General features: G+C 71.2%; 50 protein-coding genes, 3 tRNA genes and 2 pseudogenes (1 of these 55 only partly in view). 30 read left to right on the forward strand and 25 right to left on the reverse strand.

Features of this window, described 5'->3' with window-relative positions; all coding sequences use genetic code 11:
• Positions 1–34 precede the first annotated feature (34 nt).
• Positions 35–544, forward strand: coding sequence for a hypothetical protein (locus tag FBY22_RS36155; protein ID WP_142152178.1), 510 nt, complete (start codon positions 35–37; stop codon positions 542–544).
• A 6-nt stretch (positions 545–550) separates the two neighbouring features.
• Here FBY22_RS36155 and FBY22_RS36160 read toward each other — a convergent pair whose 3' ends face one another.
• Positions 551–1,420 (reverse strand): spermidine synthase, encoded by an 870-nt coding sequence (locus FBY22_RS36160; protein ID WP_142152179.1) that lies wholly within the window; start codon positions 1,418–1,420, stop codon positions 551–553.
• A gap of 48 nt (positions 1,421–1,468) precedes the next feature.
• Positions 1,469–1,900 carry a hypothetical protein gene (locus FBY22_RS36165; protein ID WP_260845281.1) on the reverse strand — a complete coding sequence of 144 codons (432 nt, stop codon included), beginning with the start codon at positions 1,898–1,900 and terminating at the stop codon, positions 1,469–1,471.
• Between the two features lie 271 nt (positions 1,901–2,171).
• Between FBY22_RS36165 and FBY22_RS36170 the strand changes: the two genes are divergently transcribed.
• Complete coding sequence (locus FBY22_RS36170) at positions 2,172–3,614, forward strand: hypothetical protein (protein WP_142152180.1); 1,443 nt, start codon at positions 2,172–2,174, stop codon at positions 3,612–3,614.
• Between the two features lie 35 nt (positions 3,615–3,649).
• Here the strand turns inward: FBY22_RS36170 and FBY22_RS36175 are convergent, their stop codons facing one another.
• A complete protein-coding gene (locus FBY22_RS36175) occupies positions 3,650–4,243 on the reverse strand; it encodes a histidine phosphatase family protein (RefSeq protein WP_142152181.1) in 594 nt (197 codons plus the stop codon).
• A gap of 196 nt (positions 4,244–4,439) precedes the next feature.
• Between FBY22_RS36175 and FBY22_RS36180 the strand changes: the two genes are divergently transcribed.
• From FBY22_RS36180 to FBY22_RS36210, 7 genes are all read left to right on the forward strand, one after another.
• Positions 4,440–5,393: a phosphatase PAP2 family protein gene (locus FBY22_RS36180; RefSeq protein ID WP_142152182.1), complete on the forward strand. Its 954-nt coding sequence runs from the start codon at positions 4,440–4,442 to the stop codon at positions 5,391–5,393.
• On the forward strand, positions 5,344–6,474 hold the full coding sequence (locus FBY22_RS36185) for a hypothetical protein (RefSeq protein ID WP_142152183.1): 1,131 nt from the start codon (positions 5,344–5,346) through the stop codon (positions 6,472–6,474). Before FBY22_RS36180 ends, FBY22_RS36185 begins: the two co-directional genes overlap by 50 nt.
• Positions 6,465–8,066: a hypothetical protein gene (locus FBY22_RS36190; protein ID WP_142152184.1), complete on the forward strand. Its 1,602-nt coding sequence runs from the start codon at positions 6,465–6,467 to the stop codon at positions 8,064–8,066. The genes FBY22_RS36185 and FBY22_RS36190 overlap by 10 nt, the downstream gene beginning before the upstream one ends.
• Positions 8,063–9,397, forward strand: a complete 1,335-nt coding sequence (locus tag FBY22_RS36195) for an AAA domain-containing protein (protein ID WP_142152185.1) — start codon at positions 8,063–8,065, stop codon at positions 9,395–9,397. The genes FBY22_RS36190 and FBY22_RS36195 overlap by 4 nt, the downstream gene beginning before the upstream one ends.
• A gap of 177 nt (positions 9,398–9,574) precedes the next feature.
• A complete protein-coding gene (locus FBY22_RS36200; protein ID WP_142152186.1) occupies positions 9,575–9,940 on the forward strand; it encodes a hypothetical protein in 366 nt (121 codons plus the stop codon).
• 126 nt (positions 9,941–10,066) lie between these two features.
• The gene (locus FBY22_RS36205) at positions 10,067–10,624 is read left to right on the forward strand and encodes a bifunctional DNA primase/polymerase (RefSeq protein WP_142152187.1); all 558 of its coding nucleotides are present in this window, start codon (positions 10,067–10,069) and stop codon (positions 10,622–10,624) included.
• Positions 10,615–10,688 (forward strand) — tRNA-Lys (locus FBY22_RS36210). The genes FBY22_RS36205 and FBY22_RS36210 overlap by 10 nt, the downstream gene beginning before the upstream one ends.
• A gap of 142 nt (positions 10,689–10,830) precedes the next feature.
• Here FBY22_RS36210 and FBY22_RS36215 read toward each other — a convergent pair.
• Positions 10,831–12,132 carry a M6 family metalloprotease domain-containing protein gene (locus FBY22_RS36215; protein ID WP_174267343.1) on the reverse strand — a complete coding sequence of 434 codons (1,302 nt, stop codon included), beginning with the start codon at positions 12,130–12,132 and terminating at the stop codon, positions 10,831–10,833.
• A 282-nt stretch (positions 12,133–12,414) separates the two neighbouring features.
• Between FBY22_RS36215 and FBY22_RS36220 the strand changes: the two genes are divergently transcribed.
• Positions 12,415–14,220: a bifunctional diguanylate cyclase/phosphodiesterase gene (locus tag FBY22_RS36220; RefSeq protein WP_142152188.1), complete on the forward strand. Its 1,806-nt coding sequence runs from the start codon at positions 12,415–12,417 to the stop codon at positions 14,218–14,220.
• Here the strand turns inward: FBY22_RS36220 and FBY22_RS36225 are convergent.
• From FBY22_RS36225 to FBY22_RS36235, 3 genes and pseudogenes are all read right to left on the reverse strand, one after another.
• Positions 14,193–15,287 (reverse strand): LLM class flavin-dependent oxidoreductase, encoded by a 1,095-nt coding sequence (locus tag FBY22_RS36225; RefSeq protein ID WP_174267344.1) that lies wholly within the window; start codon positions 15,285–15,287, stop codon positions 14,193–14,195. The genes FBY22_RS36220 and FBY22_RS36225 overlap by 28 nt on opposite strands.
• Positions 15,288–15,368: 81 nt before the next feature.
• On the reverse strand, positions 15,369–16,100 hold the full coding sequence (locus FBY22_RS36230) for an aspartate/glutamate racemase family protein (protein WP_142152190.1): 732 nt from the start codon (positions 16,098–16,100) through the stop codon (positions 15,369–15,371).
• A pseudogene (locus tag FBY22_RS36235) lies at positions 16,097–16,901 on the reverse strand (decarboxylase). The gene FBY22_RS36230 and the pseudogene FBY22_RS36235 overlap by 4 nt, the downstream one beginning before the upstream one ends.
• Before the next feature lie 142 nt (positions 16,902–17,043).
• On the opposite strand from FBY22_RS36235, the gene FBY22_RS36240 reads away from it, so the two are divergent.
• Together FBY22_RS36240 and FBY22_RS36245 are read left to right on the forward strand one after the other, a co-directional pair.
• Positions 17,044–17,991: a D-2-hydroxyacid dehydrogenase gene (locus FBY22_RS36240; RefSeq protein ID WP_142152191.1), complete on the forward strand. Its 948-nt coding sequence runs from the start codon at positions 17,044–17,046 to the stop codon at positions 17,989–17,991.
• A 22-nt stretch (positions 17,992–18,013) separates the two neighbouring features.
• Positions 18,014–19,411, forward strand: coding sequence for an amidase (locus tag FBY22_RS36245; protein WP_142152192.1), 1,398 nt, complete (start codon positions 18,014–18,016; stop codon positions 19,409–19,411).
• Here FBY22_RS36245 and FBY22_RS36250 read toward each other — a convergent pair.
• On the reverse strand, positions 19,392–19,886 hold the full coding sequence (locus tag FBY22_RS36250) for a DUF3830 family protein (protein WP_142152193.1): 495 nt from the start codon (positions 19,884–19,886) through the stop codon (positions 19,392–19,394). The genes FBY22_RS36245 and FBY22_RS36250 overlap by 20 nt on opposite strands.
• A 168-nt stretch (positions 19,887–20,054) precedes the next feature.
• On the opposite strand from FBY22_RS36250, the gene ehuB reads away from it, so the two are divergent.
• The 6 genes from ehuB to FBY22_RS36280 all read left to right on the forward strand — a co-directional run bounded on the left by ehuB (position 20,055) and on the right by FBY22_RS36280 (position 24,398).
• Positions 20,055–20,984, forward strand: a complete 930-nt coding sequence (gene ehuB / locus FBY22_RS36255) for an ectoine/hydroxyectoine ABC transporter substrate-binding protein EhuB (RefSeq protein ID WP_142152194.1) — start codon at positions 20,055–20,057, stop codon at positions 20,982–20,984.
• Complete coding sequence (gene ehuC / locus FBY22_RS36260) at positions 20,981–21,733, forward strand: ectoine/hydroxyectoine ABC transporter permease subunit EhuC (RefSeq protein ID WP_142152195.1); 753 nt, start codon at positions 20,981–20,983, stop codon at positions 21,731–21,733. Before ehuB ends, ehuC begins: the two co-directional genes overlap by 4 nt.
• Positions 21,730–22,380 carry an ectoine/hydroxyectoine ABC transporter permease subunit EhuD gene (gene ehuD, locus FBY22_RS36265; RefSeq protein WP_142152196.1) on the forward strand — a complete coding sequence of 217 codons (651 nt, stop codon included), beginning with the start codon at positions 21,730–21,732 and terminating at the stop codon, positions 22,378–22,380. Before ehuC ends, ehuD begins: the two co-directional genes overlap by 4 nt.
• A gap of 49 nt (positions 22,381–22,429) precedes the next feature.
• Entirely contained in the window at positions 22,430–23,200 is a 771-nt protein-coding gene (ehuA, locus tag FBY22_RS36270; RefSeq protein WP_142152635.1) for an ectoine/hydroxyectoine ABC transporter ATP-binding protein EhuA, read from the forward strand.
• A gap of 268 nt (positions 23,201–23,468) precedes the next feature.
• On the forward strand, positions 23,469–24,227 hold the full coding sequence (locus FBY22_RS36275; protein ID WP_142152197.1) for an IclR family transcriptional regulator: 759 nt from the start codon (positions 23,469–23,471) through the stop codon (positions 24,225–24,227).
• A 97-nt stretch (positions 24,228–24,324) separates the two neighbouring features.
• Positions 24,325–24,398, forward strand: a tRNA-Lys gene (locus FBY22_RS36280).
• Here FBY22_RS36280 and FBY22_RS36285 read toward each other — a convergent pair.
• From FBY22_RS36285 to FBY22_RS36305, 5 genes and pseudogenes are all read right to left on the reverse strand, one after another.
• Positions 24,364–26,030 (reverse strand): annotated as a pseudogene (locus FBY22_RS36285) (long-chain-fatty-acid--CoA ligase). The gene FBY22_RS36280 and the pseudogene FBY22_RS36285 overlap by 35 nt on opposite strands.
• 40 nt (positions 26,031–26,070) lie before the next feature.
• Positions 26,071–26,535 (reverse strand): DUF3592 domain-containing protein, encoded by a 465-nt coding sequence (locus FBY22_RS36290; protein ID WP_142152198.1) that lies wholly within the window; start codon positions 26,533–26,535, stop codon positions 26,071–26,073.
• Positions 26,536–26,626: 91 nt separating this feature from the next.
• Entirely contained in the window at positions 26,627–27,232 is a 606-nt protein-coding gene (locus FBY22_RS36295; protein WP_142152199.1) for a lytic polysaccharide monooxygenase, read from the reverse strand.
• A 97-nt stretch (positions 27,233–27,329) separates the two neighbouring features.
• Positions 27,330–28,448 carry an SPFH domain-containing protein gene (locus tag FBY22_RS36300; protein WP_142152200.1) on the reverse strand — a complete coding sequence of 373 codons (1,119 nt, stop codon included), beginning with the start codon at positions 28,446–28,448 and terminating at the stop codon, positions 27,330–27,332.
• A gap of 85 nt (positions 28,449–28,533) precedes the next feature.
• Positions 28,534–29,934, reverse strand: coding sequence for a peptidoglycan-binding protein (locus tag FBY22_RS36305; protein ID WP_142152201.1), 1,401 nt, complete (start codon positions 29,932–29,934; stop codon positions 28,534–28,536).
• A 187-nt stretch (positions 29,935–30,121) separates the two neighbouring features.
• Here FBY22_RS36305 and FBY22_RS36310 point away from each other — a divergent pair.
• From FBY22_RS36310 to FBY22_RS36325, 4 genes are all read left to right on the forward strand, one after another.
• A tRNA-Lys gene (locus FBY22_RS36310) sits at positions 30,122–30,195 on the forward strand.
• A gap of 174 nt (positions 30,196–30,369) precedes the next feature.
• On the forward strand, positions 30,370–31,086 hold the full coding sequence (locus tag FBY22_RS36315; RefSeq protein ID WP_142152202.1) for a FadR/GntR family transcriptional regulator: 717 nt from the start codon (positions 30,370–30,372) through the stop codon (positions 31,084–31,086).
• Between the two features lie 318 nt (positions 31,087–31,404).
• Positions 31,405–33,402, forward strand: coding sequence for a glycosyltransferase family 2 protein (locus FBY22_RS36320; RefSeq protein WP_142152203.1), 1,998 nt, complete (start codon positions 31,405–31,407; stop codon positions 33,400–33,402).
• Positions 33,399–35,336: a kelch motif-containing protein gene (locus tag FBY22_RS36325; protein ID WP_142152204.1), complete on the forward strand. Its 1,938-nt coding sequence runs from the start codon at positions 33,399–33,401 to the stop codon at positions 35,334–35,336. The genes FBY22_RS36320 and FBY22_RS36325 overlap by 4 nt, the downstream gene beginning before the upstream one ends.
• Before the next feature lie 7 nt (positions 35,337–35,343).
• On the opposite strand, the gene FBY22_RS36330 is transcribed toward FBY22_RS36325, so the two are convergent.
• The 6 genes from FBY22_RS36330 to FBY22_RS36355 all read right to left on the reverse strand — a co-directional run bounded on the left by FBY22_RS36330 (position 35,344) and on the right by FBY22_RS36355 (position 41,205).
• Positions 35,344–36,384: a glycoside hydrolase family 6 protein gene (locus tag FBY22_RS36330; RefSeq protein ID WP_142152205.1), complete on the reverse strand. Its 1,041-nt coding sequence runs from the start codon at positions 36,382–36,384 to the stop codon at positions 35,344–35,346.
• Between the two features lie 435 nt (positions 36,385–36,819).
• Positions 36,820–37,509 (reverse strand): class F sortase, encoded by a 690-nt coding sequence (locus tag FBY22_RS36335; protein WP_142152206.1) that lies wholly within the window; start codon positions 37,507–37,509, stop codon positions 36,820–36,822.
• Between the two features lie 179 nt (positions 37,510–37,688).
• Positions 37,689–38,225 carry a hypothetical protein gene (locus tag FBY22_RS36340; RefSeq protein ID WP_142152207.1) on the reverse strand — a complete coding sequence of 179 codons (537 nt, stop codon included), beginning with the start codon at positions 38,223–38,225 and terminating at the stop codon, positions 37,689–37,691.
• 129 nt (positions 38,226–38,354) lie between these two features.
• Entirely contained in the window at positions 38,355–39,134 is a 780-nt protein-coding gene (locus tag FBY22_RS36345) for an HAD-IIA family hydrolase (RefSeq protein ID WP_142152208.1), read from the reverse strand.
• An 85-nt stretch (positions 39,135–39,219) separates the two neighbouring features.
• Positions 39,220–40,005, reverse strand: a complete 786-nt coding sequence (locus FBY22_RS36350) for a hypothetical protein (protein WP_142152209.1) — start codon at positions 40,003–40,005, stop codon at positions 39,220–39,222.
• A gap of 129 nt (positions 40,006–40,134) precedes the next feature.
• On the reverse strand, positions 40,135–41,205 hold the full coding sequence (locus FBY22_RS36355; RefSeq protein WP_260845282.1) for an ROK family transcriptional regulator: 1,071 nt from the start codon (positions 41,203–41,205) through the stop codon (positions 40,135–40,137).
• A gap of 30 nt (positions 41,206–41,235) precedes the next feature.
• Between FBY22_RS36355 and FBY22_RS36360 the strand changes: the two genes are divergently transcribed.
• Positions 41,236–42,312 carry a Gfo/Idh/MocA family oxidoreductase gene (locus FBY22_RS36360; protein WP_142152211.1) on the forward strand — a complete coding sequence of 359 codons (1,077 nt, stop codon included), beginning with the start codon at positions 41,236–41,238 and terminating at the stop codon, positions 42,310–42,312.
• Complete coding sequence (locus tag FBY22_RS36365) at positions 42,309–42,815, forward strand: heme-degrading domain-containing protein (RefSeq protein WP_142152212.1); 507 nt, start codon at positions 42,309–42,311, stop codon at positions 42,813–42,815. The genes FBY22_RS36360 and FBY22_RS36365 overlap by 4 nt, the downstream gene beginning before the upstream one ends.
• A gap of 130 nt (positions 42,816–42,945) precedes the next feature.
• On the opposite strand, the gene FBY22_RS36370 is transcribed toward FBY22_RS36365, so the two are convergent.
• The 4 genes from FBY22_RS36370 to FBY22_RS36385 form a co-directional block, all read right to left on the reverse strand.
• Positions 42,946–43,803 (reverse strand): fumarylacetoacetate hydrolase family protein, encoded by an 858-nt coding sequence (locus tag FBY22_RS36370; RefSeq protein ID WP_142152213.1) that lies wholly within the window; start codon positions 43,801–43,803, stop codon positions 42,946–42,948.
• Positions 43,804–43,932: 129 nt separating this feature from the next.
• Positions 43,933–44,655 carry a YidC/Oxa1 family membrane protein insertase gene (locus tag FBY22_RS36375; RefSeq protein ID WP_142152214.1) on the reverse strand — a complete coding sequence of 241 codons (723 nt, stop codon included), beginning with the start codon at positions 44,653–44,655 and terminating at the stop codon, positions 43,933–43,935.
• Between the two features lie 88 nt (positions 44,656–44,743).
• Positions 44,744–45,055, reverse strand: a complete 312-nt coding sequence (locus FBY22_RS36380) for a DUF6412 domain-containing protein (RefSeq protein WP_142152215.1) — start codon at positions 45,053–45,055, stop codon at positions 44,744–44,746.
• 44 nt (positions 45,056–45,099) lie between these two features.
• The gene (locus tag FBY22_RS36385; protein WP_142152216.1) at positions 45,100–45,627 is read right to left on the reverse strand and encodes a helix-turn-helix domain-containing protein; all 528 of its coding nucleotides are present in this window, start codon (positions 45,625–45,627) and stop codon (positions 45,100–45,102) included.
• Positions 45,628–45,695: 68 nt separating this feature from the next.
• Here FBY22_RS36385 and FBY22_RS36390 point away from each other — a divergent pair, with 68 nt between their 5' ends.
• The gene (locus FBY22_RS36390) at positions 45,696–47,114 is read left to right on the forward strand and encodes an MFS transporter (RefSeq protein ID WP_142152217.1); all 1,419 of its coding nucleotides are present in this window, start codon (positions 45,696–45,698) and stop codon (positions 47,112–47,114) included.
• Positions 47,115–47,142: 28 nt separating this feature from the next.
• On the opposite strand, the gene FBY22_RS36395 is transcribed toward FBY22_RS36390, so the two are convergent.
• Positions 47,143–47,916, reverse strand: a complete 774-nt coding sequence (locus tag FBY22_RS36395) for a class E sortase (RefSeq protein WP_142152218.1) — start codon at positions 47,914–47,916, stop codon at positions 47,143–47,145.
• Positions 47,917–48,168: 252 nt separating this feature from the next.
• On the opposite strand from FBY22_RS36395, the gene FBY22_RS36400 reads away from it, so the two are divergent.
• From FBY22_RS36400 to FBY22_RS36415, 4 genes are all read left to right on the forward strand, one after another.
• Positions 48,169–49,641, forward strand: a complete 1,473-nt coding sequence (locus tag FBY22_RS36400; protein WP_142152219.1) for a beta-1,6-galactanase — start codon at positions 48,169–48,171, stop codon at positions 49,639–49,641.
• A gap of 74 nt (positions 49,642–49,715) precedes the next feature.
• Positions 49,716–50,882 (forward strand): MFS transporter, encoded by a 1,167-nt coding sequence (locus FBY22_RS36405; protein ID WP_142152220.1) that lies wholly within the window; start codon positions 49,716–49,718, stop codon positions 50,880–50,882.
• A 60-nt stretch (positions 50,883–50,942) separates the two neighbouring features.
• Positions 50,943–51,953 (forward strand): YecA family protein, encoded by a 1,011-nt coding sequence (locus tag FBY22_RS36410; protein ID WP_142152221.1) that lies wholly within the window; start codon positions 50,943–50,945, stop codon positions 51,951–51,953.
• Positions 51,954–52,210: 257 nt separating this feature from the next.
• Complete coding sequence (locus FBY22_RS36415) at positions 52,211–55,279, forward strand: DUF3427 domain-containing protein (RefSeq protein WP_174267345.1); 3,069 nt, start codon at positions 52,211–52,213, stop codon at positions 55,277–55,279.
• Between the two features lie 15 nt (positions 55,280–55,294).
• Here FBY22_RS36415 and FBY22_RS36420 read toward each other — a convergent pair whose 3' ends face one another.
• Positions 55,295–55,870: a hypothetical protein gene (locus FBY22_RS36420; protein ID WP_142152222.1), complete on the reverse strand. Its 576-nt coding sequence runs from the start codon at positions 55,868–55,870 to the stop codon at positions 55,295–55,297.
• Between the two features lie 100 nt (positions 55,871–55,970).
• Here FBY22_RS36420 and FBY22_RS36425 point away from each other — a divergent pair, with 100 nt between their 5' ends.
• Positions 55,971–56,077, forward strand: partial view of a hypothetical protein gene (locus FBY22_RS36425; protein WP_142152223.1) — the beginning only. Its footprint extends 925 nt past the window's final position; only the first 107 of its 1,032 coding nucleotides appear in the window; the start codon lies at positions 55,971–55,973; its stop codon lies beyond the right edge, outside the window.

Consider the following 56,077-nt stretch of genomic DNA (forward strand, 5'->3'; position numbering starts at 1 on the left):
CGGCCCGTGGGACTCGTGAGGCAGTATGACGGCGATGCGCAGAGGACTCGTACACGTACTGGCTTGGTCGCTCGCCACGGGCGCGGCGGTCACGCTGTCGTGGTGGGGCGTCCACACGGTGATGGCCGGCACGGCCTACGACCCGCCGCGCGCCCTGCCCATCACGGCGGCCGGCGCCACCACGCAGGAGGCGAAACCGCTGGCGTCGTCGACGAGGCGCCCCTCCCCGACGCCGTCGCGCAGCCCGTCGGCGAAGCCGTCCCGGAGTCCGGCGCCGACGCCCTCGAAGACCCCGTCCCCCACCGCGTCCCCTACCGCCTCCGGGCACGTCAAGAGCTATGACACCGACGGCGGTCGGGTGGTCTTCGACCTCGGCGCGAGTTCGGCGACGCTCGTGATGGCGGCCCCGGACACCGGCTGGTCGATGCAGACGTGGAAGACGGACACCTGGATCCGGGTGGAGTTCACCTCGGGCACGGACAAGGTGTCGGTGATCTGCGCCTGGCACGACGGCCCGCCCCATGTGGACGTGGGGAACTACTAGCCGGCCCTAGCGGAAGACCGAGGGCGGCGGGGCGGGGGACGCGGTCGCCTCGGCGTCCGTGACGGGGAGCGCGCCGCCGGTGAAGTCCAGCAGGGCGCGGCCGTGTTCGACGCGGGCCGGGTGCGGGTCGGAGGCGGCGCGGCGGGTGAGTTCGGCGATGGGCAGCGGGGTGTCGGAGGCGACGAGGACCGCGTTGCCGAAGCGCTTGCCGCGCAGCACGGCCGGGTCGGCGATCAGGGCGAGTTCGCGGAAGCGGGCGGCGGCGGTGGCGATCTGGCCGCGCAGATGGGCCAGCGGGGGGCCGTCGGCGAGGTTGGCGGCGTAGGTCCCGCCCGGCCTGAGGGCCCGGCGTACGTCGTCCAGGAACTCCGTGGAGGTCAGGTGGGCGGGCGTGCGGGCGCCGCTGAACACGTCCGCGACGACGAGGTCGGCCCAGCCGTCGAGGACCTTGGCGAGACCTTCGCGGGCATCCGCGGAGCGCACTTTGACACGGGCGTTCTGGTCCAGCGGCAGCCGTTTTCGCACCAGTTGGACGAGGGCCGCGTCGCGCTCGACGACCTGCTGGGTGGAGCGGGGGCGGGTGGCGGCGACGTAGCGGGCGAGGGTGAGGGCGCCCCCGCCGAGGTGCACGGCGTGCACGGGCTTTCCGGCCGGTGCGGCGAGATCGATGACGTGGCCGAGCCGGCGCTGGTACTCGAAGGAGAGGTGGGAGGGGTCGTCGAGATCGACGTGCGACTGCGGCGCCCCGTCGATCAACAGCGTCCAGGCGCGCGCCCGGTCCCGGTCGGGTATGAGCTCGGCGAGTCCGCCGTCGACGGCCTCGACGACGGCTTCGGCGCCGGCACCGCCGCGCCGCGGACTCCTGGACTTTCCCATTGCGCCATTATCGGCACGCCGGGACCGCCCCGCCCGCCCGGACCGGGCTCACCGGCAGTTGTCGGCGGCCTCGATCAGCCGGGCCGCCTCGCCGAGCGCCGCACGCAGCACCGCCGGATCGGTCGCGAGGTCGACCTCGCCGGGGGGCAGCAGCCAGTCGGACCCCTCGACGAGCGGCTCGGGGTTCAGGCTCATCCCCCGCCCGTCGGTCTCGGTGCAGGTACTGCCCGGCACGTCCCAGGCGGCGGCCGTGCCGGGCGGGACCAGGAAGCCGAGAGTGTCGCAGCCGTCGTCGTGCAGGACGGGCCCGACGGCGTCGCCGGCCCCGCGGCGCAGGATGTCGACGGCCTCCAGTCCCTGCCGGGCCGGCACGGTGACGAGGTCGCAGGGGCCGTCGGTGAGGGGCGGCGGGCTGTGGTCCGGGGTCGGGGCGCGCCCCGCCGTCGTCGATGACGTCGTCTTCATCCCGGCATCCACCACGGAACCCCTCCTTGAACGAAGCGGGTCGGGAGTCGGGCGGCTCCCGGTCCACCGGGTTCAACGCGGGCGCGTGTCAACGGCTACGGCGGAAGTGCGCCACAAAGGATGGCAGTTCATGGCAGATCCGGGATGAGATATCCGCTTTGTAGCCAAACCCTGCGTGGCGGGTCCGGCACAGCGGGTACGTTCTTGCCCGCCGGAAACGGGGTTTCACAGTTCAACCCGTCCCAAACCCGGCATGGTTCGACGGTTCGCACGAGAGGACCCGGCCATGGCGTCGTCAAAGGTGACTTCGTCCCAGCCCCTGCCCGCCCGCCCGACGCGGCCCAACGCCGCCTTCCGCCGACTGCGCGGCCGGCGCTCGCCGGCCGAGTTCGCCGCGGCGGTGCGGCGGGCCGCCCGGGAGATCGGGGAGCGGGTCAGCTGCGACGCGCGCTACGTGGGCCGGGTGGAGGCGGGCGAGATCCGCTGCCCCAACTACGCCTATGAGCGGGTGTTCCTGCACATGTTCCCCGGCCGCACGCTCACCGACCTGGGCTTCGCGCCCCGGTCGTCCGTACGCGGACGCCGGGCGCGCGCGGACGAGGACGCGCCGCTCGCGCCTCCGGCGAGCCGGGCGTGCGCGACCGGTGAGACTCCTGGGGCGCAGGAGCCGTATGACACACCGAACCACGAGACCTACGACGACTTCGAGGAGAGCGACGTGCTGCGTCGCGCATTCATGACCGGCGGCGCCACCGTGGCCGCGGCCTCGCTGGGGCCCATCGGGCTCGCCTTCGACGCCGCGGCGGCGGGACGGCCCGTCCGCCGCGCCGGGACGAGCCAGGCGCACGCGCTGGAGGAGGCCGTCCGCAGAATCCGGCTGCTGGACGACCGGCACGGCGCGGACGGCCTCTACCGGCGCGCGTCGCTTCCGCTGCGCGCCGCCTACGCGCTACTGGACGCCGGCGCGACCCGTCAGGCGACCGCCGACCGGCTGCACTCGGGCGCCGGCGAACTCGCCATCTCGGTGGGCTGGCTGGCGCACGACTCGGGGCGCTTCGACGACGCCCGCTCGCACTACGCGGAGGCCCTCGCGACCGCCCGGATGACCGGCGACGACGGCTTGGAGGCGCACGCCTTCTGCAACACCGCCTTCCTCGCGCGCGACGCGGGGCGGCCGCGCGAGGCGGTGCGGGCGGCGCAGGCCGCGCAACGCGTCGGCCGCAGTGTGGGATCCGCCCGCCTGATGTCGCTGCTCGCGCTGCGCGAGGCGGGCGGCTGGGCCGGCCTCGCCGACCGCACCGGCTGCGAACAGGCGCTCGCCCGCGCCCAGGTCCTCTTCGAGCGGGGCCCCTCGGACGCCGACCCGGAGTGGATGAGCTTCTACGGGGAGGCCGAACTGGAAGGCTTGGAGGCGCAGTGCTGGTCCACGCTGGGCGACTGGCCGCGCGCCGCCCGGCACGCGCGCCGCGCCGCGCGACTGCAGGACCCGCACTTCACCCGCAACATCGCCCTGTACACGGCGGAGCTGGCGGACGACCTCGCGCGGGGCGGCCGGCCGGACGAGGCGGCGGACGCGGGGATGCGAGTGCTGGACCTGCTGGACCAGGTGCAGTCGTCCCGCGTCCAGACGATGCTGGCGGGGACGGCGAGAGTGCTGCTGCCGCACCGGCGGGCGTCGGGGGTCTCGGGGTTCCTCGAGCGCCACGCGTCGGTGCCGCGCACGGCATGAGAACCCCGGCGCGCCCGGGGCTGGGCCGCCAGGGCCTAGGCCAGGTGCCCCGAGTCGTTCCAGCTCTCGATCGCCGGCTCCCCGTAGGCCCAGCCCAGCACCGACAGCGACGTCGGGTTCAGCCTGACGCGCGCCGCGAAATCGACCGGCAGCCCCAGCCAGCGCGCCCCGATCGAGCGCAGGATGTGCCCGTGCGCGAACACCAGCACGTCCCGGTCGGCCGAGCGCGCCCAGGCCACCACTTCGTCGGCCCGGGCGGTCACCTCCGACAGCGACTCCCCCTGCGGCACCCCGTCCCGCCAGATCAGCCAGCCGGGCCGCACCGCCTGGATCTCGTCCGGCGTCATGCCCTCGTACGCGCCGTAGTCCCACTCCATCAGCGCGTCCCAGACGGCCGCCCGCTCGCCGAACCCGGCGAGGTCGCACGTCTCACGCGCGCGTACCAGCGGGCTGGTGCGCACCTCCACCCCGGGCAGGCCCTCGAACGGCGCCCGGTGCAGTCGCTCGCCGAGCACCTTCGCGCCGCGTCGGCCCTCCTCCAGGAGCGGCACGTCGGTCCTGCCGGTGTGCTTTCCGGACAGCGACCACTCGGTCTGTCCGTGCCGGGCCAGCAGGATGCGCGGTGCCATGAGGTGGAAACCCTTCCGGAAGAGAAATCGCAGGCGGAACCGTTCCATCATCCCGCACCCTGTGCGGGGGCAACCCGACGGTCGATCTCTGCGTCTTTGAGGGCCGGGGGCGCCCCACGGGGTGGCGCGCGTACACCGTAAAGTGGCACGACCCGATCACCAGGTGCCGCGCGAGAATGAAGGGGGAGGCGATCGGATGCCGAAGACCGAGACGACACCGGGCATCGAGGCAGCAGCCCCGCGTACTCGCCTGCGCTGGTGGACCGAGCTGCCCCTGATCCTCCTGGTGTACGCCTGCTACTCGGCCGGCCGGCTCGTCGTGCGCGGTGACACGGCCGGGGCCGTCGACCACGGCCTGGCGATCCTGCGCATCGAGAAGTTTCTGCACCTCAACGCCGAGCACCCGCTCAACAGGCTGTTCACGCGCGAGGCGTGGCTCGGCGTCCCGGCCGACTTCTGGTACGCCTCGCTGCACTACGTGGTCACGCCGGCGATCCTGATCTGGCTGTTCCGGTCGCGGGCCGTGCACTACCGAGCGGCCCGCATCTGGCTGATGACGTCCACCTTCATGGGCCTGATCGGCTTCACCCTGCTGCCGACCTGCCCGCCCCGCCTGCTGTCGGCCGGCCACGGCTTCGTGGACACGATGGCCCAGTACAGCTCGTACGGCTGGTGGGGAGGCGCGGCCAGCGCCCCGAAGGGTCTCGGGGGCATGACGAACCAGTACGCGGCCATGCCGAGCCTGCACGTCGGCTGGGCCCTGTGGTGCGGGGTCATGCTGTGGCGGTACGGCAGGACGCGTACGACGAGGGCCGCCGCCGTGGCCTATCCGCTGCTGACCACGATCGTGGTCATGGGCACCGCAAACCACTACTTCCTGGACGCGGTGGCGGGCGCGGCCGTGATGGGCGTCGGACTGTTCCTGACGCCGTACGTCATGGGGGTCGCGGACCGGCTGTGGGGGCTGCTCTTCTTCGGCTCGCAGCACTCCGGTACCTCAGGTTCCTCAATTGTCAGTGGCGGATGCCAGACTTCCGCGGGTGAGCGATATCCACGGCAGCACGAGTCCCTCGCCGGGTCCGGATCGAGAGGCGAGCCGGGTGCCTCCCCCACGGACGCAGGGGAAGGCGCTGCGGCAGCGGCTCGCTGAGCTGCGCGGCCCCGCCGTCCCGGCCAAGGCGCTGGACGCACGCGCCCTGGCCGCCCTCGCCGCCAACCCCGGCTGCAGCCGCCGCGCCATCCTGGACGGCGCCGGGGTGAACAAGGCGGCGCTGGCGAGCGCGCTGGGCTCGCCGTCGGTCTTCGGGCAGTCGCAGTTCGCCCTCACCCGGGGCAACGCCTTCGAGGCGAAGGTCAAGGCGGACGGCGGCGCGGAGTTGCTGCGACTGGTGCAGGAGAAGCTGGACCGCGGCGCCGAGCCGCCCGCCGACGCGAGTGTGCCCGACCTGTCCGCGGCCGGCCCCGAGGGCCGGGCGGCGCGCACCGCGCTCGCCCTGCGCGAGGCGACCGCCGCGGCCGGCACCTGGACGCTGCTCGACCATCCGATGCTCGCCCTGGACGTGGCCGGCTCACCCGCCTTCCTGGAGCCGGACGCCGTGGTGGTCCACCCCGACGGCAGCTGGACGGTCGTGGAGATCAAGTCGTTCCCGATGCTGGACGGTTCGGCGGACCCGGCGAAGGTGGGCGCCGCGGCCCGGCAGGCGGCGGTGTACGTGCTGGCGCTGGAGGAGGTCGCCGCAAGGCTCGACCCCGCTCCGGTCGTACGGCACCGGATTCTCCTCGTCTGCCCCAAGGACTTCTCCAACCTGCCCACCGCCTCGGCCGTCGACGTCCGCAAGCAGCGTGCCGTCACCGGCCGCCAGCTGGCCCGCCTCACCCGCGTCCAGGACATCGCCGACGCCCTCCCCGAGGGCACCTGCTTCTCCCCCGAACTGCCCGCCGCCGAGCTGACGTCGGCCGTCGAGTCGGTCCCGGCCACCTACGCCCCCGAGTGCCTGTCCGCCTGCGAACTGGCCTTCCACTGCCGCACCCGGTCCCGCGAGGCCGGCGCGGTGACCGCCCTGGGCCGCTCGGTCCGCGCCGAGCTGGGCGGCCTGACCACGGTCGAGGACGTGCTGTCGGCGGCCCGCGGCGAGAGCGGCGACCCCGAGGATCCCGCGGTGGCGGCGCTGCGCAGAGCCGCCCGGCTGCGGGCCGAGGCCCTGGAGCAGGAGGCCGCCCCATGTCGCTGATCTCCACCCTCGCCCGTCTGGAGGCCGTCAGCACCGGCCGCGCCCAGGTCGCCGCCACCGTGCGGCACCGGCACCTCGCAGAGCGGCCCCTGGTGCTGGTGCCGCTCACCACCGCCGGTGAGGCCGGCGCCCCGCTCGGCGCGCTGGTCGGCACCGACCGGGACGCGCCGCGCCTGCTCGTCGTACCGCAGCCGCGCGACCGCGACCTGAGGTTCGCGTTCCTGGCCGAACTGGCCGATGTGGTCCTGCCGTACATCGACGCGTATGCCGACCAGGTGGAGGCCGCCGAGCGCAACGAGACCGACCCGGAGACCGGCAAGCGGGTCAAGGTCGAGGTCGAACTGTGCGCCGACGCACCCCAGTTGATCGTCCCCAGCCGCCCGGGCATCGACTTCCTGCGGCTCCTGGGCCGCTCCATGCGCTTCAGGCGTACGGCGGAGCAGGACCCGGAGACGCCGTATCCCGCGCCCCCGCGCGTGCCGCTGCTCGGCCGCTGGCTGACCCACTTCGGGGAGCGGGCCCGGGTGCCCGGCTCCTCCCTCCTGCTCGCCATGACCGACGTCCTGTCCCGGCACTGGGCGACCGGCCAGTCCACCCTGGAGGACCAGCACCTGGGCGCCCTGCTGGCCTGGATCGACCCGCCGGACGGCACGACCGGCGCCCGGGCGGCGCTGAACGCCGAGCTCGCCCGGGACGCCAAGGGCCAGCTGCTGTGCCCGCCCGCGGGACCGGCCACCGACCCGGCGTTCGACAACAAACTGCTCGCCCCGGCCATCGAGCGCTACGACCGCGCGCGCACCGCCCTCGCCGCCGCCGAGGACGGCCCGGAGGCGGACGACCGGCTCGGTGAGTTGACGGCCGCCGAGCGCGGCATCCGCGAGCTGGTGCTCAGCCGCACACTGCCCACCTGGGAAAAGATCTGGCAGGGCCTGGACCTGCTGCGGGCGCTGCCCGTCGGCGCGCACGTCGAGGAGCGGTGGACGCGCGACCGCTGGTCGTTCACCGCGCACCGCGACCGGATCGCCGCGGGCGAGCCCCCGCAGCCGCGCCGCGACGACGCGGTGACGGCCGCGAACAAGCTGGCCTCGCGCGAGCGCGAGCAGGCCAGGCTGGAGGCCCAGGAGGCCCTCGACGACCCGCTGGTGATGGCCGGGCGACGGCTGTCCGGGGAGGCGTTCGCGGGCGAGGTCACCGAGGTCGTGATGGCGTACAGCGAGAGCAAGCGGCCGAGCCCTCGCCCGCTGGTGACGGTCCGCACGGACGACCGGCCGCATCTGGGCGAGCGCGCCAAGGTCTACCGCTCGCTGGGCGGCAAGCCGCAGACGGCGGAGTTCGTGGGGCTGGAGGACTCCCCCGGCGGGGGCGCCCTGGTCGTGCTGCGGGTCCTCGACAGGATGGGCCGGGGCAAGGAGCCGGAGGCCGGTTCCGTGCCGGACAAGGGCGACCGGCTCTGCTTCACCCTGTTCGAGCACGAGCAGCGCGGCGGCCCGAAGCTGCCCGACCCGGAGCAGACGCCGTGGACGCACGGCGGGCCGCCCGGTGAGACCGCCACGGAGGCGGCCGACCCGATGACCGCGGAGGACGTCCTGTGACCACCGTCTTCGACCCCGGTGCCGCGGCCGCCGAGGCCACCGACGCGATCCTGCGCGACACCCTGCACGGCACCGCCCGGGGCGTGGTGGTGGACTCGCCGCCCGGCGCCGGCAAGTCCACGCTGGTGGTGCGCGCGGCGCTCGAACTGGCTGACGCGGGGCGCCCGTTGATGATCGTCGCCCAGACGAACGCGCAGGTCGACGACCTGGTCCTGCGTCTCGCGGAGAAGAGCCCCGAGCTGCCGGTGGGACGGCTGCACAGCAGTGACGCCGACGCCTACGACAAGGCGCTCGACGATCTGCCGAACGTCCGCACGTCGGCGAAGGCGGGCGATCTGGGCGGTCTTCCGGTGGTCATCTCCACGGCCGCCAAATGGGCGCACGTGAAGACCGACGAGCCGTGGGGGCACGCCATCGTCGACGAGGCGTACCAGATGCGCTCGGACTCGCTGCTGGCCGTGGCCGGGCTGTTCGAGCGGGCGCTGTTCGTCGGCGACCCGGGACAGCTGGACCCGTTCTCCATCGTGGGCGGCGAGCAGTGGGCGGGTCTGTCGTACGACCCCTCGGCCTCGGCGGTCACCACCCTGCTGGCGCACAACCCGGAGCTGCCGCAGCACCGTCTGCCGGTCTCCTGGCGGCTGCCCGCGTCGGCCGCGCCGCTGGTCTCCGACGCCTTCTACCCGTACACGCCCTTCCGCAGCGGCACCGGCCACGAGGACCGGGCTCTGGCCTTCGCCGTACCCTCGGACGGTTCCGGCCCCGACCGGGTGATCGACGAGGCGGCGCTGTCGGGGTGGGGCCTGCTGGAGCTCCCGGCCCGGCACACCCCGCGCACCGATCCGGAGGCGGTGCGGGCGGTGGCGACCGTCGTACGGCGCCTGCTGGACCGGGGCGGCGCGGCCACCTCGGAGCGCTCGCCGGAGCCGGCGCCCCTCACGGCCGACCGCGTCGCCGTCGGCACGGCCCACCGCGACCAGGCGGCGGCGGTCCGGGCGGCGCTGGCGGAACTGGGCGTCGCGGACGTCACCGTCGACACGGCGAACCGTCTGCAGGGCCGCGAGTACGACGTCACGGTCGTCCTGCACCCCCTGTCCGGCCGCCCCGACGCCACCGCGTTCCACCTGGAGACGGGCCGCCTGTGCGTGCTGGCCTCCCGCCACCGGCACGCGTGCATCGTGGTCTGCCGGGCAGGAGTGAGCGAGCTGCTGGACGCCTACCCCTCCACGGAACCGGTCCAGCTCGGAACGCTGGTGAAGTTCCCGGACGGCTGGGAGGCCAACCACGCGGTGCTGGCGCGGCTGCGGGAACACCGGGTGAGCTGGTCACCGTGACCGCCCCGCCGACGCCGGGGCGGTCGGCCGGGGAACATCGGGTGGGCCGGGCGGATTGATATCGCCGGAGCCACAGGCAACTGCCCTCTTGCATACCCGCGGGACAATGGACGGTGGCCCACGCACGGCCGGAGGTCGGCCGTGACGGACGAGCGTGACCTACGAGGAGGAGAAGACATGGCGGAGCAGACGCCGCGTCGGAACGAACCGCGGCTGCGCCCCGCGCCCCTGCTCTTCGAGCCCGCGGAGGCGGCCACGGATCCGGAGCACTTCTTCGACCTGGAGTCGATCGACGACCCGAAGGCGCTGCTGACCCGCGCGACCGAGCTGACGCACGCGTTCCGCGCGGCGGCGGACCGGGCGGTGGAGTTCCAGGCGCTGGCGGCCGCGCAGCTCGCGGATCCGCGGCGGTTCGACCGGCTGACGACGGCGGACATCGCGGAGCGGGCCGAGTGGACCGAGGACTACGCCAAGAAGATGGTCGAGTTCGGGCGCGACCTGATGCGTGGCGCCGAGGGTCGCGGGTCGGCGGACCCGGTCTGATCTGAACACGGCGCACTTCGGTTTGGCATATGCCAGGCGGGCAAGATACCCCGGCTCACCTCCCGATGTCCCGATTTTCGGCAACCCTCGGGAACGAGACGTTCACCGCCGGTAGATGTAGTTGCCATGACCAGCAACCTCACCACCCCGGACGGAGCAGCGTGGCTCGCCTCGGCAGGAACGTATCCGCGTAGCACGCTCGCCCTCTGGCAGGAGCGCCCCGAGGCGCCGGTCGTACTGCCCTGCGGCTCCGCCTTCGACGTCGTCAGCGCGCCCGCGGTCTTCGGGCGCCGCATGGTGGACCGGCTGTGGGACGAGGGGCCGGGATCGGGACCCGTGGCCACCTTCCGCGGCCGGATGCTGCTGTTCGCCGCGCCCGGCACGGCCCAGCGACTGCCCTCGCTGCTGCGGTGGGAGGAGTTCGGCCGTACGGGCGCGATCCCGCCCCTGCTGTGCCACGGCAACGGCGACGCGGTGACCGCCCCGGCCCTGCTCGCCGCCGACCCCGCGACCTCGGGCGATTCCCGCTGGCTGGTCGCGCCGGACACCCGCCGCCCATGGCTGCCGGGCCCGGAGATCGTGCTGTGGGCGGCCGTACGGGCGGCCCGCGCCGCCGTGCGGATATCGATTTCGTCGTCCGCCGATCAGGATGCTAAGGTCTACGACGTCAGCAGGCGCCGCTAGCTCAGTTGGTTAGAGCAGCTGACTCTTAATCAGCGGGTCCGGGGTTCGAGTCCCTGGCGGCGCACGTTGTCGATGGCGAGGCATGTTCGCGGAGAACGCGAACCGGCCTCGCCATCGTCGTTTCCGCGCGGCTGCGCCGCGCGCCGTGGGGGCTTCGCCACCCACACCCCCTTCCCCGTCGGCCCGGGCAGCCGTCGGCCGAAGTCTCACCGGGTCGTGATCTTCACCGTCCACGCCCCCGAAGCCGTGCGGTCCTCCGCCTCCACCCGCACTCCCGCGCCCGGCACGGTGAAGCTCTCGCCGAGGGCGACCGGGGCGTCGGCGAGGGGTGGGTAGACGGAGTTCTCCCAGCAGGCCTCGGTGTGCGGGTGGGCGTCGATCACCTGGACGGGGCCGTCGCCGGAGGCGGTGTCGCCGTTGACGCGATAGACGAGGACGCCGGAGCGGCAGGCACCGACGTCATTGCCGACCGGGCCGCGCGCCTCGAAGGCGAGCACGCTGTCGGGGCCGGTCCGCACCAGCGCCAGCTTGGTGCCGTCGCCGAGCCCGAAGGCGGGCGCCCCCGCCGTGCCCGTCACCGGCGTCTTCGGCCCGGCGCTCAGCGGCTCCAGGGTCAGCCGGGTGGTCCGCCGTACGCACACCACCTGCCGCGGCCGCAGCCAGCCCAGCTTCCACTTGTGCCAGCCGAGGAAGTCCGGGGCCAGTGCGAACTGGCTGCCCATCAGGTCCCAGTCGCCGACGTAGGTGTCCCAGTCGCCCTTGCCGTCGGCCGGCCGGTGGTAGAGGTCGGGCAGGTCGAAGACGTGGCCGGTCTCATGGGCGAGAACCAGCCGGTCCGGCGGATGCTTCTCGAACACCGTGACGACCCGCCGGATGTCCCGGCCGTCGGCCCGCAGCGGGGTGTCGAGGTTGACGACCTTCGTCGCGTCCGAGTCCACGCCGGGGGCGTCCGGGTCGGCGACGAAGTACACGATGTCGTAGCGGGAGAAGTTCACCCGGGGATCGGCGGCGGTGAGCGCGTCGCGCATGTAGGCGGCCCGGTCCGCGGCAGACCAGTCGCGCTGTATGGCGTACGCCGTCGACGGCTTCGGCATCCGGATCCACCGCTTGAGGGGATGGGCGCGCAGGGTGAACCGGCCGTAGGAGGCGCGCTCGTAGAAGCGGCTGGTAGCTGGGAAGTGGTCGGCGGTCAGCTCGGCGGGCGTGGTGCGCGGGACCGAGTCCGGGAAGGAGAGGAAGACCAGCACCGCGTCCAGCCGGCGGGTGGGGCGCGGATAGGCCGCGTTCCAGGTGTCCACCCCCTCCGAGTGGTGGGCCCCGGTGCGCTGCAGGGCGCACGGTCCCGCCGAGAAGGGTTCGGCGACCGAGGGCCCGGTGATCAGCGAGGTGGCGGCGAGCGCGGACAGCGTGGTGCACACCGCGGCGGTGCTGCGCAGTCGGGGACCCCTGAAGCGCGTGCGGGGAAACTGACGCAGCACAAGCACCTCCGGGAGCGGTTCACGGGACACCGCACCCAGCCTGTGTGAATTTGTCGTACTACGCCCTGTTTGTCTGCCCCAGATGAGTGAGTGAGCCGACGCTCCCTCAGATCCGACACCCCCGAATCGCTCACGGAACGTCACAACTGGTCGAGGGCCGAAGAACCCGTCCAGTTGCGGGCAGAAACGATCTGTCAGAAGTGGCGTCGGATCCGGGACACTGGACATCGGGTGGAAGGCCCCCGGGTCTGCCTCTATGATCGGCACACTTTCCGGCACGGACAGGGATCGAGTGCACTGCGGGAGCTAGCGGTGAGCGGAACGTCCGAAGGGCCGGCGCCCACGGCAGACCTCGACCGGGGCGCCGCAACAGAGAGTGACACCATCTACCGGTCCGTCTTCGCGGACGCCCCCCTCGCCATGGCGGTGGTCGACCGCGAGGGTCTGGTCGTCAGCGCCAACGACGGCTTCGGCGCCCTGCTCGGCAGTCCGCCCGGGTCCCTGGTGGGCCGGATCGCGGCCGACCTGGTGGATCTGGCCTCCGACGCCCGGACCTGGCACGCCTACCGCGAGGTGCTGCGCGGGCGGGAGGCCCGGCTGCGCTGCACCCGCCGGCTCAAGCACCCCGACGGGCAGTCGGTCTGGGCCCAGGTCGCCGTGCACCCGCTGCCCGCCCCGGCCGACGGCCTACTGATGTCCGTCACGGACATCAGTGCCCAGCGTGAACTCCAGGGCCGTCTGCGGCACTTGCAGATGTACGACCCGGTGACCCGGCTGCCCAACCGCACCCTGTTCTTCGAGCGCCTGACGGCCGCGCTGGAGGCGGAGGCGTACGAGGACGGCGGGACCGGGCGGATCGGCCTGTGCTACCTGGACCTCGACGGCTTCAAGGCGATCAACGACACCCTCGGCCACCGCGTGGGCGACCGGCTGCTGGCCGCCGTGGCCGAGCGGCTCACGCGCTGCGCCGACGAGGCGGGTTACGCCAGAGCCAGCGCGCCGCTGGTGGCGAGACTGGGCGGCGACGAGTTCGCCCTGCTCGTCGAGGACTCGACGGGCACCGACCAACTGGCCGAGCTCGCCGAGTCGGTGCTCAGGGCCGTCCAGGCGCCCTTCGACCTGGCGGACCGCCGGCTGTCGGTCTCGGCGTCCATCGGCGTCGTCGAACGGCACGCGTCCGGCACCACACCGACCGCCCTGATGCAGGCCGCCGACACCACCCTGTACTGGGCCAAGGCCGACGGAAAGGCCCGCTGGACGCTCTTCGACCCGGAGCGCAACGCCCACCGCATGACCCGCCAGGCCCTCGCCTCCACCCTCCGGCCCGCCATCGAGCGCGGTGAGTTCGTCCTGGAGTACCAGCCGCTGGTGGGGATGGAGGACGGCCGGCTGCGCGGTGTGGAGGCCCTGGTCCGCTGGAACCACCCGCAGTTCGGTGTCCTGACGCCGAATCGGTTCATCGGACTGGCCGAGGAGGACGGCTCGATCGTGCCGCTGGGCCGCTGGGCGCTGCGCACGGCCTGCCGTCAGGCGCGCCGCTGGCAGCTGGACCATCCGGACCGGCCGCCGCTGTTCGTCAGCGTCAACGTGGCCGTGCGCCAGGTGTGGGACTCCGACCTGGTGGCCGACGTGGCGCAGACGCTCGCGGAGACGGGCCTGGCGCCCGACCTGCTGCAGCTGGAGCTGACGGAGTCGGCCGTGATGGGCTCGGCCGGCCGTCCGCTGCAGGCGCTGCAGGCCCTCAGCGACATGGGCGTCCACATCGCCATCGACGACTTCGGCACCGGTTACTCCAACCTCGCCTACCTCAGCCGGCTGCCGGTGTCGGTCCTGAAGCTGGACGGGTCCTTCGTACGGGGCTTCCAGTACGAGAGCGACAAGGACGGGGCCGTGCCGCCCAACCCGGCCGACGAGGTGGTGGTGGAGGCGATGATCCAACTCGCCCACCGGCTGGGCCTGACGGTCACCGCGGAGTGCGTGGAGACCTCGGCCCAGGCGACCCGGCTGCGCCGCATCGGCTGCGACACCGGCCAGGGCTGGCTGTACTCGCGGCCGGTCTCGCCGGGCCGCATCGCGGAGTTGATGGGGGATCAGGCGTACGCGGTCGGCAACCCGTAGGCGTCCGCGATCAGTTCGTAGGAGCGCAGGCGCAGCTTGCCGGTGTGGGCGTGCGAGGTGAGCATCAACTCGTCGGCGCCGGTGCGCTTGTGCAGGGCGTCCAGGCCGGCGCGCACCTCCTCCGCCGAGCCGTGCACGATGTTGGCGGTCCAGGACTGCGCGAACTCCTCCTCGTACGGGCTGAATTCGTGCTTCTCGGCCTCGTCGGGGTCGGGGAAGAGACCGGGGCGCCCGGTGCGCAGGCGGATCATGTTGAGCGCCATGGCCCGGGTCTGCCGCCGCGCCTCGCGCTCGTCGTCGGTGGCGAGGGCGGAGACCCCGATGAGGGCGTAGGGCTCGTCGAGGACCTCGGAGGGACGGAAGGACTCGCGGTACAGCTCCAGCGCCGGGACGGTGTTCTGCGCCGAGAAGTGGTGCGCGAAGGCGAAGGGCAGGCCGAGGGCGGCGGCGAGGCGGGCGCTGAAGCCGGAGGAGCCGAGCAGCCAGACCGGGGGCCGGTGCGGGGACTGGACGCCGCCGGGGCTGCTCCCCTGGATCGGGCCGGGGATCGCGCGGATGCGGCGATAGGGGTGGCCGTCGGGGAAGTCGTCGTCCAGGAAGCGGGTGAGCTCCATCAGCTGCTGGGGGAAGTCGTCGGCGCCCTCGTTCAGGGTGTCGGTGCGGCGCAGGGCGGCGGCGGTGGCACCGTCGGTGCCCGGGGCGCGGCCGAGGCCGAGGTCGACGCGGCCCGGGGCCAGGGCCTCCAGCGTGCCGAACTGCTCGGCGATGACGAGGGGCGCGTGGTTGGGCAGCATGACGCCGCCGGAGCCGAGGCGGATGCGGTCCGTGTGGGCGGCGAGGTGGGCGAGGATCACGGCCGGGGAGGAGGAGGCGACGCCCGGCATGGAGTGGTGCTCGGCGACCCAGTAGCGGTGGAAGCCGCGGGACTCCGTGAAGCGGGCCAGGTCGACACTGGTGCGCAGGGCGTCGGTGGCGGTACTGCCCGCTCCCACGGTCACCAGGTCCAGCACGGAGAGGGGAACGGGGGCGGTGCCCTGCACCACGCCTCGGATCTCGTCTGCCACCACGGTGGATGCCTCCTGTTCGGTACGACGCGGGGTGCGCGCAGCCGTAACAGGAGGCACTCTCCGTTTATTCCCGGGGGCCGCTCACGCCTGCACGATCGGCTCCCTCGTGAACAGCGCGCCCAGCCGCGGCGCGTTCACCCGCCGGTCGGCCAGCCGCAGGCCCTCCCAGACCGTGACCTGGTTGGCGGTGAGGACCGGCTTGCCCAGTTCCTTCTCCAGGGTCTGGACGTGGGCCGCGGTGTGCAGGGCCGTGTCGGGCAGGAGGAGGACGTCGGCGTCGGGGCGGTCGGCCTCCCGGGCCAGCGCCAGGACCTCCGCCTCGCCCCAGGTGCCGACCTCGGCCGCGGTGACGATGCCGGCGCCGTGGACGTGCGTCACCTCGAAGCCGCCCGCCCGCAGGAAGTCCGCGAAGAGGCCGGCCACGTCCTCGGGGTAGGTCGCGCCGACCGCCACCCGGTGGGCCTTGATCTCCCGCAGCGCGTTGACGAAGGCGAAGGACGTCGAGGAGGCCGGCATCCCGGCCGCGACGGCGAGGCCGCGCACCTGCTCGTGGGCGCCCTCCCAGCCGTAGACGAAGCTGCCGCTGGTGCACGCCCAGACCACGGACTCGGCGCCCGCCATGCGCAGTTCCTCGACACCCGCCGCGAGCCGCTCGGCCGAGCCCATCCGCCGCAGGGCGTCGACGCGGTGCGCGTCCTCGCCGATCTCGGTGTGGATGACGTCGAGGCGGATGTCGCTGCCGAGCAGCTGCTCGAGGCGCGGGTAGTCGTCCTCGGCGGAGTGGCCGGGGTAGAGGAATCCGAGTGCGGTCATGCCATGCCTTCCTGCTGTTGTTCACCGTCCGGAAGTTCCGGCAGTACGGGACCCGACCGCGCCGCCGGATCGATCAGCGCCTGATAAGGCCCCGTGGCCCGAGTACCCATTCGGGCGAGCGCCGCCCACATCGTGACCTGGTTGGCCGAGATCACCGGCATGCGCAGTTCGGCCTCCAGTTGGGGGATGACGTCGTAGGTCGGCAGGTTGGTGCAGCTGATGAACAGCGCGTCCGCGCCGCCCGCCGCCGCGCACGGCCCTGCGGGCCATGGCCACCACCTCGCGGTACGGCACCGTCCAGATGTGCCTGGTCAGGCCCATGAACGCGCATCCGGCGACGGTGACGCCGGCCTCGGCCACGTACTCCTCCAGCGCGCGGGTGACCGACACGGTGTACGGGGTCACCAGCGCCACCCGGTGCGCTCCGAGCGCCGCCAGCGCCTCGAGGAGCGCGCCCGAGGTGGTGACCGAGGGCACCGCGCCCGCGCGGGTCATCGCCACGCACATCGCCCGCTCGCCGGCGATCCCGCCGACGAAACTGCCCGAGGTACAGGCGTAGGCGACGACCTCGGGGGAGATCGCGGTGAGCGTGCGCACCGCGTCGTCCAGCGTCTCGTGCTCGCTGACCAGCCGGGCCAGGTCGAGACTCACCTCGACCGGCACGTACGGCGTCCGCGTCAGATGCAGCGAGACGTCGTCGGGGACCCAGCGCCACAGCTCGCGGTCGAGCGCGAAGTCGAAGGGTGCCACGACTCCGACGCCGCGTTGCGGCCGCGGTCCGCCGAGGAAGGAGACATCCATGACGGGCACCGCCCTCACTGTGCGAAAGGGGTGGGCAACGGACCGTGCGCACGCTCGTGTTGACGAAGGTAGGTTCGGGTGCGAGCGTGGTCAAACCTCGCATGTCAGACGGCCGCCACCCACCGGAATCGAGCCTTCCTGCATGACTGTCCCCACCCTTCTGGTCCTGGACGCCGACCCCCTCCCCCGCCTCGGCAGGCTCACCGGCCGGGCCCGTGTCGAGCACGCCGACGGCTCCACGCTCGCCGAGCGGCTGCCGCACGCGGACGTGCTGCTGGTCTGGGACTTCACCTCGCGGGCGGTGCGGGACGCCTGGCCGGGTGAGGGCCCGCGGCCGCGCTGGGTGCACACGGCGAGCGCGGGTGTGGACCATCTGATGTGTCCGGAACTGGCCGCGTCCGACACGGTGGTGACCAACGCGCGCGGTGTCTTCGACCAGCCGATCGCCGAGTACGTCCTCGCCCTCGTCCTGTCCATGGCGAAGGAGTTGCCGGGGACGTGGGAGTTGCAGCGGGAGCGCACCTGGCGGCACCGGGAGAGCCAACGGGTGGCGGGCACGCGCGCGGTGGTGGTCGGTTCGGGGCCCATCGGCCGTACGATCGCCCGGCTGCTGAAGGCGCTCGACGTGACGACGGCGATCGTCGGGCGCACCCCGCACACCGGTATCCACGGCCCCGAGGACCTCGACCGGCTGATCGCCCGCGCCGACTGGGTGATCGCGGCGGCACCGCTCACCGAGCAGACGTACGGCATGTTCGACAAGCGCCGGTTCGGGGTGATGCAACCCTCGGCCCGCTTCATCAACATCGGTCGGGGCGGTCTGGTGGTCGAGGACGCCCTGACGGAGGCGCTGGCCAAGCGGTGGATCGCGGGCGCCGCACTGGACGTCTTCGACCACGAACCCCTCCCGCCCGACAGTCCGTTGTGGGAGGTCCCGGGTCTGATCGTGTCCCCGCACATGAGCGGCGACACCGTCGGCTGGCGCGATCAGCTCGGTACTCAGTTCGTCGAGTTGTGGGAGCGCTGGGAGGCGGGCAGACCGCTGCTGAACGTGGTCGACAAGAAACGCGGGTACGTACCGGGACGCTGAACGGCCAGGCGATGGAGGGCAGATGACGGACCCCGACCTCACGGAACTGACCGCCGCACGACTCGTGGAGGGCTATCGCAAGGGCGAGTTCAGTCCGGAGGAGGCCAGCCGGGCCGTGCTGGAAAGGGCCGAGCGCATCCAGCCGGAAGTGAACGCGTTCGTACGGCTGTTGCCCGAGCAGGCCCTCGCGCAGGCCCGGGAGTCGACGGAACGCTGGCGGCGCGGCGAGCCGAGGGGCCTGGTCGACGGGGTCCCGACGACCGTGAAGGACATCATCCTGCTGCGCGGCGCCCCCACCCTGCGAGGGTCTAGAACCATCTCCGAGAAGGGCCGTTGGGAGGAAAACGCGCCTTCCGTCGCCCGGCTGCGCGAGCACGGCGCGGTGTTCGTCGGCAAGACGACGACCCCGGAGTTCGGCTGGAAGGGCGTGACGGACTCACCGCTGTCGGGGGTCACCCGCAACCCGCACGATCCGTCCCGTACGGCCGGCGGCTCCAGTGGCGGCGCGGCGGCCGCGGTGGCCCTCGGCGCGGGTCCCCTGGCCCTCGGCACGGACGGCGGCGGCAGTGTCCGTATCCCGGCGGCCTTCTGCGGCGTCTTCGCGCTGAAGCCGACCTACGGCCGCGTCCCGCTCTACCCCGCGAGCGCCTTCGGCACGCTGGCGCACGTGGGCCCGATGACCCGGGACGCGGCGGACGCGGCGCTGCTGCTCGACGTGATCGGGACGCCGGACTCCCGCGACTGGTCGGCACTCGGCCCGGCCCCCGGGTCGTTCTCGGCGGGGCTGGCGGGCGGGGTGCGGGGGCTGCGCGTGGCGTACTCTCCGACGCTCGGCGGGCAGGTGGCCGTACGTCCCGCGGTGGCCGCCGCGGTACGGCGCGGGGTGGAGCGGCTGGCGGAACTCGGCGCGTACGTCACCGAGTCCGACCCCGACTTCGCCGACCCGGTGGACGCCTTCCACACCCTGTGGTTCTCGGGGGCGGCCCGGGTGACCTCGCAACTCGGTGCGCGGCAGCGGGAGTCGCTGGACCCCGGGCTCAGGGAGATCTGTGCGACGGGGGCCCGGTTCTCCGCGCTGGACTACCTCGCCGCGGTGGACGTCCGTATGGAACTCGGCCGCCGCATGGGCCGCTTCCACGAGTCCTACGACCTCCTCGTCACCCCCACCCTGCCGATCACGGCGTTCGAGGCGGGCGCGGAGGTCCCGAAGGGCTCGGGGCACCGGCGCTGGACGGGGTGGACGCCGTTCACCTACCCGTTCAACATGACGCAGCAGCCGGCGGCCACGCTGCCCGTCGGCACGGACGCGGACGGACTGCCCATCGGCCTGCAACTGGTGGCCGCCCGGCACCGGGACGACCTGGTGCTGCGGGCGGCGCACGCGCTGTACGAGGCCGGGGTCAGCGGCGGCGGAAGCTGAGGGTCTCCCCCGCCGCTCCCGTGCGCCACAGGTCGTTGCAGGCCTCGGCCATCGCCTCCAGGCCCTCGACGACCTGGCCCCAGACGATGCCGGGCACCCAGCCGACGTCGGCGTTGAGCAGCAGGTTGTTGCGCTCGTAGAACAGGGCCAGGTCGACCACCGTGGTGCCGGGGCGGACCTCGCGGTCGTAGCCGTAGGCCCTGGTGCCCAGTTCGGTACCGGCGAAGGAGAAGTAGCACAGATCGCCGGGGATGGGGGTGACGGTCGGATTCTCGAGGGGCGGTTCCCGGTCGGCGAACGGCGGGAAGAGGGCGTAGATCTCGTTGCGCGCGTACTTGGCGTGGTAGACGTCGCCGCCCAGCGGAAGGGCGTCCCACACCGCGGCGCAGGTGCGGGGCGCGCGTTCGTCGAGGAGTCTCGCCGTGCAGCTGACGCCCCGCTTGTCCAGGGAGACTTCGATGTGACGGTCGGCCATGTGCCCTCCTGTCGGCCTCTGCCTTCCCTGTTGTTGCCCGCGCAGGAGGAGGCCACGCGTGAGCGAGTGTGAAGCATCGGCGCACCCCGCTCGGGCGGCGCCCGCGCCCGCTGTGAACGGCCGCAAACGACCGGCATAGGCGCAATCGACTTGGGTAGGCGCGCGCCCATGGCTCCACCACAGGGGAAGAAACCAGGAAACGGCACGAGAACCCACGAGGTGAAAGGCATCCGCCGCCGCTCGCTGCTCGCGGGGGTAGCGGCGCTCGGCGTGGCGGGCGCGACCAGCGGGTGCAGCAGAGTAGCGACAGCAGACACCGGCGACGGCGGGCATCTGCTGGAGCAGCTGCGGGCGAAAGGCGTGGTCCGCCTCGGCCTTGCGGGCGAGCAGCCCTACGGTTACATCGGCAAGGACGGAAAGATGACGGGCTCGGCACCCGCCATCGCCGAGCGCATATTCAAGCGGCTCGGCGTCGAGCGGGTCGAGCCGTTCGCCACCGAGTTCGGCTCGCTCATCACCGGCCTGAACTCCCTTCAGTTCGACTGCGTCGCGGCCGGCATGTACATCACGCCGGAACGTTGCGGCCAGGTCATCTTCGCCGACCCCGAGTACCAGATGCGCGACGCCTTCATCGTGCCCAAGGGGAACCCGAAGAACCTGCGCACCTACAAGGACATCGCCAGGACCGGCGCCCGGATGGCCACCGGCGTCGGCTACGCGGAGATCGACTACGCCAAGGAGGCCGGGGTAAAGCACATCACGACCCTGCCCGACCAGCTGGCCGGTCTCCTCGCGGTCGAGCAGGGCCGCGTCGACGTCTTCGTCGGCACGGCGGTCACCGTGCGCAACGTGGTGAAGGAGACCGGCACCACGAAGGTCGAGGGGACGCCGGAAGTCACCCCGTACATGGACGGGAAGCCGGTCATCGACGTCGGCGCCTTCGCCTTCCGCAGCCCGGAGACGCATCTCCGCGACGCCTTCAACCGCGAACTGCACAAGATGAGGCGGAGCGGTGAACTGCTGGACGTCATGCGGCCCTTCGGATTCACGAAGGACCAGATGACGACCATCACCGCCAAGGAGAAGTGCAAGCCATGAGCGAAATCAGCTGGGGTTTGTGGAAACTCCTCCTCAACGGCGTGTGGATCACCGTCCAGCTCACCGTCTTCAGCGCCGCGCTCGCCGCCGCGGTGGCCTTCGCCATCGGGCTGGCGCGCACCCACCGCCTGTGGATCGTGCGCTTCCTGTCCGGCGCCTACTTCGAGATATTCCGCGGCACCTCCGCGCTGATCCTGATGTTCTGGATCTTCTTCGTGCTGCCGATCGGCTTCGGCTGGCAGCTGGTGCCGATGTGGGCCGCGGTGCTGGCCCTGGGCCTGAGCTACGGCGCGTACGGCTCGGAGGTGGTACGCGGCGCGGTCCAGGCGGTGGCACCGGCCCAGCGTGAGGCGGGCATCGCGCTCAGCTTCACGCCCGCCCAGCAGCTGCGCAAGATCATCCTTCCGCAGGCCTGGCCAGAGATGGTCCCGCCGTTCAACAACCTGCTCATCGAGCTGCTCAAGGGCAGTGCGCTGGTCTCGATCATGGGCGTCGGCGACATCGCCTTCGGCGCCTCGCTGGTGCGCAACGCCACCGGCCAGAGCGCGCCCGTGTACACGGTCATCCTCGTCATGTACTTCGTGCTGGCGTTCATCCTCACCCGCGGCATGCGGCTGGTGGAGCGGCACGCCAAGGCGAACGTCGGCCGTGCCCCGCAGCGGCGCGAGGGCCTGCGGACCCGGATGAACGGCGGCCGCACGGACGACCTCGCGTCCTCCGGCGCGACGACCGCGGGAGGTGCCCGATGACGTGGGACTGGAACGCCGTCGGCGACTTCATGCCGATGTTCTGGCACGGTCTGCTGGTGACCCTGGAGGCACTGGCGCTCGGCGCCCTGCTCGCCTTCACCCTGGGCCTGGTGTGGGCGGTGCTGCAGCGCTCGGAGCACGCCGCCGTGCGCTGGCCGGTGACGGCGGTCACCGAGTTCGTCCGCAACACCCCGCTGCTGGTGCAGCTGTTCTTCCTCTTCTACGTGCTGCCCGAATGGGGGCTCACGCTCTCGGCGCTCACCACCGGCGTGATCGGCCTGGGCCTGCACTACTCGACGTACACCGCCGAGGTGTACCGCGCCGGCATCGACGGCGTGCCCGCGGGCCAGTGGGAGGCGGCCACCGCGCTGAGCCTGCCCCTCCCGCGCACCTGGTTCGCGGTGATCCTGCCGCAGGCGGTCAGGCGCGTCGCGCCGGCGCTCGGCAACTACGTCGTCGCGATGCTCAAGGACACGCCGATGGTCTTCGTGATCGGTGTGCTGGAGATGCTGGGCGAGGCGCGGCAGTACTCCGCCCAGACCTTCCACACGGTCGAGCCCATCACGATCGTCGGCATCGCCTTCATCGTCATCTCCTACCCGGCATCCCTTCTCCTGCGAGTCCTGGAGCGTCGTCTTGTCCGCTGACAGCAACCTCTCGAAGGAAAGCGCCGCGCTCCTGGCGGCCAACCCCGCGGTGGACGGCAGCGAGCTGATCCGCTTCGACAAGGTCACCAAGCGCTTCGGCGCCAACACCGTCCTCGACTCCCTCGACTTCACGGTCTCCTCCGGCAAGCACGTCACCCTCATCGGCCCGTCCGGGTCGGGCAAGACCACGATCCTGCGGCTGCTGATGACCCTGACCAGGCCCGACGAGGGCACGATCAAGGTCGACGGCGACTACCTCACGCACGAGGAGCGCGGCGGCGGGCTCGTCCCGGCCGGCGAGAAGCACGTGCGCGAGGTCCGCAAGAAGATCGGCATGGTCTTCCAGCAGTTCAACCTGTTCCCCAACATGAAGGTGATGCGGAACATCACCGAGGCCCCGGTCCACGTCCTCGGCCTGTCCGCGGACGAGGCGGAGGCGCGGGCCCGCGAGCTGCTGGAGCTGGTCGGTCTGACCGAGCACGCCGACAAGTACCCCACCCAGCTGTCCGGCGGCCAGCAGCAGCGCGTCGCCATCGCCCGCGCCCTGGCCATGCGCCCGCAGGTGCTGCTGCTGGACGAGGTGACGTCCGCGCTCGACCCGGAGCTGGTGGCCGGGGTGCTGGACGTGCTGCGCGACATCGCGCACACCACGGACATCACGATGCTGTGCGTCACCCACGAGATGAACTTCGCACGGGACATCTCCGACGACGTCCTCATGTTCGACGCGGGCCGGGTGATCGAGTCCGGCTCCCCGGAGAAGATATTCAGCGAACCCGACCACGAGCGCACCCGGCAGTTCCTCAGCGCGGTTCTGTGACCCACCGCGGTGCTCGGACGTCAAAAGTTGAACAAGGTTTAAGTTCCGAGGTCCGAGCACCGGGGGCATGACCCTGGCATATGCCGCTGGTTCTGCGTCCCTGCTCGGAGCAGTGCGCGACCCGCAGAATCCGGTCAACAGCCGCTCACAACACGGTTCTTGGCCGTTATCGTGGATGTGATTCGCTGTCCAGGACTACGGCCAAGTTGTGGAGCGACGCTTACAGACCGGCGTCGCGGAGCTACCGAGCGAGCGCAGGGGGAACACCGTGGCGCTGAAGCACGAGCCGACCGCGCCGTACCACTCGGCCCAGGACGCCCTGCGCGTCCTGGAGACGGTGGCACGGCACACGACCGGAATCAACGACACCGAGCTCGTCCGGCACACCAACCTCGACCCGGAGCGGCTGACCACCCTCCTGAGGATGCTGCGCCGCGAGGGATACGTGGAGCAGATCACCGACGGGGGGTACATCTCCGGCGACGCCCTCAGTCGCCTCGGCTCCGCGCAGGGCCGGGAGAAGGCGCTGCGCGACAAGATCCAGCGCAGGCTGGACCGGCTGCGCGACTCCGTGGGCGCGGCCGTCTACTTGAGCCGATACGTCGACGGCGAGGTGAAGATCTCCCAGTACGCGGACGGCCCGACCACGCCGGTGGTCAACGAGTGGGTGGACTTCCGCTACTCGGCCCACGCCACCGCGATCGGCAAGAGCCTGCTCGGCCAGCTCGACCTGGCCGGCCGGCGCGACCACCTCGCCCGCCACAAGCTGCCGAGGCTCACCTCGCGCACCATCACCAGCGACCGCATGCTGCTGTCCCGGCTGGAGTCCCAGCCGCCCACCGTGCCCCACCTGGACCTCCAGGAGTACGCGATCGGCACGGTCTGCGCGGCCGTACCGATCACGGCAGGGTCGACGGTGGGATGCCTGGCACTGTCCCTGCCGGTGGAGCACGCCCACCGGCTGCGCCGGGCCGCGGACACACTCAACCGGAACGCGGCTCCGGTACTGCTGTCGCTCACGATCTGACCGCCCGGGGGGTGGTCGGAACCACCCCCCGGGACCGGGTAGTATTTTCTTCGTCGCCGACCACAGGCCCCCAGGTCAAGTGGTTGGTGAGAGTCATGCGCCGCTAGCTCAGTTGGTTAGAGCAGCTGACTCTTAATCAGCGGGTCCGGGGTTCGAGTCCCTGGCGGCGCACCGGACCGATGGGTCCCTCGTGGGAGCGAGGGGCCCATCGGCGTTTTCCGGGGTCAGCCTCCGGTAGGCCCGCTCCCCCGGCGGCCGCCACCACACCGGCTCGGGGCACCGGAAGCCCTCGCGTCTGAGCCCCGCCCGGTGGATCTTGTTCGTGGCGGTGACCGGCATCCGCTCCACCACCCGCACGAACCGGGGCGCCATCTTCGTGCCGAGATCCGGCTGGTCGGCCAGGAAGGCGGCGAACCCCGCCGGCTCGAAGCTCCCGGCGATCGTCGCCATCACCTGGTCGCCGGTCACGGGGTCGGGCACCGCGTACACGGCGACGGCGTCGGCGCCCTCGTAGCGGGCGAGGATGTGCTCGATCATCGCCGCGGCCAGGTTCTCGCCGTCGACGCGGATGCGGTCGTCGGTGCGGCCGGCGAAGTACAGGTATCCGTCGGCGTCCCGGTAGAAGAGGTCACCGGTCCAGTAGGCGCCGCCCCGGCGCCGCTCGGCCTCCGCCGCGGGGTTGCGCCAGTACCCCTCGAAGGGGTTCGGACCGCGGTTGACCAGTTCCCCTATCGCCTCGTCCCCGTTGAGCAGCCGCCCCTCGGCGTCGAACCGGGCCGTCCCGCACTCCCGCCCCGTCTCCCAGTCGAGTACGACGAGACCGGGCCCCGCCCGCCCCACCGCCCCGGCCGGCGTCCCCGGCGACCACTGGATCGCCGCCCCGCCCTCCGAGGAGCCGTACCCCTCCACCAGCCGCACCCCGAACCGCCGCTCGAAGGCCGCCGCGTCCACGGCCCCCGCCTCCGTGCCGAAGCCGAGCCGCAGCGGGTTGTCGCGGTCGTCGTCGCGCTCCTCGGTCGCCAGGACGTACTGCACGGCCCGACCGACGTAGGTGAAGTACGTCGCCTCGAACCTCCGTACGTCCGGCAGGAAGCCGGAGGCGGAGAACCGTCGCCGCAGCGCCACCCCCGCTCCGGCCACCAGCGCGGGCGCCCAGTCGGCGATCACGGCGTTGCCGTGGAACATCGGCATGCAGACGTAGTGCACGTCCTCACGCCGCACGCCGAACTGGCCGACCAGGGAGGCCCCGGCGGCGGCCAGTCGGCCCTGGGTGCAGATCGCGGCCTTGGGGGCGCCGGTGGAGCCGGAGGTGAAGTACAGCAGCAGCCGGTCCTCGGGACGCGCGCGGGACGGGTCCGGCACGGCGGCCGTATACGGGGCGAGGAGGTCGTCGTACTCCTCGCCGTCCGTCAACAGCAGGCGCACGTCCGAGAGTTCGAGGCCGGTGAGGAGCTGGAGGCCGGCGTGCTCGGTGACGACGATCCGGCACTCGGTGTGCAGGATGTCGCGGGCCAGTTCGGGGCCGCGTCGGGTGGGGTTGATGCCGGCGACGGCGGCCCCGGCGAGGGCCGCGGCCGCCAGCCACAGCGGGTACTCCGGGGTGTTGTCGAGCAGCACGCCCACGTGCGGTTCGGCGCCGGGCGGCAGGAGGTCGGTCAGCAGGGCCGCCCGGGCGGCGGCACCGGCGGCGAACTCGTGATGGGTGAGCACCCGGTCCCCGCACCACAGGCCGGGCCGGTGGTCCCCCCACCGCTCGGCCACGAGCTCCGCGACCGTGCGCCTCTTCACCCCACTGGTCTCCATGGCGGCGCACGGTAGTTGACGGATCGTCAGATGTGGAGGGCTACGGCATCACCTCGTGCGCCGCGCTGAAGCCGACGTGCACGACGAGCATGAAGAAGAGGCAGAAGGCGATGAACACACCGAAGAAGGCGATCAGGCAGCCCTGTTCGGCGAGCAGCCGGCCGGGCCGGGGCGGCTTCGCCGTGGCCCGCTCCGGGTGTTCGGCGGTGTAGCGCACGGTGACGATGTCGCCGGTGACGATCGTCCCCGGGCCGTTGTGCTCCTCGAAGCGGACGGCCCGGCCCTCGCGGGTGGTGAACTCGTAGACGTGGTGCAGCGTCGTGGTCGCGGAGCTGTCGCCGCCGCCCCCGCTGGTCGTGGTGTAGGTGTTCAGGCAGCGCGCCTCGGCGGTGAGCCCGCTGTTCCAGGCGCCGCTGATGTGCCGGGCGCGGCGCAGCACCGTGATCAGGGCGGTGAGCGCGCCGGCGATCATGAGGCCGGGCACGACGTAGAAGAAGAGCTCCATGTGCATCCCCCGAGGTCGAAAACGCCGGCCTCGGACGGCCGGCGTGGCAGGAACCTACCCACGCCGGCCGGGCGATTGGCTCAAGGAACCCTCAGAAGGTGACGTCCGAGCAGGCGTAGAACGCGTTGCCCGTGTCGGCGATCGTCCACACGGCGACGATCACATGACGTCCGCTGAGCCCGGACGGCAGGGTGCCGCTGTGCGAGAGGGTGGAGGGAGGACGCTGACCGCCGTAGGGGACGGTCAGGAACGGTGTGGTGTTGAGGTCGGAGCGGGCCAGGTTGTGGTTCTGGTTCCAGCCCTGCCTGGTGACGTAGTACTTGAAGTCGGTCGTGGCGTGCATGGCGGTGAACTGCCAGCGGAAGGTGTAGCTCTGGCCGCCCGTCACCCTGGTGGCGGGCCAGGCTCCGCCGGACGGCGTCCTCGGGCTGTCGAGCTGGGCGAAGCGGGTGTTGCCGCCGGAGCAGATCGCGCCGTCGGCCGGTCCGGAGGCCGGGAAGCCCTTGGGGCCCTCGACGCTCTGCGGCTCGTACTGGATGTCGCCGCAGTTGGTCACCGTGCCGTTGGCGCAGAGCTTCTGCCTGCTGATGGGGAGGTCGGTGTAGCCGTGGCCGCTGGCGCCGCCGGTGGACAGTACGAGTGCTCCGGTGGTCGCGAGGCCCACCACGGCCCCGTAGAACTTGGTCTTTCTGCGCATGCTGCCGCTCCTGGAGAACGTGGGGGAAGTTCCGTGAGGCGTGCAGGTCTAGACCAAGTCCCAGATTATTGCCGTGGGTTGACCATGTCCATACCATTCACGGCGTCTGTTCTCCGCGTCCGGCGCAGAAGGCGACCGTCAGGTCCTTCACCAGCGCCTTGCGTTCGTAGTCGTCCAGTTCGACCAGTCCCCGCACGGTCAGCCGGGTCACCGTGTCCTCCACCGAGTCCACCACCGACGTCAGCACGCTCGCCCGGTGCTGGGCGTCCAGCGCGGCGATACGGCGGCGGTGCATCGCGGCGGCGACCTCGGGGGCGTACTCGATGCGCACCGGACGGACCGAGAACACCTCGAGACCGACCGGTGCCGCGTCCGCCGCGACCACCCGGGTCAGCGCCTCCCCGGCCGCCTCGACCGAGTCCCGCGGCCCGCCGGGCATCTCCACCGGCACCCGCGCCAGCCCCGCCTCCACGCACTCGCGCAAGTACGTCTCGTGGTCCTCGACGCCGAGCACCGCCCGTGCGGTGTCCCGCACCCGCCACACCACCAGCACCACGACCCGCAGCGCCACCCCGTTGCCGTCGGCCGCCGGCATCGGCTCGCTCCGCCAGTGCCGCAGCCGCACGTCGACCCGGCGGCGCAGCAGCAGCGGGTTGACCCACATCAGGCCGGTGCGCCGGACCGTCCCCCGGTAGCGGCCGAACAGCCCGAGCACCCAGGCCCGCCCGGTACGCCCGCGCGCCAGACCGCCGAAACCGAACAGGCCGAGGGTGCCGGCACCCGCGTACGCGGCCCACTGCGCGGGACCGAGACCGCCACCCGCGCACCCCGGCAGCCTGAGCGCCTCCACCGCGAGCGGCGGCAGGACGCCCGCCCACCAGGAGTTGGCCAGAGCGCCGGCCAGCCCGCACGCCCCGGCGAACACGCCCGCCGCGCCGGGCAGCACCCTGGCCGGGCGTTCGGCCAGTTCGGAGTCGACCTGCGGGGCCGGGCGGGGCCTGGCGGGCGCCGGGCGGCGCAGGCGCGGCTGTTCGCCGGTGCCCTGCCGCCGTCCGACGATGGCGGGGCGCACCGGCACCGGCGCCGGGTCGGGGTCGTCGCGGAAGAGCAGGTGGACGGGGATCTCCATGGTCGCCTCGTTCTGGATGAGACGTGCGGGTCCGGGTCTGCTCGGCCCCTCGGAATCAGGGGTCGGTGAAGTGGTCGTCGTGCTCATGCGTGCCTCCAGCCTCCGCGCCAGATGCGTCACAACAGATGGGTCACCACGGGTGGATCACAACAGGTGGTCACAGCCGAACGGCTCAGGAGAACAGGCGCCTCCAGGTCTCCGGCCCCGGAAAGCCGTCCGCGGCGCCGCCCCGCCAGCCCTGGGCACGCTGGAAGGCCTCGACGTTACGACGGTCCGCCTCGCCCCAACGCGGACCCGGACCCGTCCTGTAGTACTTGCCGAACCCCTTCTTCACCAGCTGCTTCCCGAGCAGCGTGACGTACTGGTTGTTCGCGCCCGGCCGGAACATCGCGCGCCCCGGGTAGCCGGGCACCCCGTGCGAGGCCGGCGCTCCCGCGGCTCCCGTCGACGGAACCGTGCCCGTGCCGTCGGCCGGGGTCGTGCCCGCCGCCGGGACGTTCCTGCCCTCCCCCGTCACCAGCAGCGCCCAGGTCTGCGGCCCCGGCAGTCCGTCGGCGTCCGCGCCCTGCCAGCCCTGAGCCAGCTGGAAGGCCTGGGTGGCCCGCCGGTCGGCGTCGGACCAGCGCGGGCCGGGACCCGAGGTGTAGAAACGGGCGGCGCCGCGCGCCACGAGCATCTGACCGAGCTGGGTGACGTACTTGTTGTCGGCGCCGGGGCCGAAAGAGCCCGCTCCGGGGAACACCGTGGCGGGGTGGTCCGAGGAGGCCGGCGTCACCGGCGTCGAGCCCGTCCCCGGGTCGCCCGCGTCCGCCGCTAGCCCCTTGTACCGGTAGGCGAGGTACTGGTCCGAGTGGCTCCAGTAGGCGTACGGGGTGGCCTGCCGGCGGGCGTGAGGGCGGGTCTCCTCGTAGGCGATGTAGTAGGTGTGGGTGTAGTCGGTCCAGCCGCCGAAAATGACGACGTGCGAGCCGTTCTCCGGGTTCGCCGGATTGTGGAACAGCAGAATGTCGCCGGGTTCCAGGGCATCCTTGGGAATCCGGTCGCCGTACTTGTCGAGGCTGCCCGTCCATTCGTTCCCCGGCAGGTTCCAGGCCATCGAGACGAAGCCCGAGCAGTCCTGCCGGTAACCGTCGGGCCAGTAGTCCGTCATGCTGTACGGCACCTCGGCGGCGACCCATTTCTTGGCCCGGTTGATGATCTCCGCACGGGTGGTCGTGGGCGTCCTGAGCGTCTGCGCCGGCTTGACGGGCCTGCCGCCCGGTCCGTGCAGCGGGGCCTTGCCGCCCTGCGGGGTGGTGGGCTCGTCCCCCGTGTCACCTGCGGGAACGCCCGGACCCGGGGGTGCTTGCGGGGCGGCGACTGCGGGCACCGCGTACCCGGCGCCGAGGGCCGCGGCGGCCGCCGCGACGATCACCGTCCCGGCGGTCCCCCCGCCCGGGCGCAGCCGGGAACGGTGGCGGGCAGCGGGGTGGTGGAACGCCTTGGAGGGGGAAAGCACCCGGCGCCAGTGCAGGCATCCGGGGCAGTCGCAGTCGCTCACGGGATCGAATTCCTCGAATACCGGAGTCTCCATGCGATTCCCCTCACACTCCAGGCCGAAATCTCCGCACTCGTGCACGTCTGCCAGTTTCCCAACTGTGTTCCGCGCGCGCATTCTGACGGTCCGAATGACGTAACGCCCCTCACCCTCCCCCCGGCCCCTTGGCCCGCCCGCGGTCGGGAGCAGCCCCGGAGATCGGGTAGAGTTGCGGCGTCAGCAGGCGCCGCTAGCTCAGTTGGTTAGAGCAGCTGACTCTTAATCAGCGGGTCCGGGGTTCGAGTCCCTGGCGGCGCACGTTGTCGATGGCGAGGCATGTTCGCGGAGAACGCGAACCGGCCTCGCCATCGTCGTCTCCGCGCGGCTGCGCCGCGCGGCCGCATCGGGCGCAAGGCCCTCCACAGCAGTGGGGGCCTTTCGCATGTGGCCGGAACGGGGGCCTCGCCCTGTTTGGCCGGATACCCTCTCGCCATGGCAGCCCGAGACCTCCAGGAGCGGATCAAGAAGCTCATCATCGACCGCAGGCTGCCCTCCGGGGCCCCGCTGCCGACCGAGCCCGAACTGATGGAGTTCCTCGGCGCGAGCCGGAACTCGGTGCGCGAGGCACTCAAGGCGCTGCAGGCGATGGGCATCGTGGAGATCCGGCACGGCTTCGGGACGTACGTCGGCCCGATGTCGCTGGCCCCGATGATCGAGGGCCTGGCCTTCCGCACGGTGGCCGGGCACCACCGCGGCGAGAACTCCCTGCTGCAGCTGCTGGAGCTGCGCGAGGCGGTGGAGACGGGGCTGGTGTCACGGCTCGCGGGGCGGATCCCGGAACGGGACCTCGTTGAACTCGACGCGCTCGTGGACCGTATGGAACGGGAGGCCGCACACGGAGGTGCCGGCCTCGCCGAGACCGACCGCGCGTTTCACGCCACCCTCTACCGGGGTCTGGACAACGTGTTGCTGGGCGAGGTCCTGGAAGCGTTCTGGGACACCTTCCACCGTGTGCACACGGATCTGGGAGGTGCTCCGCCCGACCACAGGATCACCTGCGAACAGCACCGGGACATCCTCGACGCGGTGCGGTCCGGCGACTCGGTACGGGCGGAGGAGGCCATAAGAGAGCACTTCGGCAACCTGCGCGCACGGCTGTCCACCACTGGTCCACAAGACCCCCACACGCACCGCAATGAACGCGTATGACCGGTAAACAGCGCGTTTCGCATCTTGCGATCATGCTGAACGCCGTAGAACCCTGTTTTCCAAGATGCTGCGGATACGCGGCAGTTGGGGGACTAGTAAGCGGTTGCGGCGTTCTGCGGGGATAGGGGGCCCTGTTCACGAGCCGGTGCCGAGGGGGGCATCATGCAACCGGAAGGGCGCGGTTCCATGTCTACCCGTGTGGAAAGCGTGGTGGCCGCGGCCCGCCGCTGACACGCCTGTGAGGGGTCGAGGGGGACCGTTCACCGGTGGTAAGGAAACGACACGACACGCGCTCACCCGCGTGTGGGGGGATGACTCATGACGTCGACGCCGACGGGCGCCCGGCATAACTTCGACCCGTCCGAAACCACCCAGCCGAGAGTGGATCCTCACCGGAACAGCACGACGGGCCAGTTCCGGCGGATCAAGAAAACCCTGCCGAGATACGACTACGAGCACTACAGCCGACTGGCCGGCCCCCTCACCCAGCCCGACCCGGACAAGCCCTACAAGGTGCAGTACCGCTCACTGCTCTCGCAGGAGCCGCACCGCATAAGGGCCGCCCTGATGCTGGGCGCGGCCCCGCTGCTGTCCCTGGTCCTGCTGGCCTGGCTGCTGCAGCCGGAGCACTGGACCGAACGCGACTACCCGGCCTTCGACTTCCTGCCGGTGCTGGACGTCGTGATGCTCGTCTCGATCGGTCTGATCGAGTTCTTCCGCTGCATGAACGTGCTGTCCAACGCGCACGCCACCCTGGTCGCCCGCGACCCGGTCCCGGTGGTGCCGGAGACCGGCACGAGAGTCGCGTTCATCACGACGTACGTGCCCGGCAAGGAACCCCTGGAGATGGTCACGAAGACCCTGGAGGCGGCCGTACGGCTGCGCCACCGGGGCCTTCTGCACATCTGGCTCCTGGACGAGGGCGACGACGACGAGGTCAAGGCGGTCTGCGAGCGGCTCGGCGTGCACCACTTCTCCCGCAAGGGCGTGGAGCAGTGGAACCAGAAGAAGGGCCCGTTCCGTGCGAAGACCAAGCACGGCAACTACAACGCCTGGCTCCAGGCGCACGGCGACGACTACGACTACTTCGCCTCCGTCGACACCGATCACGTGCCGCTGCCCAACTACCTGGAGCGGATGCTCGGCTTCTTCCGCGACCCGGACGTCGGCTTCGTCATCGGCCCGCAGGTGTACGGCAACTACGACAACCCCATCACCAAGGCGGCCGAGTCCCAGCAGTTCCTCTTCCACGCCCTCATCCAGCGGGCCGGGAACTTCTACGGCGCCCCCATGTTCGTCGGTACGTCGAACGCCGTACGCATCAAGGCCCTGAAGCAGATCGGCGGCCTGTACGACTCGATCACCGAGGACATGGCGACCGGCTTCGAGATCCACCGCCACAAGAACCCGTCGACGGGCAAGAAGTGGCGCTCGGTGTACACGCCGGACGTGCTCGCCGTCGGTGAGGGCCCGGGCGCCTGGACGGACTTCTTCACGCAGCAACTGCGCTGGTCGCGGGGGACGTACGAGACGATCCTCAAGCAGTACTGGAAGGGCTGGTTCTCGCTGCCTCCGGGCAAGCTCTTCAACTACACGATGATGATCATCTTCTACCCGATGTCGGCCCTCAACTGGATCCTGGCGGCGCTGAGTTGCGCGCTGTTCCTGGGCCTGGGCGCCTCGGGTGTGAACATCGACCCGACCGTGTGGCTGATGCTGTACGGCAACGCCTCCGCGCTGCAGATCGGCCTGTACGTCTGGAACCGCCGGCACAACGTCTCCCCGCACGAGCCCGAGGGCTCCGGCGGTGTGGCGGGCATGGTGATGTCGGCGCTGTCGGCTCCGATCTACGCCCGCTCGCTGATGGACGCGGTGCTGCGGCGCAAGAGCAAGTTCGTGGTGACGCCCAAGGGCGACTCGGCCAGCCCGGACACTCTGTTCGGGACCTTCCGCGTCCACCTGTTCTTCATCCTGGTCTTCGGCGCCTCCATCGGTGCCGGTTTCGCGCTGGGTCACTCGCACCCGGCGATGATCACCTGGGCCACGTTCGCCCTGCTGATCACCGCGTCACCGATCTTCGCCTGGCGGTACTCGCTGCGGAAGGCGAAGAAGGAGCCGGTTCCCGTGTACGCGGAGCCGCAGGACGCGCCGCCCGCCGTGCCCTACCAGCCGCGGCCGCTGCCGGAGCGGCAGGCGACACCGCCGCACGGCACCGGGCACAAGCCCACCTGGGCCGCCGCGGACGGCGCCTCGGAGGCGGGAAACGACCAGACGATGCAGATCGCGCTCGGTGGATTCGGGGGACGTAAGGAATGAACGACCGTGCAGGCCGCCGCCGCGCCCGCAGGCTCGCCATCGGGACGGCGGTGGTGCTCGCGCTGGCCGGGATGAACGGTCCGTGGCTGTACCGCTTCGGGACGGCCAAGTATCACCAGTACCAGATCAACAAACCCGAGTACAAAGCGGACAACGGCCACTGGCAGATCGTGGAGTTCCCCAAGGAGTACCGCCAGGACACCATCCACGCGGCGCTCCTTCGCACCGGCAAGGTGCTGATGATCGCCGGCTCGGGCAACAACCAGGACAACTTCAACGCCAAGAGGTTCGACACCCGGATCTGGGACCCGGTCAAGGGCACGATCAAGAAGGTCCCGACGCCGAAGGACCTGTTCTGCACCGGGCACACCCAGCTCGCCAACGGCAATCTGCTGATCGCCGGCGGCACCAAGCGGTACGAGAAGCTGAAGGGGGACATCACCAAGGCCGGCGGCCTGATGGTGGTGCACAACGAGAACCCGGACAAGCCGATCACCCTGCCGGCGGGGACCGTGTTCACCGGCAAGGAGAACGGCAGGACCTTCGTGTCCAAGGACCCGGTGCTCGTGCCGCGCGCGAAGAAGGTCTTCGACAAGGCGACCGGCAGGTTCCTGCGCAACGACCCGGGGCTCGGCCGGATCTACGTCGAGGCGAAGAAGAGCGGCACCAGGTACGAGACCGGCACCCAGGACAACTACCGCATCCAGGGCCTGACCGGTGCCGCGGCGCGCAACACGTACGGCATCGCGCAGAAGCTCGCCCTCGACAAGAAGGACTTCCAGGGGATCAGGGACGCCTTCGAGTTCGACCCGGTCGCCGAGAAGTACATCAAGGTCGACCCGATGAACGAGGCCCGCTGGTACCCGACGCTCACCACGCTGAGCGACGGCAGGATCCTCAGCGTCTCCGGGCTCGACGACATCGGCCAGCTGGTGCCGGGCAAGAACGAGATCTTCGACCCGAAGACGAAGACGTGGACGTACACGTCGAAGATCCGGCAGTTCCCGACCTACCCGGCGCTCTTCCTGATGCAGAACGGCAAGATCTTCTACTCGGGTTCGAACGCCGGCTACGGGCCGGACAACGTCGGCCGTGTTCCGGGCATCTGGGACGTCGCCACGAACAGGTTCACCAAGCTGCCCGGGCTCAGCGACGCGAACGAGATGGAGACGTCCGGGACGGTGCTGCTGCCGCCGGCGCAGGACGAGAAGTTCCTGGTGATCGGTGGTGGCGGGGTCGGCGAGTCCAAGCTGTCCAGCAACAGGACCCGGCTCATCGGCCTCAAGGACAAGAACCCGAAGTTCAAGGACGGGCCGACGCTGGAGAAGGGCACGCGGTATCCGCAGTCGTCGATCCTGCCGGACGACTCGGTGCTGGTGTCGGGCGGCTCCGAGGACTACCGCGGGCGCGGCGACTCCAACATCCTGCAGGCCAGGCTCTACCACCCGGACACCAACACCTTCGACCGGGTGGCCGATCCACTGGTGGGACGCAACTACCACTCCGGGTCGATCCTGCTGCCGGACGGGCGCGTGATGTTCTTCGGCTCGGACTCGCTCTACGGCGACAAGGCCAACACCAAGCCCGGCACGTTCGAGCAGCGCATCGAGATCTACACGCCGCCCTATCTGTACCGGGACTCCCGGCCGTCGCTGTCCGGCGGACCGCAGACGATCGCGCGCGGCGGGACGGGCACGTTCACCTCGCCGCAGGCCTCCGCCATCAAGAAGGTGCGGCTGATCCGGCCCAGTGCGTCGACCCATGTGACCGACGTCGACCAGCGGTCGGTCGCCCTGGACTTCAAGACGTCGGGGAACAAGGTGACGGTGACCATGCCGAAGAACCGGAACCTGGTCACCGCCGGCTGGTACATGCTGTTCGTGGACGACGACCAGGGGACGCCGAGCAAGGCACAGTGGGTCAAGGTGCCGTAGCGCGCGGCTACTCGGCAGCCTTGGCGAGGGCGAGTGCGTAACTCGCCCACCACTGCCCGGCCGCCGGGCCGCCCCGGCAGGTGCCGTCCGACTCCCCCGGCCGCTTGACCCACAGGTAGGCGTCCACGAGGGGGTCGGCGGTCCTGGTCGTCGGCGCCTCCCCGAGCGCCCGGCCCGGCGGGTTGCACCAGTTCTCGGCGGGCTTCCCACCCGTGTACGGGCCGTTGCCGTTGCGGCTGGTGTCGATGACGAAGTGCTTGCCGCCGACCTTGGCGGAGAGCCGCTTGCCGTAGGCGATGGAGTCCTTCGTCGAGTAGAAGTTGGAGACGTTGACCGAGAAGCCGTCGGCCTGGGCGATGCCCGCGCGCTGGAGGGGCTGGAAGATCTGGTCGGGGTGGCCCCAGCCGGCGTTGCCCGCGTCCAGGTAGACCCTGGTGGACTTCAGGGACTTCAGCTTGCTTATGGCGTAGTCGAGCAGGGCGTAGCGCTCCTCCTGGAACTGGCCCGGCGTGCAGCCGTCCACCAGGTGCAGTACGGCGTCGGGTTCCAGGATCACCATCGCCGGGCGGTCCTGGATGCCCGCGGCCACCCCGTCGATCCAGGCGCGGTAGGCGTTGCCGTCGGCGGCGCCGCCCTGCGAGTACTGGCCGCAGTCGCGGTGCGGGATGTCGTAGAGCACCAGCAGGGCCGTGCGGCCGGCCTTGTCGGCGGCCTCGGTGAAGCCCCTGGCCTCCTGCTCCGGGTTCTCCGGGCCGATCCACTCACCGGTCGGCTGCTCGGCGATCTTCCGGATCCGCTCGGCCTCGGTGTCCTTGCCGGCCTTGGCGTACGCGGCGACCTGGCGGGCCGCGTTGCCGTCCGGGTTGACCCAGAACGGGTCGCTGTCCTTGGGCTGTTGGGTGATCCTGGCGCCGGCGTCGCCGTCCTTGCCGTCACCGCCGCCGGAGGAACACCCCGCCACCAGCAGCGCCGCCCCCAGCACCACCGCGGAAGCCCTCATCGCGGTCCCGAAGGCGAACCCCGACCCAGCCCCCCTGCTGCCGTACATCCAACTCCCCCTTGGGTGCACCGGTCCAAGTCTCAATCCTGACATAGCGGCGCGCCGCCCACGAGATCGCCCGAGCCTTGTCGGGGAGCTGTTACAGCACCGACGGGCAAGGGCCGCGCAGCACGCCGAGTCGTGGCCCGCGCGGGAGCGAGACCGTGCTGACGCGGCACTGGAACGACGAGCCACCAGGGCCTATGACACAGAGCCACCGGAGCGGAACCTGGCGTCATAACCCTCTAGGCTCTGGCGCTCATTCGTTCTAGGGTGTTCTCACATGGCCCCGGCCCCCGGCCATTCGGTCACCACCGGAACTTCCGCACCTCCCGCGCCGGACGCCGGGTTACTCCCGCAACCCGTGCGCGCGCGGTCGAGGACCAGCCCGGTCGACGGCTTCCGGGGGAGCGGGCCGTCGACCGGGCCAGGTACCCCTGGGTCTCATGCGCCGGTTCCGGTGAGGTACGCCGACACGACCACGTTCGCCGTGTAGCTGCGGTCGGCCGGGTCGAAGGTGCCGCCGCAGGTGATCAGGCGCAGTTCGGCGCGGCCCGGCCGGTGGACGCCGTAGGCCTGCCGGGCGTCGAAGTGGTCGCGGGTGAGGACCCGGACGTCGTCGACGGTGAACTCGGCGACGTGGCCGTCGTCGCGGACCACGCGGACGGTCCGGCCGGGTGTCAGGGTGCTGAGCTTGTAGAAGACGGCGGGCCGGGTCTCGGTGTCGACGTGCCCCACCATCACGGCGGCTCCCGCGGCCCCCGGCTCGGCGCCGGCCGCGTACCACCCGACCACGCCCGCCTGGTCGAACGGCGGCGGATCGACCGCTCCCGCCCGGTCCAGCCCGCGCGCCACCACCGGCGCCTGCACGCCGAGGGCCGGAATGTCGAGGCGCTGCGGCAGCGCGTTGCCCAACGGGCGGGCGGCGGGCGGCAGTTCCACGGCCGGGGGCCGCCCGATCGCCGCCATGTCACCGGTGGCCGGCCCGGAGATCCCCGGCCGCACCTCGGTCACGTCCCGCCCCCACAGCCACAGCCCGAGCAGCAGCACGGCCCAGGCGCCACCGGTCAGCAGCCGCCCGGACCCCGTGGAACGGCGCCGGTCGAACTCGCCGTCGCGGAAGTCGTCACGCATGGGCGGGACGTTCCGTCAGCGGGGCCGGCCGGGAGCGGAGGGAGCGGGGAGCAGCCTCCGAGGCACCGTCCGGGCGGGGTCCGGCGGGGGCGGCCGGCGGAAGCGGAAGGCGAGCGGGGGGTGGGGCGGTGTCGAAGGCATGTGCGCGGAGGGCGGGGGCGGGTGCGGGCATGGGCCGGTCACTCCGTCTCACGGCGGCGGCGGGCGCTCAGTACCGCCACGGTGGTCGCGGCGACTCCGGCGAGGATCAGGCCCGTGATCGCGTGCGCCGTGCCGGGGCCGGTCGTCCGGGTGTCGACGGTGGCGAAGTGGGCCGTACCGCCGCCGCCCGCGTCGACCGGGGCGATCGGCGAGGCGGGTGTGGAGGGGTGCGTCCCCTGCGCCACGACCGTGATCGTGGCCTTGATCTCGACGTCGGCGCAGCCGACCTTCACGTCGTAGGCGCCGGGTTCCGCCGAGGAGCGGATCCTGGTCTCCCCGGCCAGGGCTCCGTCGGGGCCGCCCGCGAGCCGCGCGTCCGCGACGAACGCCTTCGAGACCGCGGTGGCCGTCTTCCCGGTGCACCCGGTCACCCGCAGGCCGACGTCGGCGCCGGCGGCCGGGGACGACGGGGTCACCGAGACGGTGCCGCCTCCTCCGTCCGTCGCGTACGCCGCCGGGGTGAGGGCGCAGGCACCCAGAAGCCCTGCACAGAGAGTGAGGCGAAGTGAGCCCATCGTGAAACCTCCAGATATCTGGAGACTCCCCCGCACACCCCGGCCCCGCATCCTCAAAAGGGCCCGCACTGCTCCGAACGGGGTAAGAAGGGTTTCAGCGCCGTCTGCCCGCGTTGTCGGGCGCCGTCGTCAGATCAGCTCGACGAGATCGGCGATCGAGTCGACGACGTGGGACGGCCGGTACGGGAAGTCCTCGATCTGCCCCGGCCCGGTCAGCCCGGTGAGGACCAGGAACGTCTGCATCCCCGCCTCCATCCCGGCGAGGACGTCGGTGTCCATGCGGTCGCCGATCATCGCGCTGGTCTCGGAGTGCGCCCCGATCGCGTTGAGCCCGGTGCGCATCATCAGCGGGTTGGGCTTGCCCGCGAAGTACGGCTTCCTGCCGGTCGCCTTGGTGATCAGCGCGGCGACGGCGCCGGTCGCAGGCAGCGGACCCTCGTGGGAGGGGCCGGTCTCGTCCGGGTTGGTGGCGATGAAGCGGGCGCCGTTGCGGATGAGCCGCACCGCCTGCGTCATGGCCTCGAAGGAGTACGTACGGGTCTCGCCGAGGACGACGTAGTCCGGTTCGTGGTCGGTGAGGATGTACCCGATGTCGTGCAGGGCGGTGGTCAGCCCCGCCTCCCCGATGACGTACGCCGAGCCGCCCGGCCGCTGGTCGTCCAGGAACTGGGCGGTGGCCAGCGCGGAGGTCCAGATGGACTCGACCGGCACGTCCAGGCCCATGCGCCGCAGCCGGGCGTGCAGGTCGCGCGGGGTGTAGATGGAGTTGTTGGTCAGGACCAGGAAGGGCCTGCCGGACTCGCGCAGCTTCTTCAGGAAGGCGTCGGCACCGGGGATCGGTACGCCCTCGTGGATGAGCACACCGTCCATGTCGGTGAGCCACGACTCGATGGGCCTGCGTTCTGCCATGTGCGGGATCTCCTGCCGTACGCATGTACGCGGTGCTGCGTGGGCCCAGCCTAGACAAAGGTCGGATCTTGAGGGAATGGGCGTCTCACCGGCGCCCTCGCGATCGGCGGGCCAGGAGGAGTGCCCCGCCGACGGCGAGGAGGAGGACGGCGGTGGCGGCGAGGGCGGCACGGGGGGTGGGGATGCCCGTCCGGGCGAGTTCGTCGGCGAACGGGAGGTCGTCGCGGCCCCGCCCGGGCGGGGCGGTTCCGGGGCCGCCGGTATTGGTGCCGGTGCCGGTGCCGGTACTGCTACCGGTGCTCGTGGGGGTGCTGGTGCCGGGCTCGGTCGGTGTGTCGTGCCGGACGTGGAAGCGGTAGTCGTTGGACTGGCCGATCCAGTCGCCGTCGTCGTCGTGCCGCTGGACGACGGCCGCGTTCGCGGTGACCTCGTCGGCCACGGCGTCCGAGGTCAGCGCGAGCCGGACCTTGACGGTGACGGTCCGGCGGGGGCCAACGGTGAAGCCCGGGAAGCCGTCGTCGAAGGCGCCGACGAGCTCCGCCTCGTCGGTGGCCCGGAAGCGGACCGGGTGGTGGCGCGAGCCGTCGTAGAACTCCAGGCGGGTCTGGGAGGGCTTCAGTGTCCGGTCGTCGTCGACGAGTACGACCACCGGGTGCACGGACGCGCAGGTCCGGGTGGTGGTGTTGGTGAGGTCCAGGTACCAGGTGCCGTATCCGCCGCCGGCCTCATAGGTGTCGGGGGCGTCGTGGATACGGGTGGTGAGGGGGAAGTCCGGGCCGCTCGCGCAACTGGCGACGGCGGAGGCGGGAGACGCCGTGGGCAGGAGGGCGGCTGCTGCAAGGCAGAGGGACAGGGGCGTGCACAGTCGCATAAGCACATGAGCATGCCGGTGGGGTGCGGGCGAGGGCGGCCGCCGCTCCGGACGGCCGGGCAAGTCCCCCCGATCGGCGCACGCCGGTGAGTGAGCCGTCGGTCCGGCCGGCCGGCGCACGCCGGTACGTCAGCCGTCGGTGCGCCCGAACACGGGTCCCAGGACCAGCTGCGCGGCCCCTTCGGCGACCCCGTCGGAGGCGACCCGCACGGGTACCGCCTCCTCGCCCGCGCGCCGGGCGCGTTCGTCCAGTACGGCGGCCACGCCCCGTGCGAACTCCTCGGGCGCGGCGGCGACGGTACGGCCGCCGAGCAGGACGAGGTCGACGTCGAGCAGGGCGACCAGGTTCCCGGCGCCGACGCCGAGCACCCGCGCGGCCCCGGCCAGGTCGCCGCGTGCGACGGCGTCGAGGCACAGCGCCTCCACGCAGCCCCGGTTTCCGCAGCCGCACGGCGGCCCGTCGAGCTGCACCACCTGGTGCCCGAACTCCCCCGCTCCGGTACGGGCACCGCGGTGCACGGTCCCGCCTATGACGAGCCCCGCCCCGAGCCCGGTACCGAGGTGCAGGTAGGCGAAGGACCCGGCCTCGCCCGCCACCGCCAGCCCCAGCGCCGCCGCGTTGGTGTCCTTGTCCACGACGACCGGCACGCCGAGCCGCCGCTCGAGCGCGTCCCGCAACGCAAAGCCGTCCCACTCGGGGAACCCGGTGACGCGGTGCAGTACGCCGCGGGCGTGATCGAGTGGCCCGGGCAGAGCGATCCCCGTTCCGAGCCCGCCCCCCGTCAGCCCCTTCACCTCCCGTGCCACGGCCTCCACCACCGCGTCCGCGCTCACCCCCAGATCCACCGCGGTCCGCCGCTCCGCCACCACGGCTCCCGTCAGATCGACCCGGACCGCGCGCAGTTCGTCGCGGTCCAGGTGGACGCCGACCGCGTGTCCCGCCTCCGGCACCAGCCGCAGTACCGTCCGCGGCTTGCCGCCGGTGGAGGCCCGGCGGCCCGCCTCCGTGGCGAGTCCGTCGGCCCGCAGCCGGGCGGTGATCTTGCTGACGGCCTGCGGGGTCAGGGCGGTGCGCTCGGCGAGCTCCAGCCGGCTGATGCCGTCCGGGCCGGCAGTGCGCAGCAGGTCGAGGACGAGTGCGGTGTTGTGGCTGCGCAGGGCGAGAAGGTTCACACCCTCGATTGTCCTCGGCGCTTGCACTTTGGCAACAGCGTTGCGAAAGTGGACGGCATGACTGGTACCACTGCCTCTCCCCGCCGCGTCGGCCTCGTCGGCTACGGGCTGGCGGGCTCCGTGTTCCACGCCCCGCTCATCGCGGCCACCGAGGGCCTCGCCCTCGACACGGTGGTCACCTCGAATCCGCAGCGGCAGGAGCAGGCCCGCGCCGAACATCCCGGGGTGCGGGTGGCCGCCACCCCGGACGAGCTGTTCGCACGCGCCGCCGAGCTGGACCTGATCGTCGTCGCCTCCCCGAACCGCACGCACGTCCCGCTCGCCACCACCGCCCTCAAGGCCGGTCTCCCGGTCGTCGTGGACAAGCCGGTCGCCGGCACCGCCGCCGAGGCGCGCGAACTCGCCGACCTCGCTGAGGAGCGCGGGCTGCTGCTCTCCGTCTTCCAGAACCGGCGCTGGGACAACGACTTCCTCACCCTCCAGCGACTGCTCGCCGAGGGCGAGTTGGGCGACGTATGGCGCTTCGAGTCGCGGTTCGAGCGATGGCGGCCGCAGCCGAAGGGCGGCTGGCGCGAGTCCGGCGACCCGGCAGAGATCGGAGGTCTCCTCTACGACCTCGGCAGCCACGTCGTCGACCAGGCGCTGACCCTCTTCGGCCCGGCCACGCAGGTCTACGCCGAGTCGGACGTCCGCCGCCCCGGTGCCGAGGCCGACGACGACACCTTCATCGCCCTCACGCACGCGAGCGGCGTCCGCTCCCACCTGTACGTCTCCGCGACGGCCGCCCAACTCGGCCCGCGCTTCCGGGTGCTGGGTTCGAAGGCGGGCTATGTGAAGTACGGGCTCGACCCGCAGGAGGCGGCGCTGCGGGAGGGCGAGCGCCCGGGCCGGGACTGGGGACGGGAGCCCGAGTCGGCGTGGGGCACGATCGGCGCCGGGGAGTCTCCGGCGAGCGGCGGCGGCACGCCCGTACCGACCCTTCCCGGTGACTATCCCGCGTACTATGCGGCCGTGACCAGGGCCCTCGACGACGACGGCGCCAACCCGGTGACCGCCGTCGAGGCGGCCGCGGCCCTCGATGTGATCGAGGCGGCCCGCCGTTCGGCCCGCGCCGGAGTGGCGGTGGAGCTGTGACGCACAACACCGAGCTGACCCCGAAGTTCCACCCGGAGATCACCCCGTCCCTGGAGGAGCTCCAGGCGCAGCAACGGCGCCTGGTCTTCCGCCGGTTCACGCACGAGGACGCGTGGGCCCTGGGCTCGCTGCTCGTGGAGCTGGCCCGGGAGCGCCAGGCCCCCGTCGCCATCGACATCCACCGGGCCGGCCAGCAGCTCTTCCACGCGGCGCTGCCCGGCTCGACCCCCGACAACGACGCCTGGATCGCCCGCAAGCGCCGGGTCGTCGAGCGTTACGGCGAGGCGTCGTACCTGGTGGGCGCCCGTTTCCGGGCCAAGGGCACGACGTTCGAGGACTCCTCCCGCCTCGACCCCGACCGGTACGCGGCCCACGGCGGCTCGTTCCCGATCACCGTCGAGGGCGTCGGAGTGATCGGCGCGGTGACGGTGAGCGGGCTGCCGCAGTTGCAGGACCACCGGTTCGTGGTGGAGGCGCTGGAGGAGTTCCTGCGCGAGGACTGAATCCGCTGGGGGTGCGGAGAACCGCGCGACCGGCCGCCGAACGGCCCGAGGCCGACAAGCCGTCGCAGTTCTCCCGCACCTCCCGCATCTCCCGGTTCTCCCGGTTCTCCCGGTTCTCCCGGCGGAGTGTTTACGCGTCCTTCAGTTCCTGGCGCTGCCTGCCCAGGCCCTCGATCTCGAGCTCGACGACGTCGCCCGCCCGCAGGAAGGGCTTGGGCTCGGGCTGCCCGAGCGCGACGCCCGCCGGTGTCCCGGTGTTGATGACGTCACCGGGGTACAGGGTCATGAACTGGCTGACGTAGCGCACGACTTCGCCGACGGGGAAGATCTGCTCGGCCGTCGTGCCGTCCTGCTTCAGCTCCCCGTTGACCCACAGCCTGAGCGACAGGTTCTGCGGGTCGGCGACCTCGTCCGCCGTCACCAGCCAGGGGCCCAGCGGATTGAACGTCTCGCAGTTCTTGCCCTTGTCCCAGGTGCCGCCCCGCTCGATCTGGAACTCCCGCTCGGACACGTCGTGGGCGACCGCGTACCCGGCGACATGTCCGAGCGCGGCCTCGGCCGACTCCACGTAGCGCGCCGTCCGCCCGATGACGACGGCCAGTTCGACCTCCCAGTCGGTCTTCACCGACCCGCGCGGCACGAGCACCGTGTCGTTCGGTCCGACCACCGTGTCCGCGGCCTTGAAGAAGATCACGGGCTCGGTGGGCGGCTCGGCCCCGGTCTCCCGGGCGTGGTCGTGGTAGTTCAGGCCGATGCACACGATCTTGCCGATCCGGGCGACCGGCGGCCCGGTCCGCAGCCCGGCCGGGTCCAGGGCGGGCAGCTCACCGGACTCGGCGGCGGCGCGGACGCGGCCGAGCGCCGCGTCGTCGGCGAGCAGCGCGCCGTCGATGTCGTCGACGATGCCGGACAGGTCCCGCAGGACACCCTCGGCGTCCAGCAGCGCGGGCTTCTCCGCTCCGGCCGTACCGACTCGCAGCAGCTTCATGGTCACTCTCTCCCTCGATCGCGGGCGGTCGTCCGAGGGGTGCAGCCATCGGATGACTGGCCGATCGTCCAAGGTCGGCGTCCACTCCGCAATACCCGGTTCACGGACTGGACCGCTCGCCCGGCCGGCTCAGGAGTGGAGCACGGCCCGCTCGACGGCGCTCCAGGTCGTGCTGGTCACCACGTACAGGGCGGCGGCCAGCGGCACCACGGCGACGGTGAAGAGCGTGAAGAAGGACATGAACGGCATCACCTTGTTCATCGCGCCGAGCCCCGGCACCTGCTGCCCGCCGTCCGCCGGCGCGAGCTGGACGGCCGCAGCCATGGTCCGCCTGGTGCGCCGGTAGTTGAAGGCGGCGACGGCCGCGACGAGCGCGAACAGTCCGAGGTACACGAGCCCGGCCCCACCCAGCAGGCCGCCGCCCAGCGCGTCGGTGAACCGGCCGCCCAGCGGCGCGGCGAACAGCTGGTGGTCCAGCAGGGCGTTGGCCCTGCCGCCGATGCTCGTGCTGGAGAACAGGCGGTAGAGCAGGAAGAACGCGGGCAGTTGCAGCAGCCCGGGCAGACATCCGGACAGCGGCGACACCTTCTCCTCGGCGTGCAGCTCCAACACCGCCTGCTGGAGTTTCCGCGGATCCTTTGCGTGCTTCCGGCGCAGTTCGGCGATCTTCGGCTGCAGTGCGGTGCGTGCCTTCTGCCCGCGGGCGGCGGCCCGGGACAGGGGGTGGACGAGGAGTCGTACGAGCGCGGTGAACAGGACGATCGCGGCCGCGGCCGCGGTGGCGCCGAACAGTGGCTGGAGCAGGTCGGCGAGGTCTTCGACGAGCTGGGCGAAGACGGTGAAGACGGACATGGGTGAGCCCTCCGAGGGTCATGCCGGAATGGAGTCGTGCGGAAACGGCATGACGACCGCGCGAGGGCCGGTGAGAGGTGTGGGTGCCCTACGCGACGATCGCCGGAAGGGCGGACCCCGGGGCCCGGGGACGGGTGCGGCCGCGGGCGTCGGGGTCGCGTTGCGGCAGGAAGGCGGTGCGGCGGGCGCGGTCCCGGATCGCCGTGCGCACCCGCGTGGGCGGTACGGCCGGGGCGCAGCGCGCGGCGACCAGGGCGCAGGCGGCGAGCGCGGAGCCGGCCGCGGCGGTGGCGGCGAGCGCGACGGTGGCGGCGAGGGTGCCGGTGTCGAGCAGGGCGATCTGCAGGAGCAGCAGGACGAGCACGGCGAGGGGACGCGCGCCGACCCGGTCGCGGATCACGGCTCCCCCTCGCTCTTGCGTACGGCTGTCTTCCCTGCCGTCGGTTATACCTGACCGGTCTCGATGGGCTCCAGGAGCCTCTTCGGTGCGAGCAGGGCCCGGCTGACGGGGTCCGCCGGGTCCGGGCTCAGTCCGGGCCCCGGCTCCATGATGACGTCCGCGACCGGTACGACGGTTCCGCAGGCGGGGCATTCGCCGTACGCGCCGAGCTCGGTGCCGCAGTCGGCGTGCCGGAAGACGCGCAGTTGCTCCTCGGCGAAGTGCTCGCGGCCCCAGCGGGCGAGGGAGCGCAGGGTCGGCCACAGGGCGATGCCGCGCTCGGTGATCACGTACTCGTCGCGCGGCGGCGACTGCTGGTAGCGGCGCTTCTCCAGGATTCCCTCCGCCGTCAGCGTGTGCAGTCGGGCGGCGAGGACCGCGCGGGGGATGCCGAGGTGGACGAGGAAGTCGTTGTAGCGCCGGACGCCGTACAGCGCGTCGCGGACGACGAGCAGGGTCCAGCGCTCGCCGATGATCTCCAGCGCGCGGGCGATGGAGCACTCCTGTGTCGCGTAGTCCTTGCCCAGTGCCATGGCGCCCACTGTAACCATTTACCCGCCATAGGTTCAATGAACGAACCTTGAATGCTACGGTTCACGGCATGGCTAGGTTCAATGAACGAACTCTCACTCGGGTCGACGCGTCCACCGGGCCGCGCGCCAAGGCACCGGAGCCCCCTGCGGAGGCACCCCCGCACCCGCGGGCCACGCTCGCCCTGACCAGCGCGGCGACGGCCGTGACCCTGATGACGTACACCGCGCCGATGGTCACGCTCCCCGACACCGCGGCCGCCCTGCACACCTCGCTCTCCGCCCAGGCCTGGCTCCTCAACGGCACCCCGCTGGGCCTGGCCGCCCTCCTGCTGGTGGCCGGCAGCCTCGCCGACGACTACGGCCGGCGCAGGATCTTCCTGCTGGGCACCCTCACCCTCGGCCTCACCACGGCCCTCGGCGCGCTGTCCTCCTCCACCTGGCAGTTCACGCTGGCCCGCATCGCCCAGGGCGCGGCGAGCGCCGCCATCCTGGCGAGCAGCCTGGGCCTGCTGGTGCACGCCTTCCCCAGCCCGCGCGGCCGGCTGCACGCGACCGGCGTGTGGGGCGCCTTCGTCAGCGGCGGCATAGCGGTCGGTCCGCTGATGGCGGGTGCGCTCCCCGGCTGGCGGGTGGCCTACGCCGTACTGGGCGCGGCGACCCTGGCGGTGGCCGCGGCGAGCGTGCGCCCCCTGTCGGAGTCGCGCTCCCCGAGAGGCGGACGACCGGACATCACGGGCGCCCTCACCTTCGGGCTGGCGCTGGTCTCCCTGGTCGCCGCCCTCACACTGGGGCGCGACGGCTGGCTGCGCCCGCAGGTGGGCGCGCTGCTGCTGGCGGCGATCGTCCTGGTGGGCGTCTTCGCCTGGCTGGAGCGCCGTACGACGACCCCCATGATCGACCTCTCCCTGCTCCGCCACCCCCGCTTCCTGGCCTCCTCCGTGAGCGGGCTGTTCACGGGCCTCGCGGTGATCGGCCTGTTCAGCTTCGTGCCGGCGCTGCTCCAGCAGGTGCTCGGGCTGTCCGCACTGGACACGGCCTGGCTGCTGCTGCTCTGGTCGGGCCTGTCCTTCGGGGTGGCCCTGCAGGCCAAGCGCCTGGCGGGCCGGGTCTCCACCCGGTGGCAACTGGCGGTCGGCTTCGCCCTCCACGCGGCCGGCGTCCTGACCATGCTGGGCGCCATCGGCTCGGGCTCCTGGCACCGCCTGCTGCCCGGCCTGATCGTGGGCGGCATCGGCAGCGGCCTGCTGAACGCCGCCCTGCCCCTGCTGGCGGTGGAGTCCGTGCCGGCGGCCCGCGCCGCCATGGGGTCCGGCGCCCAGCAGACCTTCCGCTACATCGGCTCCTGCGCCGGCGTCGCCCTGACCATCGCGCTCGTCACGTCATCGGGCGGCGGCCCGGGCCACGGCGCCGACATCGCGATGATCGTGTCGGCGGTACTGGCACTGGTGGCGGCGGTGGCCGTGGTGGCGCTGCGGGAGCGGGCGTGAGGGGGAAGCCGGCGATCGGGTGGCCGCTTCACCGCGGGCGCATGGAGACGAGCCTGCCCCACACCACCAGGCGGTAGCGGGACGTGAACTCCGGTGTGCAGGTGGTCAGGGTGATGTAGTAACCCGGCTCGCGGTACCCGTACCCGGGCCTGACGAGGGAGCGCGGGATCGCCCGTACGACCCCCGAGTCACGGGCCGAGGTCTGCGGCAGCGTCCGGTCGACGGCGTACGTGTACGTCGCGCCGCTCGTCTCCACCTCCACCAGGTCCTTCGGCCGCAGCCGGTTGATGTACCGGAAGGGCTCACCGTGGGTGTTGCGGTGCCCCGCGACGGCGAAGTTGCCGGCCTGGCCCGGCTGTTGGGTGCCGATGTAGTGACCGACGTAGCCCTTGTTCAGTACGTTCTGCTTGCTGACGCCCTCGGCCACCGGGACGCGCAGTCCGAGGCGGGGGATGACGAGGACGGCGTAGGCCTGGGACCGGACGGGGCGTGAGGGCCGGGCGGTACCGGTCCGACCCCGGACACGGACGCCGGCCTCCTCGTGAGTCGGCGGGGCCGAGGCGGCCGTACCGGAGCCCTCCTGGTCACCGCCACCGCCACCGGCACCCCACTCCCGCTCCAGCGCCTGCACCCTGTGCTCGGCGCCGCGCCTGGCCTCCCGGTTGGTCCACCACAGCTGATGCACGACCAGCAGCAGAAGCACCAGGCCCGCGGTGACGAGGAGCTCGCCACCGGTCCACAGCGCACGGCGCCGCCGGAGCGACCGCCGCAGGCCGCTGTGCTGCACGACGGGAACCCGCATCCGCACGCCTCGCCTCCCGGCCCGGCAACCAGCCGCCCGCACGATAGGCGCAGAGTCGTGAACCCACCAGCGGCAGGCGCCGTTCGACCCTTCGTACACAGGTTTTAGAAAGTGCTGTCGCAACCCTCGACAACCCCACGCGGCACACCCGATGCTTCGTCGTGGCATGCACGGGACACGCCACCCCGCCGGGTCGCGCGCCAGCTCAGGGACCGGCCCCGACAACCCGTCGAACGAAGCGGAGCAGAAGCCATGATCCGACGCAGAACCCTGCTGACAGCGGCCGGCGGCGCCGTCCTGGGCAGCGCCCTCGCCACCGGCACCGCACGCGCCGACGCCACGATCGCCGTCTCCCCCGGCACCTCCTACGGCACCTGGGAGGGCTGGGGCACCTCCCTGGCCTGGTGGGCCAACGTCTTCGGCGCCCGGGACGACTTCGCCGACATCTTCTTCACCACCAAGTCCACGACGTACAACGGCACTTCGCTCCCCGGCCTCGGCCTGAACATCGCCCGCTACAACCTGGGCGCGTGCAGCTGGAACACCGTGAGCGGCGCGAGCATGGTCGCCTCCGCCAACATCCCCTCCTTCAAGCAGATCGAGGGCTACTGGCAGGACTGGAACAACGAGGACCCCACCTCCTCGGCCTGGAAGTGGACGGCGGACGCCACCCAGCGCGCCATGCTGACGAAGGCGGTGGCCCGCGGCGCGACCACCGAGCTCTTCGCCAACTCCCCCATGTGGTGGATGTGTCTGAACCACAACCCCTCCGGCGCCTCCGACGGCGGCAACAACCTCCAGTCCTGGAACTACCGCCAGCACGCCTCCCACCTCGCCGCGGTCGCCCTCTACGCCAAGAACAACTGGGGCGTGAACTTCGCGACGGTCGATGCCTTCAACGAGCCCTCCTCGTCCTGGTGGACGGCCACCGGCACCCAGGAGGGCTGCCACATGGACGCGACGGTCCAGTCGGCCGTACTGCCGTACCTGCGTAGCGAGTTGGACAAGCGCGGCCTGACGGGCACCAAGATCTCCGCGTCCGACGAAACGAGCTACGACCTGGCCCGCACCACCTGGAACTCCTTCTCCTCCACCACCAAGGGGTACGTCAACCGCGTCAACGTCCACGGCTACCAGGGCTCCGGCGGCCGCCGCGACCTGCTCTACACCGACGTCGTCACAACGGCGGGCAAGGCCCTGTGGAACTCGGAGACCGGCGACAACGACGGCACCGGCTACACCCTCGCCTTCAACCTCCTCTACGACTTCCGCTGGCTGCACCCGACCGCCTGGGTCTACTGGCAGGTCATGGACCCCTCCACCAACTGGGCGATGATCGCGTACGACGCGAGCACGCTGCAGGCGGGCGCGGTGCAGACGAAGTACTACACAATGGCCCAGTTCAGCCGTCACATCCGCCCCGGAATGAAGATCCTCGACACGGGCGTGAGCAACGCCGTGGCCGCCTACGACTCCTCCGCCAGGCGCCTGGTGATCGTGGCCCTGAACACCTCCACGTCCGCGCAGACGTTCACCTTCGACCTCTCCAAGTTCACGACGGTGACCGGCGGTTCGGGCGGCCTGGTGCCGCGCTGGAACACGGTGACGACGGGCGGCGACCTCTACAGGTCGTACTCGGACACCTACCTGAACGGGAAGTCGGTGGCGGTGTCGGTGGCGGGCAAGGCGGTGCAGACCCTGCAGGTCGACGGAGTGACGATCTGACGCGGGAGGACTCCGACGCGCCGGCGCCGGTGCGGGAGGGTGCGTGGGGGCGGACCGGGACACCGACCGCCCGTATGCCGGCCGGTCTTCTCGCCCTGGCGCTCGGCGGTTTCGGCATCGGCCTGACCGAGTTCGTGATCGCCGGACTGCTGCCGCAGGTGGCCCGCGACTTCGGCGTCTCCGAGGCTGCGGCGGGCCGGCTGATCTCCGGATACGCCCTGACCGTCGCGGTCGGCGCCATCGCGGTCACGGCCGCGACGGGGAGACTGCCCCGCAAACCGGTCCTGACCGGCCTGGTGGCCCTGTTCGTCGTCGGAAACCTGCTCTCGGCGCTCGCGCCCGACTACTCGGTGATGCTCCTGGGCCGCGTGGTCGCCGCCCTCTGCCACGGCACCTTCTTCGGCCTCGGCTCGCTGGTGGCGCGCCGAATGGTCGCCCCGGAACGGGCGTCGAGGGCGGTGGCGGTGATGTTCGCGGGCCTGACGGTGGCGAACGTACTGGGCGTCCCCTTCGGCGCCCTGATCGGCGACCGCTGGGGCTGGCGGGCGACGTTCTGGGCGATCACGGGGGTCGGGGTCGTGGCGGCGACGGCGATCGCGGTACTGGTACCGAGGTGGGCGGGCAGACAGGAGCCGGGCGAGGACGGGCTCACTGCCCTGCCGGCCCAGCTTCGCTCCCTTCGCTCCCGCCAGGTATGGCTGACCCTGACCGCCACGGCCCTCGGCTACGGCGGGATGTTCGGCGCCTTCAGCTACATCGCGTACACCTTCACCGAGGTCACGGGCTTCTCGGACACGGACGTGGCCTGGCTCCTGGTGGTCTACGGCAGCGGACTGGTCGTGGGCAACATCGCGGGGGGCCGGGCGGCGGACCGCAACCGCGACCGCGCCCTGCTGGTGTCCCTGGCCGCGCTCACGGCGACCCTCCTGGCGCTCGGCCTGCTGGCCGGCAGCCCGGTGGCGGCCGTACTCCTCACCTTCCTCCTGGGCGTGTCCGGCTTCGCCCCCGTCCCGGGCCTGATCACCCGCGTCACCGACGCGGCCCACGGAGTCCCGCTCGCGGCCGGCGCCAACGTCTCGGCGTCGAACGTGGGCAACGCGCTCGGCGCATGGCTGGGCGGCGCGGCGATCAGCGCGGGCCTGGGCTACACGGCACCGCTGTACGTGGGCGCGGGCCTCGTGCTGGCCGGCCTGCTGACGATGGCCCGGGCGGCACGCGAGCCCGTACCTCGCCGCCGTTGAGCCGTCCCTTGACCAGCACGGACCTCTTCACCGTCACCGATGGGCAGTACGGTTTCCCTCATGCGCCCCGACACGCCTGCCGAGAACGTCGACCACACCGCCGAAGCGGCCCGCCTGGAGCGAACCGCCGGCCTGTATCCCGAGGACGCCGAGGCCCTGCTCCTCCAGGCCGCGGCCCACCTGGAGCTGTCCGGCGACCGCCCCGCCGCGACCACCCTCTACGACCGCCTGCTCTCCTCCGCGGACGGCCTGGAGAACCCCTATCTGGTACGGGCCCTGAAGGCCTCCAACCTCTGGGAGTACGGCCACGAGGCCGAGGCCCGGGCGATCATCACCGGCATCCGTGTGGCAGCACCCCGCGACCCGGCGCCCTGGGTGATCGTGGCGGAGTCGCTGGAGGCGCACGACGAGCTGGAGGCGGCCCACGAGACGTTCTCGGAGGGCGCGCGGCTGCTGCTGACGGACGTGGCGGAGCCCCCGTACTCGACGCACCCGCTGCTGTTCGGCCGTCACCGGGTGCGCCGCATGCTGGGCGCGGCGCACGACGACTGGGACGTCCTGGCCGACACCCTGTCCTCGTCACCGGTCCCCCTGGACGAACTGCACGACCCCAAGCGGGTGTGGTCCCTGGGCTCGGACAACCCGGCGGAACTGGAGGCGGAGATCTCCCGCCTGCGCGCGGAGCTCGGCACCTACCGCGAGGCCCTGTCCCGCCCCTTCCCGGTGGCGGTCCTGCACTGGCCGGAGAGTGAACTGAGGGAGCTGGTGGGCGCCTATCCCACCCTCGCCGAGGAGTACCCCTCCCACGAGACCCACCTCGCGACCATAGAGGCCTCCCTGCGCGAACTGGCGGCCAGCGGCACCCCGAACCTCGGCATCGTCACGGGCACCGTGCCGTCGTACGAGGCCTTCGCCGCCTCGGAAGCCACCTCCCCGTCGGACACGGACCTGCTCCCGCAGTACGCGACGACACTGGCCGCGCGCGGGCGGGCGGTGGAGTGGCCGCCGCAGCGGGGGGCGGAGTGCTGGTGCGGGTCGGGGCGGGGTTATGAGGGGTGTCACGGGGCGTAGTTCCTGGCAGTACGGCTCCCGAGTCGGCCTTGGCGGTCCCGCTCCCTGATGGGGCTCTTGCCGTACTTGGCCGACTCGCCCCCTGTCCGAAACGATCATCTTTCAATGGAAGTGCTTCGACTGTCAGCGACTGCTGTTAGAACTGATCTCGATCGACTCATCGGATCGAGGGGGCAGTTGTGGCGGAACCGGGGGGCTCGACTGAGCCCATAGCGGGCGCGTACGAGCAACTCGTCACTCGAGCTCTGCACGACCGCATGGAGGCGCTCGAAGCTGCCGGCTGGAAGGCCATCTCGGAAGAGGTCAGCGAAGAGTCGGCGCCTCATGTCCTCTCTCGGTATATCGGTGAGGCCGTCGGACGCAGGCTCAGCCAGCTGCCGCACGACAAGCAGGTGACAGTCGCTAACCAGCTCCTACAGTCATTGGCCACCTTTGCCCCTGCCCCGGACGTGGATGAGGTCGTTGGCGCTATTGCCGACGGCCCCCGGCAGCTTCTGGCGCTTGCCGAGCAGGAGGCCCCGGGTGTCTACGCACTTCGCCCCCTTACGCCTCTTTCAGAAACTGCTCTGATCACCAACGCCCCTGACGATCCCAACCTGGGCACGGAGTTGAGAGCGGAGCTCGCCACTGCGGACCGCGTCGATCTGCTCTGCGCATTCGTGAAGTGGTACGGGATACGAGTCCTGGAGGACGCTCTTCGAGCTGCAAACGAGCGGGGCGTCCCGATCCGGGTCATCACGACCACCTACATCGGCGCGACGGACCGGCATGCCCTTGACCGGCTAGTCCGCGAGTTTGGCGCCGAAGTGAAGGTCAATTACGAACTCCGTTCCACACGGCTGCACGCGAAGGCGTGGCTGTTCCGTCGCAACACTGGCTTCGATACGGCGTACGTGGGGAGTTCTAACCTCTCGAAGGCTGCCCTCTTGGACGGCCTCGAGTGGAACGTCAGGCTGTCGTCTGTCGCCACCCCCAGGGTGCTGGACAAGTTCGAAGCCACGTTTGACGCCTATTGGGCCGACGCAGCATTCGAGTCCTACGATCCTGACCGCGACGGCGAGCGACTAACCGAAGCCCTCTCTCGGGCGAGCGGTACAGGGGCAAGCGGTGATCTGAAGATCAGCCTCTCCGGTCTCGAGGTACACCCGCTCCCGCATCAAAAGGACATGCTGGAACGGCTCCGGGTCGAACGAGAGGTGCGTGCGCGCCACCAGAATCTGCTGGTCGCGGCGACAGGCACCGGCAAGACGGTGATGGCGGCTCTCGACTACCGGAACATGCGCAATGAGCGCGCCGGGCAGCTACCGCGGCTCCTCTTCGTGGCACACCGCAAGGAGATCCTGAAGCAGTCCCTGCGCACGTACCGCGAAGTACTCGACGATGCGTCCTTCGGAGAACTGCTCCATGGCGGCCAAGAGCCCCGCGACTGGACGCATGTCTTCGCCAGCGTGCAGTCACTCAACCTCCAGCGGCTGGAACAGCTCGCGCCTGAGCACTTCGACATCATCGTCATCGACGAGTTCCACCACGCGAAGGCAGCCACGTACCAGCGCGTCATAGCGCACTTCAAACCCAAGGAAATACTTGGCCTGACCGCGACTCCGGAGCGCATGGACGGAGTCAATGTTCACGACGAGTTCTTCGACGGGCGTATCGCCGCCGAACTGCGACTGTGGGAGGCACTGGAAAACGACTTGCTGTGTCCCTTCCACTACTTCGGCATTCCGGATGGAACGGACCTGACACACCTCAACTGGCGATCGGGGACCTACGACCGCGACCAGCTCGGCAACCTCTTCACGGCGGATCACGCGCGGGCACGCATCGTCATCAAGCAAGTCAAGGACAAGATCTCCAATCCCGCCGGTATGCGGGCCCTGGGTTTCTGTGTGACCAAGGCACATGCTCACTTCATGGCTGAGTGCTTTCGCAAGGCGGGCTTCCAGGCAGCGGCGCTCGACAGCGACTCCTCCCCCAACGAGCGCGAACTCACCCTCGATGACCTCAAGGCGGGACGGATCCAAGTGATCTTCTCCGTCGATCTGTTCAACGAGGGCCTGGACATCCCCGATGTCGACACACTGCTCCTTCTCCGGCCGACGAACAGTGCCACGGTCTTCCTCCAGCAGTTGGGCCGCGGGCTACGCCGGACACCCAACAAGCCAGTCCTCACAGTGCTCGACTTCATCGGCCAGCATCGAGCAGACTTCCGCTTCGAAGCACAGTTCCGGGCTTTGACCAACCTCTCCCGCAACCGCCTGGTCGACAGCATGGAGCGGGACTTCCCGCAGCTGCCTTCCGGCTGTCAGATCATCCTTGAAGGTAAGTCCAAGGACCTCGTGCTGGCCAACATCCGCACGCAGCTCAAGGCCACCATCACCACCTTGGCGAAGGAAGCCAGGGACTACAGCACCGACAGGCTGGCGGACTACCTCAAGGAGAGCCGCCGGGAGATCAAGGAGTTGTACAAGGCGAGCAACTCGTGGACGTCGGTCCTGCGTCGCTCGGGCCTTGCTGATCTACCGGAACAGGCTGGTGAGGACGACCTGTTGAAGCGAGTACATGCGTTCTTGCACGTCGATGATCAGGGGCGGGCTGATGCGTACACCCGTCTTCTGAGCGACGAAGCACCAGCCTACGAAGCCTTGAATCCTCGAGACAAAACGTATGCACGCATGCTCTTCTTCAACCTCTGGGACAAGGCCGGTGGCTTTGGCTCCTACGCGCAAGGGCTCGAATCGCTCCGCAAGCAGCGAGCCTTCCGCAGCGAGCTGCGCCAGGTCCTCGACCACGTGATGGGCCAGGCCGACCACCTCCCCATCCCGCTGGAGGGCCCACACTCGCATCTCCCTTTGAAGATCCACAGTGCTTACAACCGCTCGGAGATCCTTGCCGCACTGGGCGTCGCACGCCTGGGCGGACAGATGCCCGGCTCGTTCGCCCAGGGCGTTCTGTGGGACGAGTCAAACCAGACGGACGCCCTACTGATCACATTGGAGAAGAACGAAAAGGACTTCTCGCCCACCATCCGGTACAAGGACTACGCGTTGAGCCCTTCCCTCTTCCACTGGGAGTCACAGAGCACGACGGCAGAGACCTCGCCCACCGGCTTGCGCTATCAGCAGCACGCCGAACGCGGCAGCCACGTACTGCTGTTCATGCGGCGCTACAAAGACACCGACATCGGCAAAGCGCAACCATGGATGCTCCTCGGCCCCGCAACGTACGTCCGACACGAAGGCAGCAAGCCCATGGCCATCACCTGGCAGTTGCATCACGACCTGCCTGCGGATGTCTGGTCGTACTCAACTATCACCGCAGGCTAGGAGGGCAAGACCCGGCTAGCTGACCGGCTGCCGCGGGTCACGAATGATTTCGCCGGCCCGCTGCAGGAAGGCGGCGTGCGCTTGGATCATTTCCTCTCTAGCCTGGTCAAAGATGGACCAATCTGCGCGCGTGTCAGAGGAACCTTGGTTGCGCATATGCAGCAAGGCGCGCACAGTGGCGACCGACTTGCGCGTTAGCGCGTAGGCCAAAGCATTTGCTTCACTTGGCCCCCAAAGCGCCAATTGGCTTGTTTTAGCCTGAAGTTCGAGCGTACATTCTCGGACCTCACGCCCCGTTTCCGGGTCTAGCCCGCCGCCGCTTCGCACCTCGGGCGTGATACGGACGACCACCTCATCAAGGGCGGCATAAGCCGCAATAAGGTCGGCAAAGGATTGATGTCGCTGACTCCGCACCCACTGCCAGTGCTCCACCGCTGCCTGACCATGTACCTGCGCTAACGCCGCCTCAACCGCCTTGCGTCCGCCCGTTTCTGCGCCGTGCTTGGCATACCTACCGGCGATCACGGCTCCTATGACCGCAGCCGCGAATGCGACAATAGCCGAGATAACAGTCCCCGTTGCATCACTCATCCCACCATCCTCGGCCGCACCCAGTACTGCCACAACACCCCTTCACGCGACCTACGTCACCTCGTGCACTCGCGTGCAGTGAGACCACTAACCTCGACTCATGACGACGCTCGCACCCCGGTTTCAGCCCGGAGACATCCTCACACGTGCGCAAATCCATCCCGTACTTGGCGGCAGCGGCTATGCCGGAATCTGTCCGGCCCAAGA

The sequence above is a fragment of the Streptomyces sp. SLBN-31 genome (assembly GCF_006715395.1).
Taxonomy (GTDB): Bacteria; Actinomycetota; Actinomycetes; order Streptomycetales; family Streptomycetaceae; genus Streptomyces.

What these genes read in the sequence shown, in the direction of transcription:
- FBY22_RS36155 (WP_142152178.1), top strand. Translation starts at nt 35, where the DNA reads ATGCGCAGAGGACTCGTACACGTACTGGCTTGGTCGCTCGCCACGGGC.
- FBY22_RS36160 (WP_142152179.1), bottom strand. Translation starts at nt 1,420, where the DNA reads ATGGGAAAGTCCAGGAGTCCGCGGCGCGGCGGTGCCGGCGCCGAAGCC.
- FBY22_RS36170 (WP_142152180.1), top strand. Translation starts at nt 2,172, where the DNA reads ATGGCGTCGTCAAAGGTGACTTCGTCCCAGCCCCTGCCCGCCCGCCCG.
- FBY22_RS36175 (WP_142152181.1), bottom strand. Translation starts at nt 4,243, where the DNA reads ATGGCACCGCGCATCCTGCTGGCCCGGCACGGACAGACCGAGTGGTCG.
- FBY22_RS36180 (WP_142152182.1), top strand. Translation starts at nt 4,440, where the DNA reads ATGCCGAAGACCGAGACGACACCGGGCATCGAGGCAGCAGCCCCGCGT.
- FBY22_RS36190 (WP_142152184.1), top strand. Translation starts at nt 6,465, where the DNA reads ATGTCGCTGATCTCCACCCTCGCCCGTCTGGAGGCCGTCAGCACCGGC.
- FBY22_RS36200 (WP_142152186.1), top strand. Translation starts at nt 9,575, where the DNA reads ATGGCGGAGCAGACGCCGCGTCGGAACGAACCGCGGCTGCGCCCCGCG.
- FBY22_RS36205 (WP_142152187.1), top strand. Translation starts at nt 10,067, where the DNA reads ATGACCAGCAACCTCACCACCCCGGACGGAGCAGCGTGGCTCGCCTCG.
- FBY22_RS36230 (WP_142152190.1), bottom strand. Translation starts at nt 16,100, where the DNA reads ATGACCGCACTCGGATTCCTCTACCCCGGCCACTCCGCCGAGGACGAC.
- FBY22_RS36240 (WP_142152191.1), top strand. Translation starts at nt 17,044, where the DNA reads ATGACTGTCCCCACCCTTCTGGTCCTGGACGCCGACCCCCTCCCCCGC.
- FBY22_RS36245 (WP_142152192.1), top strand. Translation starts at nt 18,014, where the DNA reads ATGACGGACCCCGACCTCACGGAACTGACCGCCGCACGACTCGTGGAG.
- FBY22_RS36250 (WP_142152193.1), bottom strand. Translation starts at nt 19,886, where the DNA reads ATGGCCGACCGTCACATCGAAGTCTCCCTGGACAAGCGGGGCGTCAGC.
- ehuB (WP_142152194.1), top strand. Translation starts at nt 20,055, where the DNA reads ATGGCTCCACCACAGGGGAAGAAACCAGGAAACGGCACGAGAACCCAC.
- ehuC (WP_142152195.1), top strand. Translation starts at nt 20,981, where the DNA reads ATGAGCGAAATCAGCTGGGGTTTGTGGAAACTCCTCCTCAACGGCGTG.
- ehuD (WP_142152196.1), top strand. Translation starts at nt 21,730, where the DNA reads ATGACGTGGGACTGGAACGCCGTCGGCGACTTCATGCCGATGTTCTGG.
- FBY22_RS36290 (WP_142152198.1), bottom strand. Translation starts at nt 26,535, where the DNA reads ATGGAGCTCTTCTTCTACGTCGTGCCCGGCCTCATGATCGCCGGCGCG.
- FBY22_RS36295 (WP_142152199.1), bottom strand. Translation starts at nt 27,232, where the DNA reads ATGCGCAGAAAGACCAAGTTCTACGGGGCCGTGGTGGGCCTCGCGACC.
- FBY22_RS36300 (WP_142152200.1), bottom strand. Translation starts at nt 28,448, where the DNA reads ATGAGCACGACGACCACTTCACCGACCCCTGATTCCGAGGGGCCGAGC.
- FBY22_RS36305 (WP_142152201.1), bottom strand. Translation starts at nt 29,934, where the DNA reads ATGGAGACTCCGGTATTCGAGGAATTCGATCCCGTGAGCGACTGCGAC.
- FBY22_RS36315 (WP_142152202.1), top strand. Translation starts at nt 30,370, where the DNA reads ATGGCAGCCCGAGACCTCCAGGAGCGGATCAAGAAGCTCATCATCGAC.
- FBY22_RS36320 (WP_142152203.1), top strand. Translation starts at nt 31,405, where the DNA reads ATGACGTCGACGCCGACGGGCGCCCGGCATAACTTCGACCCGTCCGAA.
- FBY22_RS36325 (WP_142152204.1), top strand. Translation starts at nt 33,399, where the DNA reads ATGAACGACCGTGCAGGCCGCCGCCGCGCCCGCAGGCTCGCCATCGGG.
- FBY22_RS36330 (WP_142152205.1), bottom strand. Translation starts at nt 36,384, where the DNA reads ATGTACGGCAGCAGGGGGGCTGGGTCGGGGTTCGCCTTCGGGACCGCG.
- FBY22_RS36335 (WP_142152206.1), bottom strand. Translation starts at nt 37,509, where the DNA reads ATGCGTGACGACTTCCGCGACGGCGAGTTCGACCGGCGCCGTTCCACG.
- FBY22_RS36340 (WP_142152207.1), bottom strand. Translation starts at nt 38,225, where the DNA reads ATGGGCTCACTTCGCCTCACTCTCTGTGCAGGGCTTCTGGGTGCCTGC.
- FBY22_RS36345 (WP_142152208.1), bottom strand. Translation starts at nt 39,134, where the DNA reads ATGGCAGAACGCAGGCCCATCGAGTCGTGGCTCACCGACATGGACGGT.
- FBY22_RS36350 (WP_142152209.1), bottom strand. Translation starts at nt 40,005, where the DNA reads ATGCGACTGTGCACGCCCCTGTCCCTCTGCCTTGCAGCAGCCGCCCTC.
- FBY22_RS36360 (WP_142152211.1), top strand. Translation starts at nt 41,236, where the DNA reads ATGACTGGTACCACTGCCTCTCCCCGCCGCGTCGGCCTCGTCGGCTAC.
- FBY22_RS36370 (WP_142152213.1), bottom strand. Translation starts at nt 43,803, where the DNA reads ATGAAGCTGCTGCGAGTCGGTACGGCCGGAGCGGAGAAGCCCGCGCTG.
- FBY22_RS36375 (WP_142152214.1), bottom strand. Translation starts at nt 44,655, where the DNA reads ATGTCCGTCTTCACCGTCTTCGCCCAGCTCGTCGAAGACCTCGCCGAC.
- FBY22_RS36385 (WP_142152216.1), bottom strand. Translation starts at nt 45,627, where the DNA reads ATGGCACTGGGCAAGGACTACGCGACACAGGAGTGCTCCATCGCCCGC.
- FBY22_RS36390 (WP_142152217.1), top strand. Translation starts at nt 45,696, where the DNA reads ATGGCTAGGTTCAATGAACGAACTCTCACTCGGGTCGACGCGTCCACC.
- FBY22_RS36395 (WP_142152218.1), bottom strand. Translation starts at nt 47,916, where the DNA reads ATGCGGGTTCCCGTCGTGCAGCACAGCGGCCTGCGGCGGTCGCTCCGG.
- FBY22_RS36400 (WP_142152219.1), top strand. Translation starts at nt 48,169, where the DNA reads ATGATCCGACGCAGAACCCTGCTGACAGCGGCCGGCGGCGCCGTCCTG.
- FBY22_RS36405 (WP_142152220.1), top strand. Translation starts at nt 49,716, where the DNA reads ATGCCGGCCGGTCTTCTCGCCCTGGCGCTCGGCGGTTTCGGCATCGGC.
- FBY22_RS36410 (WP_142152221.1), top strand. Translation starts at nt 50,943, where the DNA reads ATGCGCCCCGACACGCCTGCCGAGAACGTCGACCACACCGCCGAAGCG.
- FBY22_RS36415 (WP_174267345.1), top strand. Translation starts at nt 52,211, where the DNA reads ATGGAGGCGCTCGAAGCTGCCGGCTGGAAGGCCATCTCGGAAGAGGTC.
- FBY22_RS36420 (WP_142152222.1), bottom strand. Translation starts at nt 55,870, where the DNA reads ATGAGTGATGCAACGGGGACTGTTATCTCGGCTATTGTCGCATTCGCG.